This is a genomic window from Agathobaculum sp. Marseille-P7918, from assembly GCF_900625105.1.
Taxonomy (GTDB): domain Bacteria; phylum Bacillota; class Clostridia; order Oscillospirales; family Butyricicoccaceae; genus Agathobaculum.
In genome coordinates, this window is sequence record NZ_UYYD01000007.1 from 1 (window position 1) to 57,671 (window position 57,671).

At 55.2% G+C, this 57,671-nt stretch carries 35 protein-coding genes, 3 tRNA genes and 2 pseudogenes (1 of these 40 running past the window's edge); 12 read left to right on the forward strand and 28 right to left on the reverse strand.

What is annotated here, in order from left to right; translation table 11 throughout:
• Positions 1–3,598 (reverse strand): annotated as a pseudogene (locus tag EJL02_RS09880) (hypothetical protein); the annotation flags it as partial.
• 470 nt (positions 3,599–4,068) lie between these two features.
• Positions 4,069–8,400, reverse strand: coding sequence for an S-layer homology domain-containing protein (locus EJL02_RS09885; RefSeq protein WP_164510376.1), 4,332 nt, complete (start codon positions 8,398–8,400; stop codon positions 4,069–4,071).
• Between the two features lie 301 nt (positions 8,401–8,701).
• On the opposite strand from EJL02_RS09885, the gene EJL02_RS09890 reads away from it, so the two are divergent.
• The 4 genes from EJL02_RS09890 to EJL02_RS09905 all read left to right on the forward strand — a co-directional run bounded on the left by EJL02_RS09890 (position 8,702) and on the right by EJL02_RS09905 (position 12,766).
• Positions 8,702–8,989 (forward strand): DUF960 family protein, encoded by a 288-nt coding sequence (locus EJL02_RS09890; protein ID WP_125116251.1) that lies wholly within the window; start codon positions 8,702–8,704, stop codon positions 8,987–8,989.
• A 15-nt stretch (positions 8,990–9,004) separates the two neighbouring features.
• Entirely contained in the window at positions 9,005–10,105 is a 1,101-nt protein-coding gene (locus tag EJL02_RS09895; protein WP_125116252.1) for a zinc-binding protein, read from the forward strand.
• Positions 10,105–11,043 (forward strand): class II glutamine amidotransferase, encoded by a 939-nt coding sequence (locus EJL02_RS09900; RefSeq protein WP_125116253.1) that lies wholly within the window; start codon positions 10,105–10,107, stop codon positions 11,041–11,043. Before EJL02_RS09895 ends, EJL02_RS09900 begins: the two co-directional genes overlap by 1 nt.
• A 310-nt stretch (positions 11,044–11,353) precedes the next feature.
• On the forward strand, positions 11,354–12,766 hold the full coding sequence (locus EJL02_RS09905; protein WP_125116254.1) for a stalk domain-containing protein: 1,413 nt from the start codon (positions 11,354–11,356) through the stop codon (positions 12,764–12,766).
• A gap of 143 nt (positions 12,767–12,909) precedes the next feature.
• Here the strand turns inward: EJL02_RS09905 and EJL02_RS09910 are convergent, their stop codons facing one another.
• Positions 12,910–14,898, reverse strand: coding sequence for a peptidoglycan DD-metalloendopeptidase family protein (locus EJL02_RS09910; RefSeq protein ID WP_125116255.1), 1,989 nt, complete (start codon positions 14,896–14,898; stop codon positions 12,910–12,912).
• Between the two features lie 215 nt (positions 14,899–15,113).
• Positions 15,114–18,596 (reverse strand): leucine-rich repeat protein, encoded by a 3,483-nt coding sequence (locus tag EJL02_RS09915; RefSeq protein ID WP_164510377.1) that lies wholly within the window; start codon positions 18,594–18,596, stop codon positions 15,114–15,116.
• Between the two features lie 905 nt (positions 18,597–19,501).
• Here EJL02_RS09915 and EJL02_RS09920 point away from each other — a divergent pair.
• From EJL02_RS09920 to EJL02_RS09935, 4 genes are all read left to right on the forward strand, one after another.
• A complete protein-coding gene (locus EJL02_RS09920) occupies positions 19,502–19,774 on the forward strand; it encodes a hypothetical protein (RefSeq protein ID WP_125116257.1) in 273 nt (90 codons plus the stop codon).
• Entirely contained in the window at positions 19,753–20,433 is a 681-nt protein-coding gene (locus EJL02_RS09925) for a hypothetical protein (RefSeq protein ID WP_125116258.1), read from the forward strand. Before EJL02_RS09920 ends, EJL02_RS09925 begins: the two co-directional genes overlap by 22 nt.
• Before the next feature lie 268 nt (positions 20,434–20,701).
• On the forward strand, positions 20,702–21,403 hold the full coding sequence (locus EJL02_RS09930) for an S-layer homology domain-containing protein (protein ID WP_125116259.1): 702 nt from the start codon (positions 20,702–20,704) through the stop codon (positions 21,401–21,403).
• A 478-nt stretch (positions 21,404–21,881) separates the two neighbouring features.
• Positions 21,882–25,778 (forward strand): S-layer homology domain-containing protein, encoded by a 3,897-nt coding sequence (locus tag EJL02_RS09935; protein ID WP_164510378.1) that lies wholly within the window; start codon positions 21,882–21,884, stop codon positions 25,776–25,778.
• A 114-nt stretch (positions 25,779–25,892) separates the two neighbouring features.
• Here EJL02_RS09935 and EJL02_RS09940 read toward each other — a convergent pair.
• The 6 genes from EJL02_RS09940 to EJL02_RS09965 all read right to left on the reverse strand — a co-directional run bounded on the left by EJL02_RS09940 (position 25,893) and on the right by EJL02_RS09965 (position 34,232).
• Positions 25,893–25,979: transfer RNA gene (locus tag EJL02_RS09940), tRNA-Leu, on the reverse strand.
• Positions 25,980–26,038: 59 nt separating this feature from the next.
• Positions 26,039–27,313, reverse strand: coding sequence for a dicarboxylate/amino acid:cation symporter (locus EJL02_RS09945; RefSeq protein WP_125116261.1), 1,275 nt, complete (start codon positions 27,311–27,313; stop codon positions 26,039–26,041).
• Entirely contained in the window at positions 27,310–28,170 is an 861-nt protein-coding gene (rfbD, locus tag EJL02_RS09950; RefSeq protein WP_243114454.1) for a dTDP-4-dehydrorhamnose reductase, read from the reverse strand. Before rfbD ends, EJL02_RS09945 begins: the two co-directional genes overlap by 4 nt.
• A 97-nt stretch (positions 28,171–28,267) precedes the next feature.
• Complete coding sequence (gene pfkB, locus EJL02_RS09955) at positions 28,268–29,188, reverse strand: 1-phosphofructokinase (RefSeq protein WP_125116262.1); 921 nt, start codon at positions 29,186–29,188, stop codon at positions 28,268–28,270.
• A 290-nt stretch (positions 29,189–29,478) separates the two neighbouring features.
• A complete protein-coding gene (locus EJL02_RS09960; RefSeq protein ID WP_125116263.1) occupies positions 29,479–33,045 on the reverse strand; it encodes an S-layer homology domain-containing protein in 3,567 nt (1,188 codons plus the stop codon).
• Positions 33,046–33,395: 350 nt separating this feature from the next.
• Entirely contained in the window at positions 33,396–34,232 is an 837-nt protein-coding gene (locus EJL02_RS09965; protein ID WP_125116264.1) for a MurR/RpiR family transcriptional regulator, read from the reverse strand.
• A gap of 257 nt (positions 34,233–34,489) precedes the next feature.
• On the opposite strand from EJL02_RS09965, the gene EJL02_RS09970 reads away from it, so the two are divergent.
• The gene (locus EJL02_RS09970; protein WP_125116265.1) at positions 34,490–35,890 is read left to right on the forward strand and encodes an MFS transporter; all 1,401 of its coding nucleotides are present in this window, start codon (positions 34,490–34,492) and stop codon (positions 35,888–35,890) included.
• A gap of 114 nt (positions 35,891–36,004) precedes the next feature.
• Here the strand turns inward: EJL02_RS09970 and EJL02_RS09975 are convergent.
• The 11 genes from EJL02_RS09975 to EJL02_RS10025 all read right to left on the reverse strand — a co-directional run bounded on the left by EJL02_RS09975 (position 36,005) and on the right by EJL02_RS10025 (position 45,906).
• A tRNA-Ser gene (locus EJL02_RS09975) sits at positions 36,005–36,095 on the reverse strand.
• Positions 36,096–36,245: 150 nt separating this feature from the next.
• Positions 36,246–36,334, reverse strand: a tRNA-Ser gene (locus EJL02_RS09980).
• Between the two features lie 50 nt (positions 36,335–36,384).
• Positions 36,385–36,741, reverse strand: a complete 357-nt coding sequence (locus tag EJL02_RS09985) for an arsenate reductase family protein (RefSeq protein WP_125116266.1) — start codon at positions 36,739–36,741, stop codon at positions 36,385–36,387.
• 11 nt (positions 36,742–36,752) lie between these two features.
• A complete protein-coding gene (locus tag EJL02_RS09990) occupies positions 36,753–37,589 on the reverse strand; it encodes a hypothetical protein (RefSeq protein ID WP_125116267.1) in 837 nt (278 codons plus the stop codon).
• A gap of 141 nt (positions 37,590–37,730) precedes the next feature.
• Positions 37,731–38,957 carry a cation:proton antiporter gene (locus EJL02_RS09995; RefSeq protein ID WP_125116268.1) on the reverse strand — a complete coding sequence of 409 codons (1,227 nt, stop codon included), beginning with the start codon at positions 38,955–38,957 and terminating at the stop codon, positions 37,731–37,733.
• A 294-nt stretch (positions 38,958–39,251) separates the two neighbouring features.
• Positions 39,252–39,716, reverse strand: a complete 465-nt coding sequence (locus EJL02_RS10000; protein WP_125116269.1) for a hypothetical protein — start codon at positions 39,714–39,716, stop codon at positions 39,252–39,254.
• Positions 39,717–39,747: 31 nt separating this feature from the next.
• Positions 39,748–41,016, reverse strand: coding sequence for an ArsB/NhaD family transporter (locus tag EJL02_RS10005; RefSeq protein WP_125116270.1), 1,269 nt, complete (start codon positions 41,014–41,016; stop codon positions 39,748–39,750).
• Between the two features lie 333 nt (positions 41,017–41,349).
• Positions 41,350–43,824, reverse strand: a complete 2,475-nt coding sequence (locus EJL02_RS10010) for an ATP-dependent Clp protease ATP-binding subunit (protein ID WP_125116271.1) — start codon at positions 43,822–43,824, stop codon at positions 41,350–41,352.
• 41 nt (positions 43,825–43,865) lie between these two features.
• The gene (locus EJL02_RS10015) at positions 43,866–44,867 is read right to left on the reverse strand and encodes an ATP--guanido phosphotransferase (protein ID WP_125116272.1); all 1,002 of its coding nucleotides are present in this window, start codon (positions 44,865–44,867) and stop codon (positions 43,866–43,868) included.
• Positions 44,864–45,400 carry a UvrB/UvrC motif-containing protein gene (locus EJL02_RS10020; RefSeq protein WP_125116273.1) on the reverse strand — a complete coding sequence of 179 codons (537 nt, stop codon included), beginning with the start codon at positions 45,398–45,400 and terminating at the stop codon, positions 44,864–44,866. The genes EJL02_RS10015 and EJL02_RS10020 overlap by 4 nt, the downstream gene beginning before the upstream one ends.
• 50 nt (positions 45,401–45,450) lie before the next feature.
• Positions 45,451–45,906, reverse strand: coding sequence for a CtsR family transcriptional regulator (locus EJL02_RS10025; RefSeq protein ID WP_125116274.1), 456 nt, complete (start codon positions 45,904–45,906; stop codon positions 45,451–45,453).
• A gap of 309 nt (positions 45,907–46,215) precedes the next feature.
• Between EJL02_RS10025 and EJL02_RS10030 the strand changes: the two genes are divergently transcribed.
• Complete coding sequence (locus tag EJL02_RS10030) at positions 46,216–46,386, forward strand: DUF362 domain-containing protein (protein WP_125116275.1); 171 nt, start codon at positions 46,216–46,218, stop codon at positions 46,384–46,386.
• A 264-nt stretch (positions 46,387–46,650) separates the two neighbouring features.
• Here the strand turns inward: EJL02_RS10030 and acrA are convergent, their stop codons facing one another.
• The 3 genes from acrA to EJL02_RS10045 are packed head-to-tail and all read right to left on the reverse strand — an operon-like array spanning position 46,651 to position 49,759.
• The gene (gene acrA / locus EJL02_RS10035; protein ID WP_125115232.1) at positions 46,651–47,766 is read right to left on the reverse strand and encodes an acryloyl-CoA reductase electron transfer subunit beta; all 1,116 of its coding nucleotides are present in this window, start codon (positions 47,764–47,766) and stop codon (positions 46,651–46,653) included.
• Positions 47,767–47,784: 18 nt separating this feature from the next.
• Complete coding sequence (gene acrB, locus EJL02_RS10040) at positions 47,785–48,585, reverse strand: acryloyl-CoA reductase electron transfer subunit gamma (protein WP_125116276.1); 801 nt, start codon at positions 48,583–48,585, stop codon at positions 47,785–47,787.
• Positions 48,586–48,607: 22 nt separating this feature from the next.
• Positions 48,608–49,759 carry an acyl-CoA dehydrogenase gene (locus tag EJL02_RS10045; RefSeq protein WP_125116277.1) on the reverse strand — a complete coding sequence of 384 codons (1,152 nt, stop codon included), beginning with the start codon at positions 49,757–49,759 and terminating at the stop codon, positions 48,608–48,610.
• Positions 49,760–50,110: 351 nt separating this feature from the next.
• Here EJL02_RS10045 and asnB point away from each other — a divergent pair.
• A pseudogene (asnB, locus tag EJL02_RS10050) lies at positions 50,111–51,502 on the forward strand (asparagine synthase (glutamine-hydrolyzing)); the annotation flags it as partial.
• Positions 51,503–51,610: 108 nt separating this feature from the next.
• Here asnB and EJL02_RS10055 read toward each other — a convergent pair.
• From EJL02_RS10055 to EJL02_RS10070, 4 genes are all read right to left on the reverse strand, one after another.
• Positions 51,611–52,723 (reverse strand): ABC transporter ATP-binding protein, encoded by a 1,113-nt coding sequence (locus tag EJL02_RS10055; RefSeq protein WP_125116278.1) that lies wholly within the window; start codon positions 52,721–52,723, stop codon positions 51,611–51,613.
• A 16-nt stretch (positions 52,724–52,739) separates the two neighbouring features.
• Positions 52,740–53,591: a carbohydrate ABC transporter permease gene (locus EJL02_RS10060; RefSeq protein WP_125116279.1), complete on the reverse strand. Its 852-nt coding sequence runs from the start codon at positions 53,589–53,591 to the stop codon at positions 52,740–52,742.
• A gap of 12 nt (positions 53,592–53,603) precedes the next feature.
• A complete protein-coding gene (locus EJL02_RS10065) occupies positions 53,604–54,476 on the reverse strand; it encodes a carbohydrate ABC transporter permease (RefSeq protein ID WP_125116280.1) in 873 nt (290 codons plus the stop codon).
• 94 nt (positions 54,477–54,570) lie between these two features.
• The gene (locus EJL02_RS10070; protein ID WP_125116281.1) at positions 54,571–55,887 is read right to left on the reverse strand and encodes an ABC transporter substrate-binding protein; all 1,317 of its coding nucleotides are present in this window, start codon (positions 55,885–55,887) and stop codon (positions 54,571–54,573) included.
• 290 nt (positions 55,888–56,177) lie between these two features.
• Here EJL02_RS10070 and EJL02_RS10075 point away from each other — a divergent pair, with 290 nt between their 5' ends.
• Positions 56,178–57,671, forward strand: partial view of a sensor histidine kinase gene (locus EJL02_RS10075; protein ID WP_125116282.1) — the 5' portion only. 213 nt of this gene lie beyond the right edge of the window; 1,494 of the gene's 1,707 nt are visible here — the first part of the coding sequence; the start codon lies at positions 56,178–56,180; its stop codon lies beyond the right edge, outside the window.

Consider the following 57,671-nt stretch of genomic DNA (forward strand, 5'->3'; position numbering starts at 1 on the left):
AGGAGGAAACGCCGGTATCATCCGGATCCGCAACCACAAGACCCTTTTCGAAGGAAGCAGAGATCGTATGGTTAGCACTTACCTTTTCGAAGGTGTAGGTGCTGACCGCGCCCACGCTCTTGCCGTCTACCAGCACGTCCGCGATCTCATAGCCGTCCGCTGCCGCAATCGTGAAGGTCTTGCTGCTGCCGGCCGTTACGCTGACCTTGCCGCTCGGATCGATCGTACCGCCCGTGCCCGTGCTCGCCGTGATGGTGTAGGTCGTGGTGCCGCCGCCACCGCCGCCGCTGGTATTTTCCTTCCAAACCAGTGCAAACGGCGAGAAAGAATCAACTTCAAAAGTAATACCGCCGCTGACATGCTGCACTTCGCACTCCTGCATCACATCTTCCGTCAGTACTGCATTCAGATCATCGTAATCGCGATCCAAACCGTTAAAATGGATAACATAGAAGGTGTCGCTGCTGTCCGTGCCTGCTGGATACGGCCAATAAATCGTCATCGGCTTATCCGGACGAATCCATACATTGCCATTAGCGCTGTCTACCAGATCCAGATATCGGAACTCAAACTGGAAGTCATCCGTAATCTTATCGACATTTTCGACGACGAAGTCTTTCAGCGTCGTTTGTCCTTCTTCAACCACATGATCCACCAACAGTTTGACACCAGAAGGATCATTGACCTCCAGATTGCTGCCGTTGATCAGATACTTGGTGTCTGCATCCGCAACTGCCGTAATGTCTGCTGCCGAAGACGGAGTGTCCGTTTTGATATCCGTTGTAATATCGTCTACCACACCGCGTACCGTCAGCTCGCCCGATGCCGTCGCGATCAAATACTCATGTCTTGTTGTGGGTACCTTATTATCAACCTTTGCTCGGATGGTTGTGGTATCGACGCGGTTGGTATAGATGCTCATATCATATTTCTGATAGAGCATCTCCATATCGACGTCAAATGCATCGCTAATAATGATATGCCCATCTTCCGAATCCGTAAACTGCATCCGCACCGGATCCTGACCTGACGCAGGCACCAGACGATATACATACATAGTCTTGCCATCCACAGTCACTGTGCTGGCTCCATTTTCGTCATACCGTTCCAAAGTCCAGCTTCTGGGGTCGCCCTGATCGGTTTCCGCTTCAAAACTGATATACTGTGAAAGATCAATCGGGCCAGCGCCGGAATATCCAACCTTAGCCTTCAGTTCCGCATCAAGCTCATCCGGCAGCGTCACAAAGAAGCCGGGTTCGGGCAGGCCGCTGTCAGTGCTGCTGCTGGTGCCGGTTACCGCACCGGTATAGCCCTTGCCACCGGTGTAAATTGTGATATCAGCAGGTGTAATTTTGACGATTTGCGCATTCTGATCGCCTTCCTGCAGGAATACGACGGCATAACCATTTGCATTGCCGCCCGGCAGCACCAGATGGCAATTGCCATCCTCGTCCGGCTCAACCGTGAAAAGTTGTGCCTTGGCATCAGATACAGGAGTACCATCTTCCTGCGTTTCTATCACTGCCGCAAACAACTCTTTTGTATGATCATAATTCAAATCATAAACTGTCAGCGGCAGGCTTTCTTCGGCCGTCTGGTACCACAGGGAACCGACAATATTATCAAGATTCTGCTGCTCATATGCGTTCTTTATTGTAGTTTCGCAAGCCGTTGCCGCATTGCCAAACTTCACGCCATTTGCAGGATTCTCAATCGAGAAGCCATACTTTTTCAAAATGATTTTGGAATTACTCAGAGAAACATTTTCCCCAAGTGCAAGATAGTATGCTGCTTTAGAAACGCCATTTGCCGCAACAGCAACATCATTTGGTGTTCCATTTTCAACTTTGAATCCTGTATCAGCATCTCCCGTCACAGTAGCTTGCATTGTATTTCCGGAAATAGTTCCGTTCTCAAGGTCTGCACAAGCAGCGGATTCCGTCGATTCATATACGATACCGCCGCCAACTCCAGCACTATTATTATTGGTGATTTCTCCACCTTTCATGATAAAGGTTGCGCCCTTGCGAACTTGAACGCCGCCGCCGTCTCCTGTGGAGATATTATTGGATATTGTTCCTCCCAACATAGTAAACTCACAGGTAGCCAAACTTATACCGCCACCATTCGGCGATGTATTGTTGCAAATTTCAGCCCCATCATACATATAAAGTTTCACTAACCCGTGACCCGCCATGCCAATGCCGCCACCGCGGCCACTGGTATGATTATTATAAATTTTACCTTTGATATGTACTATTGCATCTCGTTGGAGATATAGCGCACCGTAATATCCGGTATTATCATGTATTCTGGCGGTCGCTCCAATTTCCAGTGTGCCATACTTAAACTGGATAGGATTCTTATCATTTTGAATGCCTGTGATTTCGCCGTTAACTATCACCGTATTTCTTGTCTCATCGTAAGGAGCCGATCCAGTCGGCGCATCTTCATTCGTCTTGATACCTGACGAATCAGAATTGCCCAGCAACGAATCTTCCGCCATAGTGAATACGGCTTTATTGACAATTACCATATTGCCGCCGGTACAATTAGTTGCTACTCCCGACAAGGTCGCTTTTGCATCATTTCTAAGATGCAAAACAATACCGTCCTCACCTTCCCACATCAATGAATCAGAAGTGATCCCCGAAATTGTACCACCAATATTAACCGTTCCCTTATCTACATAAACAGCGCGGCCAATCACATTCTCGATCTTGGCGCCCTTCTCCATCGTTACGTCTATATCGCTGTCAGAAGCCTGAGCGGACCCTTGCACCCACACAGCACCAGCTGCGCCATAATCCATTTTTGCCTTACGTTTGGAACTATTTGTATCATAACCAGCCGACGGTTCCCAATTCTCCTTAGCAGAGTCATCTTGGATCACACTGCCACTTTCCATGGTCAGTGTTGCACCGCCATTGACACGCACAGCCGACATACCGCCGTAGTTTTTCAAAACAGCGCCTTCACCCAGTGTGATTTCCGCTGTGCCATAGCCCATACCATAAGCTGCTACAATGGCATCCTGCACGATTTCTGTATTTTGATAGCTTGCCGTATATTCTTCTTTCGATCCATTATATTGGGAGCTAAAGCCCGTAGAGCCGGTGTTATTAGATGCCGCCTGCAGGAAATAGTTCCCCTCATGCCGTCCCATATCATCCAGCACAATATTCTTTAGTGTGACCGAAGCACCCGTACTATTTGGTGTCGTCACTTCAATCATGGCCGGATTATAAGTACTCCGTGCATTATCTTGAATCTGTGCAAAATTCGTATCACGACTAATCGTATACGTTGCCCCCGGCGCACTTGTGATAGTCAGATGCTTATCCGCAATACGAGCACATGACGAAGCAGTAATATCAGTCAATAACACGATCGTATCGTTGTTAATTGCATAAGTCACCGCTGCACTCAAACTCTTGAACGGGTCATCCTTGCTGCCCGCATCTGCCGCATCCCGGCCTTGAGCAGAAACATATATTATTTTCCCTGTTGGCTCCGGATCTGCCGCCAATGCCATTGCAGGCATCATACCCATCACGATACATAGCGATAATATCGCTGCCAATAATCGTCGTTTCATCTTTGACTACCTCCTTGTAAAGTCTGTTCAATATGTCCACGCCCTGTAGTATGTCACAGAACATTGACAACCACTCCATCAGCCATGATTTGATCACGCACAGTATTCGGTCATTTTTTGTCACTTTTGCACTTATACCGCGATCAATCACAACCTTATTTTATTCAAATTGTATCACGCCTCTTTGGAATTAGCAAGTGCGCATGCGCAGCAAGGGATAACATCATATACATATAAAATATATATTCTCACAATCCTCCTTTTCCGTTACTTTTCTTTATCAAAAAAATAAAATCTATAGCCTATTCTCCTTATTTTTCGGTTTTATGTGCATTTTGATAAATTTTCCAGCAAAAAACTATTTGCTTTACCACTTGACATCCCGCCATTCAATTGTGCACTCACGTCCCCATAATGCAGCAAACACAAAGAGCTTCCGGCTCTTCAGCCGGAAGCTCTTTGTGCTAAATTTACGCAGTCAATGCGACAAAACGTGCCAAAATCGCGGCAACTTGCGCACGAGTCGCTTCACCCTGCGGCTGGAGCGAACCGTCTCCCATGCCGGAGATCAGACCGTTTTCGGTCGCCCAAAGCATAGCGTCCTGCGCCCAAGTGGACACATCTGCCGCATCAGTAAAGCCGGTGACCGTGCCACTCACCTCAGGCGCACCCACATAGCGATACAGCATTGCGGCCAGCTGCTCGCGGGTGATCGAGTCCTCCATGTTGGTGCCATCCGACACGCCGTTCTGCATTGCCCAATCACGGCCTGCATCGTACCAATGCTCACCGGTGCTGGTGTCTACGCCCTCGTAACGTGCCAGCACGGTTACCACCATCGCACGGGTCATAGGCAAATCCGGCGAGAATGTATCGCTGCCGGTACCCTGGAACAGGTTGTGGCTAACGACAAACTGTACGTCGTCATAGGCCCAGTGGCTAGCAGGCAGATCAGCAAAATGCTTGGTATAATCCACCACTTTCAGCACCATGCCATCCGATACAATCGCTACCACACCGCTGTCGGTGACGACGCTGTTCATCAGAATCTCTTCCGTACCATCGGGCTTCACCACCACGACTACCGTACCGGCGGTGACGTTATTGACCGGGATTTCCACCTTGACAGTAGTGTTCTCGGGCAGATCAACGGTGATTGTCGTATCGCTGTCCGCACCGATCTCTACCGCAGGAATCGGCAATTTTACCGGTTGCTTGTTCTCCGCCGCCTCCGTGACCACCGTTTCAGGCAGCGTTACTTCCATTTCCGTCTTGCCGTTTGCACCCACCGTCGTGACCGAAGAGGAACCGTCAGGATATCGGGTCGTCTCGACCTTATCGCCGTTCGGCCGTGTCACGGTCGTGGTGGTCGAACCGTCCGGATTCGTGGTCGTTTCGGTCTTGTCACCCGAAGACGAACTGCCGCCGGAAGAGCTACTGCCGCCACCGGAAGTATTCTGACGCGTCACATTGACCGTGCAAGTGCCGCTGGCGGGATAGTACAGCTCGCTGCCCGCGTAATTTGCCGTAAATGTGTAGGTCTTGGTCTCATTCGGCAATGTCGCGGTAAATGTAACGCCATCCCCAGTGACTTCCGCATCGGGACAGGTCACAGTAGCATGCGCCCCATCAGGCAGACCACTTACCGTCAGCGTCACGGTACCACCGCCGTTCAATGTAGCCGGCGTTGCCGTAACTGTGAGATTTACCTCCTGAATCGGTTTCCAATGGGCATATAGCGTAATATCTTCCATGATTTCACTTTCAAAATCGAAGGGGCTGTCCTCGTCTTGCTCCCGATGCCAGCCATCAAAGACATAACCGTCTCTTTCCGGATCGGACGCGGGCTTTTCGACCTGATCGCCCTCCAGCACATCATACGTTACCGGCGTCGTGCCGTTCTGCGCATCAAAGGTAACCGTCAAGCATTGACGGATCTGACCGTCTGTCGGGTTCAATACGCTGTCCTCTGTGACCTCAACCTGCTCGCCATCCACGTTCACCGTTGTGCCGCCCGGTACAACAAACTGACCGTTTACCACCGGCAAAGGCAGCTTTGCATCGCCCGGCAGCGTAACAGAGATATCGCTGTTTTCGAGTTGTACGGTCGAACCGCTTTGCGCAGGTACCGTAAATTCCGGAATGTTTTTGACCTGACCATTCACCAGAATCGAACCGCTGTACGTTCCATCCGCAAGCCAAAGGGTGGCATTGCCATTGTATTCCGAAACAACCATAGCCCAACCGCCATCCATCGCTCCGGTTTCAACGGACAGGGTCAGCGCCTGTACCGCAGTCTTCGAAAGCGGAAGCGTAACCGAAGTTTTGCCGTCCACGTTCAAATTACTGCTCATCACATATGCAAGCAGCTGCCCGCCTTCCATCTGCAAGGTAGAATTTTGGGGCAGATAAATGGCGTTATGGGAATAGTCGTCAGGACTGCCAAGGGTGAGAGAACCGGTACCATCCAAAATGAGAGAGCAGGAAGTGGACAGTCGTATTTCCTCTCCCATAAATCCGCTCACATGATTGCTGCCCTCGAGAATGAGCCGAATCGTGCTGTTCTTGTTAACCGATACCGCAGTATCCGACATAGAATATTTTGGCGCAGTTATGGTAACATCCGACAGTTGGATTTGCGCATTCACGCCGCTTTCCACAGAAATCGGCACATTCATTTCCCAGGAATCCTCAGGTTGCGACCATGTGCCGGTAACAGGAATGACCGTATCCTCAGAAATTTCATAATATTCCCCGGCATGTACGACTTGCAATTTCCCATTGCCGATGCTCCGAACCGAAACCTCGCCATCGGCCAGATCGAGTGCGCCAGCGGAAAAATCGGTGCGGGCCGGCTGCGTGGACACCTCCAGAGGCGCCGAAATCATTTCATGAAAATTGCCATCCTCCTGCACCTTCACATAGAACTTGTAACTGGTACCGGGACTCAGTTCGGAGAAGGTCGGTCCCTGCTTGCCCCAAATGATGTCCTTCATCGGTTCATCAGACCGAGAATACCCGTAAACAACGGTTGGCTTTGCCCCTTCCGGCGCATGCCCCAGAACCGTGAAGCTTTCGCTCACCGTCACGGTTGTGGTTGTCACCTGATCCACTGTCAGCTGGGGCGTCGCAAGCCAGAGAAGATCCGCCTTTGCAGTGCCGGTGAGCCCAGGCGCAGCATCCGAGGTCACGGTGAAACTCTTCTCTCCCCGAGTCCAGAAGCCACTTTCCTCCTCCGGAATCAGCATGCTGATCTGCGCCTCGCCGTTTTCAATGGCAACCGTTTCGCTTTTACCGTCCCACGAAAACTCGACATTTCCGCTTGTTGGCAGATTCGGCCCATAGGCACGCAGCGTGATTTCCTGACCAAAGGCGATTTTACCGTCTGTGTCCTGACCGTTTTCATCCAGAATATCCAAGGCAATCCGGGTGTTGGCAGGCGTTCCGTCGATTGTCCCATCTCCATTGATCACACCACAGTTTTCAATGGTGCCATTGTTGGTGATGGTAACACCGTCGCCCAGCGTGAGGGTCGCGTCACCCGGCACAGTCAAGGTGTATCCATCCGGAATGGCAAAGCTGGTATCCAACGTGACAGAGGAGCCATACACTTCTCCTTCCGTTCCCTGAAAAACGATTCCCGTCCACTGATCCTGCAGGCTGGTGTCCAAAATGCTGTTCGTGAAGATGACTGCATTGCCGCTGGCCTCAAAAGAGCCAACCGAGCCTCTGTCTCCATTTTGATCCACACCAGCGCCAATTCCCGGTGCATTGCCACCGCCGGTGGCATAAATCACACCGCCGGAAATCGAAATATCGATACCTTCGTTTCTGCCGACGTATCCTTCCGTATAACGGCCGCCGCCGATACCGGCACCGTCTCCGGCATAGTAAGTCGAATGATTACTGCTGCCTATTGCCGTGATCACACCGCCTGTGATGGTAATTTTGCCATTGTTGCCCCACGCGCCGCCGCCGATACCGGCGCCGCCATCCGTACCGGCAGCATGAACCGTGCCGCCGTTGATGGTGATATCAAAATTACAATTCTGACTATTTTCTCTTGAACCGATACCGGCACCACCGTTTGTGCCACCCGTAGCAGTAATCGTGCCGCCATTGATCGTGATGGTAATACTGGAACCATTTTTGCCGCCGATACCAATACCCGGCGCATATTGTCCGCCTGTCGCCGTTACGATTCCGCCATTGATCGTGACAGTACCCGTGCTGGAGCTATTTTCATCTCCAATTTGTGAAATGCCGCCAATGCCAGCACTACCATTGGCGCCGGTGGCGTTAACCTTACCGCCGTTGATCGTGATAGCGCCTTGAAAGCTGTCTATATCTCCGCCAATACCGCTGTCGCCATTCTCCTCACCGTTGGCGACCAGCGAACCCATCGTGTTCTCATCCGTGCTTTGCGCGTAAATCGTCAGACCGGCCCCGTCGCCATTGACTTCGATCCCTTTTTCGGCTTGTAACGCACACCTATCTTTCAGGATCAGATGTACATCACCGGTAACAGTGATACGCTCGCTGATCGTCACATCACTGTCGACTACATACCAGCCTGCCCCCCACGCAGTGCTGGACGATTCCACAGAGGTTGCTGCGGACACGGTTTGCAGTTCTCCGTTTTCATCCAAATAAGACACCGCTGTGTCGCCCAGAAGTGTTATATTCGTATCCAAATTTGTCGTGTCTTGTTCTGCCGCCAATGCAGTAGTAGGAAACAAAAATACTACCATAGCAATAGATAGCAGCATTGCCAATGCCCTATTGCGGCGCGAATGCTTCATTGTCAAGTTCCTCCTTATGCTTTTTTGCATTTCCGATTATGCATTTTGTACAAATATCCTACGCGTCTATAGTACAATAAAACAGTCATAAATTCAACAACTTCTCTCAAGCTTGTACATCCATTTCAAGCACGCCAAGAATTGTATGCGCAAAAACACCATCCGTCCTATTTCTAAACGGTTTCGTTCAAACCCTTTCCTTTCTGAACCCACAGCATTTTCAAACATATACTATATTCATAGAAGCCACTGGAACGGTCTCGTTCCAGTGGCTATTTTCGTTTGCAAAGGAGAATTGTCCATGTTTCAAAACCCCAAATATTTGACCCGCGGCATACATCACACCTTACCCAGTTGGCTTGTCTTGTTGCTCTGGAGCCTGATCGACCGCATCCCGGACGAGCAACGCGACTACTTGCAAGTCTTCCGGCTGACGCGCACCGGCAACGGCCAACACATCGCCCACTCGCAGGAGCAACCACCCTACTCTTACGAGATGGACGTGCCCTGCGAGGATGCGGTGAATGCCAAAATCTTCGTCATTGATGACCAAACCCACAGCACCATGCTGCTGGCCGAGGAGTATTAAAAGGAGGATTGAAAAATGCAAACTACCCACAGCTGTGACCACTGCGGCGACACTTATCCACTCGACGAGATGTTCCACGTCGGCGACGATCTGCTCTGCTCGGACTGCGCGAGCGAACTGACCATCTTATGCGATGAGTGCGGCACGCGCATTTACACGGATGATGATGAGGGCGACGATATCCGCGTGCTCTGCCATGATTGCCGCAGCCGCTACTACACCCACTGTGATCACTGCGGTGCGCTCATTCCGACCGATGATGTTTATCGACTTGGCGGCGAGTCCCTCTGTCGAGATTGCTATGATAACAACTGTGACGAAGGCCCGATCCATGACTACAACTACACGCCCGACCTCGTGTTCCACGGCAAAGGTCTGCGTCGCTTCGGCGTGGAACTCGAGATCGACGAAGGCGGCGAGCTGGCCTCGCATGCCAAACGGTTTCTCGACATCGCAAACCGTCACGCTGAAAATCTGTACATCAAGACCGACGGCAGTCTGGACGACGGGCTGGAGCTTGTCACCCATCCGATGACGCTGAACTATCACCTAAATGATATGCCTTGGGAGGATATCCTGCACGAAGCCAAACAGCTCGGTTACCGCAGCCACGGTGCGGGCACCTGCGGACTGCATGTCCATGTCTCCCGTATGGCGTTTGGCTGCACTTACGAGACGCAGGAATCCTGTATCGCCCGCTTGGTGTACTTCGTCGAGAAATTCTGGCCGGAACTGCTGCGGTTCAGCCGGAGAACGCAGGCCCAACTGAACCGTTGGGCCGCGCGCTATGGCATGAAGCTCTGTCCGCGCGAACAACTCAACCACGCCAAGGACTCGTGTGCCGGACGATACACGGCCGTGAATCTGACGAATGCCGACACGATCGAACTGCGCCTGTTCCGCGGAACGCTCAAATACAACACCCTAATCGCCACCTTGCAGATGGTAAATCATCTCTGTGAGGTGGCGATTTCGCTTTCCGACGCGGAATTGCAGGATATGAGCTGGTTCGATTTCCTCGACCGCATCGAAGAGCCGGAGCTCATCCAGTACCTAAAAGAGCGACGGCTCTACGTGAACGAACCCGTCGCCGCTGATACGGAGGAGGCATGCTGATGTGCAGTGTATTCGGACTAATCGACCATCAAAACAAGCTCACCACGCGCGAAAAGAACCGCTTCATAAATACCCTCGCCCGCGAATGCGAGGTGCGCGGCACGGATGCGACCGGCATCGCCTATCACTTCGGTGGACGGCTGCGGATCTTCAAGCGACCGCTGCCTGCACACAAGTTGCGCCTGCGCGTGCCGAATGGAGTGAACGTCATCATGGGGCATACCCGCATGACAACGCAAGGCAACGAGAAGTTTAACCAGAATAACCACCCATTTGCCGGCAGCATCGGCGGCAATACCTTCGCCCTTGCCCACAACGGCATCCTTTGGAACGACAAGCTGCTGCGGGAAACCGAGCATTTGCCGCAGACCAGCGTCGAGACCGACAGCTACGTTGCGGTGCAGCTTTTGGAAAAGCAAACCGTCCTCGACTCCGCCAGCTTGCAAGCCATGGCTGAAGAGGTCGAGGGCTCTTTTGTGTTCACCGTGCTCGATCACGAGGACGCGATCTGGTTTGTCAAAGGCGACAACCCGCTGTGCCTGTTTCACTATGATGGGTTTACGCTCTACGCTTCCACGCAGGAAATTCTCGTGCAGGCAGCCAAGCGTCTGCGATTGGGCAAACCGGAAAGCGTCCAGCAGCCGGAGGAGGGTGAAATTTTGCGCATCGACAAATTAGGAAATCAGACCGCCGACAGTTTCATTCCGCGCACCAGCTGCGCCCATTGGTGGCGCTATTCCCCATACTACGGATACCCGTGGGACGTGGATGACAGTCTGCACGACGAGCTGCTCGCCACCGCGAAGGCCATGGGCGTGAGCGAGGATGAGGTGCAGGCACTCTTGGACTACGGCTGCGACCCGGACGAGATCGAGGAGCTGCTGTACGACCCGGCGATGCTGCACGAGATGACCGGCGAATTACTATACGCATATTAAGGAGGTGGCATCACACATGGGGCAATTTCCAAAGCGTTCGAGCTGCTCGGCGCATTTGTCGAAGTCGTGATCGAGATCGCAGAGCAGTCTGCGAAAAACAGCAAACCGCCGAGCAAATAGTATGCCATTGGGGTATACCCTACTGACACAGCCGAAAAGTATGTCAATAGGGTCGGTTTCGTGCTTTTGCAATATGTCAAAGCGAAAGCAGACCCTATTGCAACACATCGACCCGATTCGACAGCATCTTGCTTTACGCCTATGGCAGATTTTTCTATACTATAAACAAACATAAGGGGGGATTCCAGTCATGAAAAAGAAACTGCTCTCCGCGCTGCTCGCACTGGCGATGCTGCTGCCGAGCGCCTTTGCCGTCGATTTGTATGTAGACGGCAGCGAACTGCAAACCGATGTGCCGCCAACCATCCTGAGCGGCCGCACGCTCGTGCCGCTGCGCGCCATCTTTGAAGCGCTGGATGCCGATGTCTCCTGGAATGGCGCCACACAAACCGCGACGGCCGCCAAAGCCGGCACCACCGTGCAGGTGTCCATTGACAACACGACCGCCTATGTCAACGGACAAAAGCAAATCCTGGATGTGCCCGCCAAGCTCATCGACGGCCGCACCATGGTGCCCGCGCGCTTTGTCTCCGAGTCGCTCGATGCGCGCGTGCTGTGGGACGTCAATACCCAAAGTGTATATGTCATCACGCCCGACCACGAATCGCTTGTCGTAGAATATCTGGATGTCGGACAGGCGGACAGCATGCTGCTGTCGAGCGACGGCGAATACATGCTGATCGACGCCGGCAACAACGCAGACGGCGACGACATCGTCCGCTATCTGCGCGAAGTCGGCGCGGACGAGCTGAAATATGTGGTCGGCACCCATCCGCATGCCGACCATATCGGCGGTATGGACGACGTGATTCTGGATTTGGATGTGGAAAACGTACTGCTGCCGCGCGCGACGACCACCACCCAGACCTACGCCGACGTGCTCGACGCGATCGAGACGAAAAACGTACCAGTGACCGTGCCGGTCAAGGGGCAGACCTTCCAGCTGGGCGACGCAACGGTCTCAGTCGTGGCCGCACAGCAGGCAGACGACCTGAACAACACTTCGATCGTCCTGCGGGCGACCTATGAGAATACGTCATTCCTGTTCATGGGCGACGCGGAAACCGCAGTCGAAAACGCCATCCTGTCGTCGGGCACAAACGTGCAAAGCGATGTGCTCAAGGTCGGCCACCACGGCTCGAGCACGTCAACGAGCACCGCCTTTCTTGCTGCCGTCTCGCCGGATGCCGCGGTCATCAGCTGCGGCGCAGGCAACAGCTACGGCCACCCCAGCGCGGCGACGCTCAACAAGCTGACCGGCATCCCGGTCTGGCGCACCGACCTCAACGGTACGATCATTGCCATGACCGACGGCCAAACCTGCCGTCTGACCGCGGACAAGGGCACGGCTGCCCTCAAGCCGCCTGCCACCACAACACCCAGCACCCCGTCAACGCCGTCCACACCCAGCAAACCGTCCACACACAGCACCTCGGTCGATGCGGGGGGACAGGATGACGGCATCCCATCGACTGTATACATCACGCCCACGGGCAAACGTTATCATTACAAAGCCAGCTGCGCGGGCAAGAACGCCACACCGACCACGCTGTCAAATGCCAAGTCGCGCGGCCTGACGCCCTGCCAGAAATGCGCGCAATGACCAGTGCGACAACCGTAAATAAATTCAGGTTTTCCCTCCCAATACCAGAAACAGCCCGGACTGAGTCCGGGCTGTTCGATTTTGGTTCCAATGGATGGTATCTGCTGCGCAAAGCAACCTGCCGCTCGTTCCGCGTCCCCCAGTTACAGCCGCAGGTCGCTGTCCACGATACGGGTCACGATCGCGGCGATCTCCGCGCGCGTGATCGGCTGGTCGGGATAATACCATCTCCGGCCGCTTGCGTCCACGCTGCCTTCGACAATACCGGCGCGCGCCAGTTTGCGAATCGCAGACGGATGCGAGGCACTGCCGATATCGCTGAACGTAATATCCGCATTGATGACCGGGTACTCGCCAGAGGGCAGCAGATTGGCAAAAATCTGTGCAAAAGTATCACGGTCGGTCAGCGCCAGCGGATCGTAGTTGCGGTCGATCAGCGCGTTCTGCTCCGCATACTCCACATAGACCTGATACCACGGATTTTTCGTCATGTCCAGATCGCTCTCGCCCGTGTAATAACGCAGATGCAGGCGCGTAGCGAGCGCCAGGGTTTCACCCATGGTGATATTGGCCTCCGGATCAAAGCGCATATTGCCGACACCATTCATCAGGCCCAGACGCGTGATGCTGCGCACATTCTGATAATACCAGGCCGAGGATTGTACATCACGGTAGCCCACATAGCTGCTTGCATAAGAGAAATGGTCAAGCAGCGGAGAGTCCGGTTCCGGCTCCGGCTCGGGTTCCGGCTCCGGCTCCGGCTCGGGTTCGGGTTCCGGCTCGGGCTCGGGCTCAGGCTCAGTTACAGGCTCCGGCTCGGGTTCCGGCTCCGGTTCAGGCTCAGGCTCCGGTTCAGGCTCCGGCTCCACTTCAGGCGTGGCAAAATACAGTTTGATATGGCAGATGCCGCTCACATTTTCAAAGTAGAATACGTTCCCGTCCTGGCGGAAGTCATGATCCGACCAGACGCGCTGCCGCTGCGCGCCATTGAGCGTCTCGGAAAGGGTAAATTGGAACGAGCCAGTGGTATTCTTATACTCACTCTGGCTGACCTGCACGTTATCCACATAGGTCGTCAAATAGATCGGGTAAGTGGTCGGTGTGGGCTGCGGTGCCGTTCCCTTGGTCGTGAGCTTCATTTTGCTGCTGGGATACCACGTGCCGTTGACCTTCGCGGTGAACTCATAATAGTAGGTCGTGCCCTGCTGCAGGGTAACGCCCACCTCATTCTTGATGTCCCACCAGATGTGGTAGGTCGTCTGGGAGGCCGAAACGTTGCTCACCGATTCTTGATATTGCTTGATGAGTTTGCCGTTCGCGTCATACAGATTCAGGCCGCTGCCGGTCACCTTCGCGCCCGACGTTTTGGTCACCTTGGTGACCACGGTCGCGTTATCGTAGCCGATGGAGGCCTTGGAGGCATACTTGCTGTCGGTCGGGGTGGAGAAAGTCACCTTGATCGCCGGCGTTTGGCTACCTGAGGAAGAACCGCCCGAAGTGGAACCGCCCGAGGACGATCCACCCGCGGAAGGGCCGCCGATATAGCCAATACTGCTGTCATTGCTGTCGATCGATGCGGTGGGCTTGAAGTACGTACCCGACTTCTGCACGGTTTCGGTCAGTTCAAAATGCAGGTGCGGACCGGTCGAAAAGCCCGAGCTGCCCAGCGTGCCGATCTGCGCACCCTGCGAAACAGTATCCCCCTTGCGGACGCTGACCGAATTCATGTGCGCATACATCGAATAGCCACTACCGTCCGAATGCTTGATGATGACGCCGTTGCCGTAGCCCCAGTTGCAGATTTCCTTGCCGTTTTTCGTGTAGGTTCCGCAATTGGGCGAGCAGCCTGCCGCTTCGCAGCCCTTGTTGCTGCTATTCGCCGCATTCTTGTTGATGCAGCCCGTATAGACATAGTACACCGTACCGGCTTTGGTCGCGACGACCTTGCTGCCGGTTGTGCCGCCGATGTCGATGCCGGAGTGCGAGGTCCCCTTATACGGCTGCGTCACATTGATACTGCTCGGCACCGGCCACTGGTAGGAACCTGCCGCCAGTGCCGTGACCGAAGCAAACAGTGCCGTCAGGCAAAACGACAACAGTGCCAGCCGCAACATTCTCTTTTTGATTTGCATGATTTTCTCCCCTTTCACTCGTGTTTCCAGTATATCACATTTCAACCTTTCGTAAAGGTTTTCCTGATTTTTCTGTTACTGGAAATTATCCTATTTTCTGTTTTTTTACCCTCCATGCCTTTTGTACTGCAAAAGCCCCGCATCCGTTGCGGATGCGGGGCCCTTTCGCCGCAGTTGTCCGTCACCTTACAGGCGGCGAAATCGCGTCATCGTTTTCACGCAAAATCGCGGTACAGGAAGGTGACCACCTGTGCGCGGGTGCAGGTCTCGTTTGGCGAGAAGGTGCTAGCACTCGTGCCGGTCGTGATATTGCGCTCGACCGCCCACTGCACCGGATACCAGTAATAGTCGCTGACCCGCACGTCGCGGAACGACTGTCCCGCGTCATAATACTTGGGCGGGAAATCGGTGCGCCACAGGAAGGTGACCACCTGCGCGCGGGTGCAGGCATCGTCCGGCGAGAAGGTCGTGGCACTCGTGCCGGTCGTGATGCCATTTTCCGCCGCCCACAGGACGGGATCGCGATAATATGCATTGGACGGCACATCGCGGAACGGGTTTTCGGTCGAGCGGCTGCTCAGCTCGTCCAGCCCGAGCGCGCGCCAGATGAAGGTGACCACCTGTGCGCGGGTGCACGGCTCATCGGGCGAGAACGTGCGGGCGCTCGTGCCGGTCGCGATGCCCTGCTCCACCGCCCACTGTACGGCGTCGGCATAGTAGGCATTCGACGGGACGTCGGCAAACGCCTGCGGCTTATCCCAATCCGTCAGATCAAGCGTAGTGCTGAGATCCACCTGCGGCACGTTGGTAAACGTCTCCTCCAGCATCTGCACCTCGGGATCCGTCCAATAATTCTCTCCGGTCGTGACCAGTTTATCGCTGCTGTTGAGTGTAAAGGAGACCGTTTGGTTTTTCACCAGTTCGCCGCTGATCTCCACCGCCTCGATTTCTTCATCGCTGTCCGCCAAATTGCTGAGCAGCACGGTCGCATCTCCGGTATGCATGCCCTTCAGCGTAACCTTGTTATTCTGCATATCCAACACCGCGTTCAGTCCCTGCCCGGACAAATAGGTAATATGCTCCGAAGTCTCCATCATCATCGAACCATCGCACTGTACCCGGTAATTTGCCGCCGTCGGGATATACAGAGCGCCGCCATCCGTGTCCGCCAACACAAGTTCAGTAACCGTGTCGTCCAGATATGTAACCTGTCCGTTTTCCACCTTGGCCAGCGTCTTGGAACCATCTGCGGACAACACTTCCAGATTGCTCTGATCGGAATACGTGAGCTTGACATACTGATCCCTGTTGCTCGTCAGATACTGCAAATATTGATCCGAATCGATTTCCGTCATAGCCAAATCCATCACGTTGAACAAAGCAAGGCGATCCGGCAACTCGCTGTCATAGGTGATGGCGGTTTGCTGATCGGCACTGCCTCGTGCCACTTCCGTACCGTTGCCATTGTCGCCAACAAAAGCCTGGAACAGGTTTTTCTCCGGATTGAGGAACAGAAACCGTTCCGGTTTATCGTATGCATCTTCCCAACCCACCTTGGAATGAAATACCTCCGTGTCTAGATAGGGGTGGTTCGGGTCGTAAATCGGCGTACAGTACCAGCCGGATCCCATATCTATCAGCTGATTGCTGGTCAGCAGCACATCATGTGCATTCGTACCCCATGCGATGGATGCCACCAACGGCTGCGTGCTGGATTCGATGACATCGCACAAGGATTGGATATAATTTCCGTCCGGATTATGGTCATAGCTGCCATCCGCCGCCTGATAGCAGTATTCTCCGTTCTGCATCTGCCCAATCAAATCCAGCAGTTTTTCATCGCCCATGCCCATCAGTTCGGTTTGAAAAAGCTGATACCGCTCGATAAGCTTGGTCAATGCGCTATCTTGGTTCCAATACACATATCCAAAAGTAACGCCGTCGCCCTGATGGCTGGGCAAGCCGGTGAACCCGTACGGCAGGTTCAGGCCGCGGGTGGCGATCAATCCCGCCGTCCAAGCCATACCGGCGCAGTTGCCGCCCCATGTAGATGCACTGCGCGCCTTGATCTGCCCCAGACGTTCGCCATAGACCTCCTGATATCGTTCCACCGGGATTTTATATCCGCTCGGATAGCAAAAACTGGCGGCCACGTTGATGATCGGCCAGGTTTCCTCTTCCACCGTCAGGAAGTGCAGTGCCGGCCGGTAAGCCGCCTGCGTTGCCTGCTCGCAGGTATCCGCCTGCGCGGTAATGCGAATGGTGCCGGTCTGGTTGTTGCGGATGTAGATTGTGATATTTTCCGTCACCGTGGGCTGCGGTTCGCTCTCGGTCGGCGCGGACAGCGTCCCGGTCGTAAACGTCTCGTGCTGCGTCAACGCGTCAGGCGCGAAGCTGAAACCGCCGGTCAGGTCGACCGTCAAGGTGACCGGCCCCGGCTGATAGGCAGCCGTATCGACCTCACCTGCAAAACCGGCGAGAATCTCCAGCGAAAAGAGTCCAATCACCCGATTGTTTGCGGTGTTATAATGCACCAGCATTTCACGGGTTGGATCGAGTTCGAGCTTGGCCGCTGTGGCGGCTGTCCCGCAAGTGATCGAAATACCCTTGGCGTCGTACACGCCGCTGCCGCCGTTATAATACGCACGGACGGTATAGGTATAGGTTTTCCCCTGCTCCACGGTATTGTCCACATACTGCAGGGTGTTTTTGCCGGACACCGCGCCGATCTGCGCATATTCCCCGTCTCCGGTCTTGCGAAGAATATGATACCCATCGACGCGATACTGCTCCGACGCGGTGTCTTGCGGAATGCTCCACTCCACCGTCACCGCATGATTCCGATAGGTCGCGCTCTCCATGACCGGAGTCGGAATAAGTCCGTCCGGCTCGGGTTCGGACTGGGAAAACGGCGAATCCGTTTCAAAATAAACGACACTTCCCTCTGGCAAATATTCATCGTAGCCCCATTCGATGCGTTTCCATTCCTCTTCCGTGCCCTCATAATACACGGTCAGCGGATTGCAATTTTCAAAATACCCCGTGCTGCTGGTCATATATTTGGGCCAATATACCGTCTTGAGATTCGGGCAATTGCCGAACACGCTATTTCCTATAAACGGAACCGCCGGAAGGTCGACAGTCTGCAGGTTTTTGCAGCCGTAAAACGCCCGCCAGTTGATCGATTGCAGCGTATCCGGCAAAATCACCTCGCGCAGCCCGTCACAATAGGCAAACGCCTCGGAATAAATCTCAACGGAACCTGGCAGCTCGAGCGACTGCAGTCCGCTGCCTTTGAACGCGCGATGACCGATCACTTCAAGCGAAGCCGGAAGCGTAATTGTTTTGAGTACGGGACAATCAGCGAATGCATCGTTGAAAATTTCCGTAACCGAAGAGGCCAGCTCGACGCTTGTCAGGTTCGGACAACCGGCAAAAGCGCCGGCGCTTATATGTCTTATACCATTTTCCACCACCACCTTTTGAATCTCCGATCGGGATTCCTCCCAAGGAGGGGAGCTATAGAACTTTTCGCCTTTGCCGAGCGTCAGAGTGCCGCCCGACAACTCCCAAGCAATGCCGAGCAGCTCGCTGGAATCATAGACCGCCCCGGCCTCCGGCACCAGCGCGCCCATCGGCCCGCACAGGCCAAACACCATTGCCGCCGTCAGCAGCAGACTGATCCATCGTTTTCTCATCTGCGTTGCCTCCTTTTCTCTCCCCCCGAAGGACTCCATCCGGTTGCCGCTATCTTCCCAAGACCGACAGCCTTGTTTCAGCGATGCCGCTATGCCTCCGGATGTTTATTTCAGTATACCATATTTTGCTACTTTCGAGTGTGCGCAAATTGATGGATAAACTGTCACAGGTCTTGGCACAGTTCTGTGCACCGCATCCAGCCTGATGAAGGGTGATATTATGGCCTGAGATAAATCATTTTTTCAGTCAAAAGGGTTTTCCCTGAAACAAAAGTGCAGAATTATTTTTCGCATAAATTGAAGTAAAATAACCTCTTTTTACAAAAAGCACAACTTATACCGATTTTCTAATGCTTCTACGTTTTAAATCACTTGTAAACTGTAAAAATTTGTGTTGCCATTTTCGTGTAGTATATGCATAGATACGCATTGCTAATATTCTTTTCAAAGGCTGGCGATGACAAGGAATATTATGATGAGACGGTTGTTCAGCAGATAACCAAACTGTAAGTGTATATCAGGCAGCAAACCAAGTGCTTCAGTGAGGAGGAAACGAAAAATGAAACGAAGATTATTAACTGAATTGTTATGCCTATGCCTATGCCTGTTAGCAGGTTTCATGCCTGTGACGGCCGGGGCAGCTCCCAACGGAAACACTCATATGACGCATATTATTATTTTTTAAATCCGGATTAGGGGACGTCAGATACCCAGGAAATAGAAGATTTTACTTTTATCGGTAAAGTAAGTGTTTCGGGGATTGGAACAGCTGCACAAGCGAACGGAGGCACGATTCCAATTACGGACACTAATAAAGGCGGTAGGACAGTGCCGGAGGCAGGAATAACCCAAACGATAGGACCAGTCGGAACGGAACAAACAGAGTTGATAACCAAAAGGTAGCTTTGACAGATAGCAATCGGAACTCCTATATCGCATCTCTTTCCGTTACGACTGGTACAGTGGCCAATGGCTCAGCATCTGTGTCAGATGGAAAATTGACGTTGTTGTACCAAACAGTGTATGATGCGGCAGATATTTCTGTTAAACCGGCAAAGGGTTATGCGCTGCAAGGCATCAATGGTGCTTTTTCAAAGGTCAACATAGTTGGCAGCCACCGCATACTGGCAACAATGGGGCATGGATTATTGACAATGTGGACGGTAGAAGTACGTTAAAGAAATATCTGAACGCCCAGTATTCTGTAAAATATTACACTGTCGATGGCAATAGCGAGCCAGTAGAAGCAGCGAACGCAACAGATTCCCAGAAATATGTCAAGGATCAAGGTGTAGCGAATACCACAATCAATCCGGGTTTATTTACAGGAGGCGGGGATGATCCTGTACTGGGGGACTGGAAAGTATCCAATCTGCAAATGAAGCTGACGCTGAAGGATAATGTTCCTTCCGTCTACTCCGGCTGGTATACAACGCAGGACGGTACAGTCAAACACACAGGTCCCTACGCCGGCGTTAACATCAAAACCGTGGCGGAATCCAGCGGAAACGGCACGCCCACAATCGTCGAGTGCTACGCAACGAAGGACAAGCCCGGCCTGTCGGTCAACAAGACGATCCATTTGATCAATGGCAACACAAATGTGTCTTCTGTGCAAACTGTCAACGTTAATGATATGATCGTTTACAAAATCGAGGTCGAGAACACCAGAAACGTGACGCTGAGCGACATTAACGTCAGCGATACACTGACGAAAGACAGCACATCCGGTAGTTCGCTGACTCTGTATTCGGATGAGACATGCACTACTGAATTTCCCGAACTTTCTCTCTGGCTCCTGATGCCAGCAAAACACTGTATGCCAAATACACCGTAGTTGCGGCTGATGCAGGCAAGACGCTCACCAACTCGGCGACGACAAGCAACGGAACAACCTCGAATACAGGTACTGCGCCTGGTATTCCGGTAAAAAACAACATACCATTACGGTCGAAGTTGTAAACGGTACCGCGCAGACCACAGGTCTTTCTGAGTCCACCGGTGGTACTATCACTGTAAACAACGGTGCGAATACCAGCATTACATTCACAGCAAACACTGGTTATGCATTGGATACCGTCACTGTTGACAGGCTCGCCGCTAGCTTGGACAACGGCATATACGCTTTTAATGATATAACTTCCGGCCATACCATCCCAGTCGTTTATGCAGAAGACAAAATTGGCGAAAAAGATCCCGAACAGTCTGACAACATTCCTGACAAGTATCAGGCTACGGTCATCTATACCGCTGGAGCCAACGGCAAAATCGCGGAAAGCGCCAAAGCCAAAGAAGTATTGACCATCGAGGATAACTGGTACAACACCGCGGTTTCGACCATGGCTGCACTCGGCATCATCAAGGGCCGCACCGAAACCACCTTTGAACCCGATGCACCGATCACCCGTGCGGAATTTGCCGCGATCTGCGCCCGCTTTGACACCGGCCGGACCGATGGCGACAGCAACTTTACCGATCTCTCCGGCCACTGGGCCAAGGATGAGATCGAGCGCGCCGCAACGCTTGGCTGGATCACCGGCTATCCGGATGGCACCTTCCGCCCGGAGAATGCCATCACGCGTGCTGAAGCGATGACCATGATCAACCGCGTCCTCCAGCGCCTGCCGGAGGATGAGAGCGACCTGCTGAGCAATATGCAGACTTGGCCGGACAACCTCTCGAGCGCATGGTATTACCTCGCCGTGCAGGAAGCCACCAATAGTCACGACTTCGACCGCAAGGACGATGGCGTGCATGAGAAGTGGACTGCACTGACGGCAAATCCGGACTGGACAGCATTCCAGTAAAGCGCGCAGCATACCCCATACAGTTTTGAGGAGAATGTATTAGAAAGGCTCTTGCAAATGCAACAAAAAGCCCTGTATTCATTTACGGATACAGGGCTTTTTCCTGTGTAAATAACTTTGATTCTAGCCGAGTTATCGCGGAGCGATAAGCGTATTGTTCCACCGGCATATCATATATGTGCAAATTCGTTTGTTTAAAATAGACAAAACCACCATAGAATGGAAGAGTTTTCTCTGGTATAATGGATATAAAATCATGGGTGGAAAGATAAGGCAAGGGATAAAATCACTTTATCCAAAGGAACAGAACGAGTGATTACGGCAACATGGAGCAAAGAGGGGATGCGATGCTGCGATGCTTTTCGGCAAAAGCAAATAAGACTGCTGAATATTCGATGGGAGTAGTGGATTATGGCCTATAAACATCCTGCAATCTATGTTTTGCGGTCAGGCCTATTGCACAAAGGAGGAATTCCAAATGAAAAAGCGATGGCTATCCATAGTATTGGTGTTGACCATGTTAACAACCCTTTTCCCTGTCACAGCGATGGCTGCGGATAATACAATTTATGTAAGTTCAACTGGCAGTGATGCTGGCGCAGGTACGGAAACAGATCCATACGCCAGCTTGTCCAAAGCTGTTGCTGAAGCCTCGTCCGGGGACACCATTGTTGTACTAAGTGATTTGACCGTTGAAAATACGGTTGTTATCGACAAAAATCTAACCATTCAAGGCATATATCAAAACAACCCTGATACAACAGTAAGGCCGGTTTTGAGCACTGACAGCGAAGCCACAGCATTTTACAGCATGTTTAGATTGTCGACTGGTGTGACCGCTAATTTTGCAAATCTCAACTTCAGCGGCAGCAATACCAATTTTTCAATCAATGCCAGCAATTATGGCGGTGCAATTGTTGCTGAAAGCGACAGCGCAATGACGATGAACTGCAAAAACATAGAATTAAGCGTCACAAACTGTGATTTTTCTGATTTTGAAGCGCATGGCGGCGGTGCAATTGGCTTACACTATATTGACACTGCAAATGTTACAATCTCAGGTACATCCTTTGAAAATAATAGCGCAGATTTGTGCGGCGGCGCAGTTGGCTTTGTTGACTGCATAGCGATTACTTTACAGTCAACCAACTCCAAATTTACTGAAAACCAAGCTGGCGCGCTCGGCGGCGCCATTGGTTCCAATGGTTCCAATGGCTCAAAAACAGACTCGTTTGCAATAACAAACTGTCAATTTCAAAACAATAAAATAAACTATACCTCTACGGATAGTAACTCTGCAAGCGTATTTGGCGGAGGCGCAATCGGAATCAAAGAAGTACGTGGAAAAACCATAGAGGTTGATATTAAAAGCAGCCGTTTTGAAGGGAATACCACCGCTTCCAGTCGTTTTACCAGCGGAAATGACCCCCGCGGAGGAGCTTTCCATATACTAGCCGGTGCATATACTCTTAATCTGGAGCAATGCACGTTTACTAATAACCATGCAGAAGGCCATGGCGGTGCCATCAATCTGGATGTCGATGCCGATTATGAAGCGCATTTTTCAATGCAGGGCACAACTTTTGAAAACAATATATCCGACTCCCGCGGCGGCGCTATCCACATTGCCGGTGGAGGCATTCATACCGACATTGACAAAACACTCTTTCAGAGTAACAGTGCAAAAAGTGGACTTGGCAACGCAATTGTATTTTTCTACTCCGGTAATGCTAAAACAACTAGTGCAATCCATTCAACAGATGGAGCTATCTTTGACAATAATGGTGGCACACTAGAAACTGGCGACACAATTTACTTACAGAGCAGTTCTGGTGCAGATGACACGGTTTTAATTTCGGACTATATGATGGACGGCACCAGAATGCGCTGGAAAACAGACGACCAAGATGATGAAGGCAATGATATTCTTAGTCCACTTGAAAGAAGTGAGTATGCGAAAATTGATCTGGGAACAACCGGCGGCAGCCTTTACCTTGATACAGAGACGGTAGCGCCATCTTATTCGCCAGACACATACTCCAATCTCTTTATTGGAAATACTGCAGGTAATTACGGTGGCGCAATTTTCAACTACGGCTCCCTGACCATCGGTGAACCGGGCGAAGACATTACCGTCACCAAAAATTGGACAGACGAAAATGATCAACCGTTGACGACGGACCTTCCGGCATCGGCAACTGTTCGCTTGGTTCGTCAAAGCGATCAAGCAGAGGTTGATAACGCAGAACTAACGGCCGCAAATCAATGGACGCACACCTTCTATGATTTCCCCACAAATGTAACTCACAAGATTGCAGAAGACAATATAGCCGGATACACCTCTGAAATTACAAATGCAGAGAGTACCTCGGTCACCGTCACCAACAAAAAGCTGAGCAATATCACCATTCAGCCCGCGAACATTACCATCTACATGGGCGGTCACGGCTATGAAGGTGCAGTAGACGACGATGGAACTCTCATTATGGACGCAAAAGCCGGTTTCCCGGAACCGGGCTTCCGCATCAGCCTTCCAGATTCTCTCAAAAATATCAATGTCACAGAAGATTTGACACTGCAATACAAAGATGGCAGTGATATCTTCACATGGGAATTTGAAAAATACGGCGAAGGCGAACACGATATCTACCGCATTGTACCTGCAGGACAAACGGCGGCTCGCCCGGTGCGGATACAATTTATTAAGATGGTAGATGGACAGGAAGAAGTAGTAGACAGCGACAGCGAGGATTTCAACGCGGCGCAGTATATCAACCAAACCCTCACCATGAAGGCTTACGGCGAGGGAATTGAAGAAGACAAGGTCAGCTTTGTCTATGACGGACAGGAATATCCGATCACCGTGAAAAACGGAGAACTCACTGTACGTGGAACCACTGCTGCAGCGAAAACTCCAAACATTGCTGAACCGGAAGACTTCACAGCCGTCAAGGACGAACCAGGCGTAACGGCTCCGGCCGAAACCAAGTATTTCATCAATAATTCTGATGTACAGGTGGATGATGACGAAGGCATCTCCCTGCTGTTCGATCACATTATTGATACCAATGTGACCGTTGAAGACTCGACTTATACCGCACTGCTGGAAGAGAAAGTCGATGCGCAGCTTGCTGAATTGGCGAGCAACGAGACCCGTCACTATGAATCCCGGTATCTTGATCTGGTCGATATGAACAATGGCAATGCTTGGGTGAAGGCAAGCCAAGATGTTACTGTATATTGGCCGATACAGGAAGGTCTGGATGAGAACACCGAGTTTACCCTGCTGCACTTTGAAGGGCTGCATCGAAGCATGACCCCGGAGGAAATCACAGCTAAACTGACCGATGAAAACTATGCCCCAACCCCAATTACAAACTTTAAGGTGGAAGGCGATCATCTGGTCTTTGAGACGGATAGCTTCTCGCCCTATGTACTGGTGTGGGAGACCACTTCTTCCGGCGGCGGTGGCGGCGGCACCACCTACTATACCTTGCACTATGAATCCAACGGCGGCACGGAATATGCAGACGAATCCTACGCCAGCGGCACGACCGTACAGCTGACCAAGGTCCCGACCCGCGAAGGCTACACCTTCACTGGCTGGTACGCGGATGCAGCACTGACCAAACCGGTTACCGAAATCAAGATGACGGCGAAAACCACCGTCTATGCCGGCTGGGAGATCACCGAAGTCCCGGATTGGCTCAACGGTGACGATCATTTCGCCTATGTCATCGGTTACGAGGATGGCACAGTGCAGCCGCTGAGCAATATCACCCGCGCCGAAGTTGCCACCATCTTCTTCCGCCTGCTCCAGGAGGATGTCCGCACGGAAAACCTGACCGAAACCAATGTTTTTACCGATGTTTCGGCGGATGACTGGTACAACACCGCGGTTTCGACCATGGCTTCTCTCGGCATCATCAAAGGCCGCACCGAGACCACCTTCGAACCCGATGCACCGATCACCCGTGCGGAATTTGCCGCGATCTGCGCCCGCTTTGACACCGGCCGGACCGATGGCGACAGCAACTTTACCGATCTCTCCGGCCACTGGGCCAAGGATGAGATCGAACGCGCCGCAACGCTTGGCTGGATCACCGGCTATCCGGATGGCACCTTCCGCCCGGAGAACGCCATCACGCGCGCTGAGGCGATGACCATGATCAACCGCGTCCTCCAGCGTCTGCCGGAGAATGAGAGCGACCTGCTGAGCAACATGCAGACTTGGCCGGACAACCTCTCGAGCGCATGGTATTACCTCGCCGTGCAGGAAGCCACCAACAGCCACGACTTCGACCGCAAGGCCGATGGCGTGCATGAAAAGTGGACCGCACTGACGGAAAATCCGGACTGGACGGAATTCCAGTAAAGCACGCAGCACATCCCCTCGCAGTTTTTGAGACAAATATGTTAGAAAACGGTTAGAAACGTCCAGTTAAATGTAACAAAAAGCCCTGTATCCATCCTGGATACAGGGCTTTTTTGGTGCCGCCAGCCGGAATCGAACCGGCACAGTATCGCTACCGGGGGATTTTAAGTCCCCTGCGTCTACCAGTTCCGCCATGGCGGCATAGCTTGATTATACCAGAAGGGGCACCCTGTGTCAAACAAAGCGCCCCTTTTCCGTCTTTATTTTTTGTTGAACACGTTTTTATCCAGCGCGCCGTCCTGATGCGCGACAATCGTCGTGCAGACCGCGTCGCCCGTGATATTGACCGCCGTGCGTGCCATATCCAGAATACGGTCGATACCCATAATCAGGCCGATGCCCGCAACCGGCAGGCCGACCGAATCGAATACCATCGCCAGCGTAATCAGGCCCACGCTGGGCACGCCCGCGGTGCCGATCGAGGCCAGCGTCGCGGTGGCGATAACCGTCAAATAGTCCGCCGGCGTCAGCGTGATGCCAAACGCCTGCGCAACAAACACGACTGCAACGCCCTGCATAATCGACGTGCCGTCCATATTGATGGTCGCGCCCAGCGGAATGGTGAAGGACGAAATGCGGCGGGATACGCCGACCTTGTCCTCCAGCGTTTCGATCGAAAGCGGGATGGTCGCGTTCGAAGTCGCCGTCGAGAACGCGAAGCCCATGACCGGCGCGAACTTGCGGATAAACCGGAACGGGTTGAGCCCGGTGAACAGCTTGAGCAAGATCTGATACACGCCCAGGCACTGCACCACCAAGGCAAGCAGCACCGCGCCCATATATTTGAACATCGGCACCATGGCGGAAAAGCCCAGCTCGGAGAACGTCTTTGCGATCAGGCAGAACACACCGACCGGCGCCGCGCGCATGATCATCATGGTCATTTCCATCATGATGTCGTTGCCCTGCTGGAAGAAGTTCGTGACGAGCTGCACCTTATCCTGCAATTTGGCGAGGATCAGGCCGACGATCAGCGCAAATACGATAATTTGCAGCATATTGCCGGTCGCCAGCGACTCAATGGGGTTTTTCGGGATGATGTTCAGCAGCGTTTCGGTCATGCTGGTCGAACTCTCGCTGATGGAGGTTTCCGCCGTCTGCACCTGCGACATATCCAGACCAAGGCCCGGATTAATAAGGGACGCCACGCTCAGCGCCACCGCCACGGCCAGCATGGTGGTCACCAGATAAAAGCCGATGGTCTTGACGCCGACCTTGCCCAGCGTCTTGGTATCGCCGATCGCGGCTGCGCCGCAGACCAGCGAGCAGAACACCAGCGGCACGACCAGCATCTGCATCAGGCGGATAAAGCCCTGTCCAATGATATAAAACACGCCGCCGACCAGAATGTCCTGTACCGCCGATACATCCGCTGCAAACGCATGCAGCAGCGCGCCTACCGCCGCGCCGAGCAGCAGGGCGATAAAGATTTTCGTGGTCAGACCGATTTTCTTGCGGTTTGCCTTCTCGCTCATGCTTTGCCTCCCGTCTGCCGGCCGGACAGATACTCCGCCAGCGCCTGTTTCCACTCCGGCATCTGATAAATACCGGTGATGCGCATCATCATATTATCCAGCAGCGTAAAGCGCGGACGCAGCGTCTCGCCCGCCGCCGTGGACTCCACCGACACATCGGTGTAGCCGCTCAGGCGCAGGATCTCATGCGCAAACTCCGCGCGCGAGCACATGCCCTCGCACGAGGCATGGTACAGACCAAATTCGCGTGCGGTGATCAGATATTCAATGAAGCCTGCCAGCGCGTCCGCCGAGGTCGGCGAAGAGATCTCGTCGCCCGGCAGCCGCACGGTCTCACCGCGCGCGGCCGTTTCCAGCACCTGATCGACAAAATCATAGGTTCCCGCGCCGTACAGCCACGAGGAACGCACGATCACATGCTTGTCGGTCAGCTCCCGCACCAGCTTTTCGCCCGCATACTTGCTCTTGCCATACATGGTAACCGGATGCGCGTCATCAAATTCACACAGTGCCGCGCCGGCCGTGCCGTCAAAGACGTCGTCGGTCGAGATCTGGATGAGTTTGGCATCAATGCGCCGCGCCGCCACCGCCAGATTGCGCGCGCCGAGCGCGTTGATCTTATAGGCTTCCTCCGGACACTCCTCGCAGCGGCGCACGTCGGTCAAACCCGCGCAGTTGATGATGACGTCCGGATGGTTCAGGTCGGCGAAACGACCCACCTTGCGGCCATCCTCCACCGGTACATCCCGGTCGCTGGTCACCAGCTTGCATTCCGTATTGCGGTCAAACCGATGGCACAGCGCGGAACCCAATCGTCCGCTTGCGCCCGCGATCCAAACGCGCGTTGTCATATTCATAAAACACCCTTCCCTTTCCTCTTCTTGCCTTTCTCTTCTCTTATCTTTCCCGGAAATACGCACCTTACGTCCTCTATTTCCCCCCGCACTTTCTGATTTACAGAGGCTGCGGTGTACCTGTTTTCTCCAGCGCCGCCTGGATTCGCGCGCGATTGGGCAGCCATGCGGAAAACGCCGCCGCACTGCCCGACGCCACCGCGAACCGCAGCGTCTCTGCCGCCGAAAAGCCCTGCGCCTGCGCATACAGCCATCCCGCGGCCATGGAATCGCCCGCGCCGACCGGCTGCACAGCGTCGCCCGGCGTCGCCTGCAAATACAGTGCCTGCCCGTCTGCCGGCACCAGCACCGCGCCCTGCGCACCGCAGGAAATCAAGATATCCTTCGCCCCGGCCGCCTGCAATTCGCGCGCGCAGGCCGCGATCCCCGCCGGATTGCGCGGCGCGCCGCCGACCAGCGCATCCAGCTCTTCCAAATTGGGTTTGATCAGGTCCGGACCGCACGGCAGCGCATTTTTGAGCGCGTCTCCCGACGTGTCCAGCAGCGTTTTAACGCCTCGATGGCGCACCCGCTCGAGCAGCTTGGCATATACATCCGCCGGAACGCCGGCCGGCACCGAACCGGACAGCACCAGCCAATCCTCTTCTCCCAAGGTGTCCAGCGTCTCCGCCAGCCGCGTCAGGGCTTCGGCCGGGATCTGCGGGCCTGCCCCGTTGAGCTCGGTCTGTTCCCGCGCAGATACCTTGATATTGATGCGCGTCATGCCCTGTTCCAGACGGCAGAAATCATATTCCACCCCGGTTTCCGCCAGCAGCGAGGCAAACAGCGCCCCGGTTCGTCCCGCGATGAAGCCCAGCGCACGCGTGGGCAGCCCGAGCGATGCGCAAACCAGCGACACATTCACGCCTTTTCCGCCCGGATATAAGGTTTCGCCGCTCGTGCGGCACAATTTCCCGGGCCGCAGCGCTTCCGTACAAACCAGATAGTCCAACGAAGGATTCAGGGTCACAGTGTAGATCATAGCAGCAACCTCCCGTTCCGCACAGCATATGATAGGTCCGCCCTCGGCGGTTTTGTCCGCGGGCACAGGCCCGCGCCGACCATTTCATGATACGACCCACCAAGAAGTATATGGAATCATTGAAATCATACTACAAAACTCCCTATTTTTCAAGCAAAGGGGGACTATTTTATTGTATCATGTTCTCCACTATCGTCAGCCTGCCCTGCGCCGCAGGCATCCCGCCATGCTGCGCGCAAAGCAGAGCCTCCCGCACATTCGTGCGGGAGGCTTCGTTTCAAACAGCACTCTTATGCGATTTTCTCGACAAAACGCATCAGGATGGTGGCAACCTCTGCGCGGGTCGCGTTATCCTGCGGTGCAAGCATATTGTGATCGGTGCCGTTGATCAGGCCGTCGCCCACTGCCCAGTTCAGGGCATCCACTGCATAATCCGAAACGGCTGCATAGTCTGCGAACTGCTCGATCTCGGTCTCCACTGCCGCCGCGTCATCGCCCGTGGACTGCACATAGCGGTACAGGATCGCCGCCATCTGCTCGCGGCTGACCGGCGCATCCGGCTCGAACTTGTCCGCTTCCGTGCCGGTTACAATGCCGTTCTCGGCTGCCCAGGCAACATAAGGTGCATAGTACCCGTCCGCTGCCACGTCGGTGAACTGTGCCGCCGCCTGCGCGCCGCTGCCGTCTGCTTCTGCCATGCGGCCGAGCACGGTGACGAACATACCGCGGGTCATATCGGTCTCCGGCTCAAACGTGGTGGCGGAAGTGCCGGTAAACAGGCCTGCGTCCACAACATAGTTGATGGCGTCCTTCGCCCAGTGGCTGGTGATATCCGTGAAGGTCAGCTCCACCGGCGTGCCCGGATCGGCCTCACCGCTGTAATCGTCGAAATCGGATGCGTAGTTCTGGTAAACCGTCTCGTCCTGATGGCCCGCCGCGCCTTCAAAGGTGCCGGCGTTCCAATCGACCAGCGTGTTCCAGACCTTGGTGTCGCCCGCGGTCAGCTTGTACTCGCGCAGCACCGGGATATTGGACTCGGTCTCATTCAGATCGGAGACAAAGCTGGTGACCACGCGGACGTAAGAAGCTTCGCCCAGGCCGGTCAGATCGATCGTGTTCTGGCCGTTTTCGAGCGTGAAGGTCTTTTCTTCCTTGACCTTGCTGCCGTCGTCCGAAGTCTGCACGGTCGCGGTGATGGAAGCCGCGCCTGCGATCGTTGCGTCATAGGTCAGTGCGGTCGGCGCCGCCGATGCCTCGACCCATTCGGTGGTGTGCGAACCCTTGGTCTCGATGTCGCCTTCCTCAAAGCGCAGCCAGATCTTGAGCGAATCCGCCTTCGGGCCGGCCGCTGACTGGTTCTCGCGCACCTGATCGTTTTCCTCCGAGGTCAGCTTGTCCGTGTAGAAACGCACCTGAGAGATCGCGCCCGGCAGCATGGTGTGGTACATGCCGCGGTTGCGGTTGGTTTGCAGGGTGTTCTTGAAGCCCAGACCGATGTACATCGGCTCGCCTTCCCAGTTCTTGACCGGCGCGGTAAAGGCAGGCTTGTCTACATGCGCGCTGTTGTAGCCGTTTTCATAGGAGTCGCCGCCGGTCTCAAAGTCGAACGCGCTGGTGTACTGCACCCAAGTGTCCTTCTGGATGCCGGCCTGCGGATCGTCGCTGTCGTTCCAGCTGAACTCGCCGTTGTCGTCCAGCAGGCAGACGCCGTAGGTCACCTTGCCGGTCTCACGAACCGCCATGCGGAACAGGTACGGCGTGCCCCAGCCGAGGCCGATGCCCTTGACCATCAGCGGGTTGTGGTCCGGGATCGCGCCCGTGCCGTCCAGATCGACATACTGCTCGGTCAGCTCGGATACGCCGCCCTTGGTCGTGCCCTCGCTGGGCAGGTTGGCAAATACCATGCCGGTGCAGGCGTCGTCCACCGTGTAGCCGCCATTGTCCGGAATCTCGATGTAGTCGCGCTTGCCGTCCAGAATCAGCGTGCGGTTGCCTTCGTCATCCGTGCCGAATTCCGGCGCGCCATGGATATAACCGTCGTTGCCGTTGCCGGACAGGTCCTTGACAATCGGCATGCCCTGAATCGAGCCTTCAATGTTGATCGTCTGCGCGGCGGCATTGCCGATCGTCACCGTGTATTCGCCCGCCTCCGGGAAGGTGTAGGAGAATTCCACGGTCTTGGTCTCGTCCGACGCCAGATCATACTGCTGCGCCGCCACCGTCTGGCCGTTGACCTTGAATTCCGCAATGGCCGTGCCGGCCTCGTTGCCGATATTGGTCACGTCCGCCTTGATGTTCAGCTTGTTGCTGCCCATATCGCTGATTTCCCCGTCGCCCATCTTGGTGCGGACGTTGGTGTAGTCAAAGGTCGCGCCGCGGTACTGTACGTTGACGCTCGCGCTGGTGCCCGCCAGCGAAACCTGATGGGTGCCCAGTGCGGTCATGCGCACCGTGCCGCTCAGGTTTGCGGACTCGCCCGGCTCGAGGATCTTGGTGGCGCCGTCAAAGCTGTACAGATACCGGGTTTCGCCGTTGTCGATCACCGGGATGACCGCCGCGGCAATGCCCTTGCCGTTGTTGGTCACGGTTGCCGAAACCGTCACTTCACCGTTGTACTGCACGGTGGTCGGCGTGATGGAAATGTTGCTGTACGCCAGCTGCTGCTTGTCCTTTGCGATCTTGATGGTGTTGGCCACCTTGGAAGCAGACGACGCCGTCTCCGCGCCGTAGTTCTCCACCGTCAGCAGGCCGTCGCCCGGCGTGCCGGTAATGTGGAAGAAATCGCCCTTCTTGTTATAGGTACGCGCATCCTGATGGGTCAGGTACACCGTGCCCGCGCCGACCGCGGGATCGTCCGAAACCGCCAGCGCATAGCTGTGCGTGTGGCCGGCGATCATCAGATCGACATTGCCCGGTTCAATGACTTCCGGAATATAGCGCTTGGTGTACGCGTTGGAAACCGGATGATGCATCATAATCAGACGGAACTCGGCGTTCTTGGCCGCGTCCGAAGCCAGATCCTGCTTGAGCCACGCCATCGCGTCCTCAATGGTCTGCAGCGTGGAAGCGTCCGCCTGATTGCCGGTCGCTTCGGAGTTCATCTGGAACAGGCCCCACGGGTTGCTGTTCATGGTGATGATGTGCACGCCGCCGTAGTTGAAGGAGCTGTCGCCCTCAACCGTCGCGCCGTACTCCTCGTCCTGGATGTTGTAAATGTAGGTATCAAAATACACATCGCCCTGGTCATGGTTGCCGCTGGAGTAAACGACCGGATACGAATGGATGAAATCATCCTCGCTGTCGCCCGCCAGCCAGAAGCTGAACTGCTCGGCCTGCGCGCCGGTGCCTTCCACCAGATCGCCGCAGTGCAGGATGATGTCCGGATCGTATTCCTTGACCGCCGCATCCAGTTCCGAACGGGTGGCAAAGATGTGCGAATCCGACAGCGAGATCAGGTTGATCCGATCCGGGTCGTCGGACAGCGTGCGGAAGCTGGCCGCGCATTTCTCACCGTTTTCCAGCTGCACCTCGTAATAATACCGGGTGCCGGGCTGCAAGTCGGACAGCTTGTAGTGGTAAAAGTTCATCTTTTCGCCCTGGAAGTTCGGGGCGTCCGCATCCACTTCTACCGAAATCGGTTCGCACAGGCTGTCCTCGGATGTGCCGTACGCGATCGTGGACACGCCGGGCTTGGTGCTCTCCCAGACGACGACCATGCTGTCCGTCTTGGGCGCGAGCAGATACGGCCCGTTTTTGAAGGTTGCCTGATCGTCCGCCGCAAACGCTGCCGGCAGCATGGCCGCCACCATGATTACCGCCAGCAAAAGGCTGAGCAGGCGCTTGCCCTGTTTTCTCATTCCGATTCACTCCTTCTCTTTTTTGTTTCTCTCTCTTTCTTCCGCTTTTCGTCGGTCACGCTGCCCGTTTTGGAATAATATTCTCTACTATTTTCGTCTTGCCTCCTTCTGCCCCGCGTTTGGCATCGCGAACAACTTTTGCTGATAGTGTTATCATACGTTGAAAAAATCGTGATATCAAGCAGTTTTTCGTCACTTTTGTTAATTTCAGCACTTGTCCACAAATCGGAATAATGTTTTTTATTCAACATTTCTTAAAAAATAATGTTCATTTTTATCGAACATTATTCCGCCACAGAGATAAAACATGCCTCCCGGCACTGCAGCCGGGAGGCACATCGTTTTTTAGATTATTTCAGGCGGAATTCTTCCAGCGCCGCCTCCATCCGGGCGGTGTGGTTGAGCGCGCTGTTTTTCCGGCGCAGCGCCAAACCAACGTACAAACTGTCGATCAGCGAAATCTGCGCCACGCGCGGCGACACGAACAGCTGCTCGGGCGAATAGAGCTCCAGACACAGATCGACCGCCTGCTGCACCGGCGTTTGCGGAAAGCCGGTGATCGCGATGGTAGCGGCCCCGCCGGCCCGCGCCTTTTCCAGCGCGCGCACCACTTCCAGCGTCCGCCCGGTATGCGTGATGCCGACCGCAACCGCATGCCGGTCGAGCAGCCCGGCCTCGATCTGGCTCAAATGCGCATCCGTGACCGCCTGCGCGTTCATCCCAATGCGCATCAGACGGATATAGAAGTCCTCCGCGATCGACGCCGAAGCGCCCAGACCGAAAAACACAATCCGGTCCGCATGATGCATCAGATCAACCGCGCGGCCGATTTTGTCGTAATCCAGCAGCTCCAGCGCATGTTCCAGCGTATCGATATTGCGGGAAAACACCTTGCGGACCACGGTTTCCGCATCGTCCTCGGTGGACAGCTCTTCAAAGATCGTCCGCCGCTCGTGCGGCGCGCTTTTGACCAGCATGAGCTTGAACTCCGCAAAACCGCTGCATCCGACCAGCTTGCTGAAACGCACGATGCTGGATTCCGCCACCCCTAAAATCCGCGCCAGATGCTGCACACTCATGGTCGTAACGGCGTCCGAATTCTCCAGCACATACTGCGCGATTTTCTTTTCCACACGATGCAAAGAGGGATACATCCCCTCGAGCGTCATATACAGATTCTTTTCCAAGATTCCACATTCCCCTCATCACAAAATGGGTTTCGGTTTCCGATCCGCTTCCCGCAGCGCCTCCACAGTCCGTCGGCGCCGGTTCCGGCAAAATGGAATGGTTCATTATACCACATTTTCCCCCGTTTGTCATCGCCGCCACGGCGGTTCGGCCTATGCATTCTGCCCATATGGAACATATATCCTTTTTACATTCTGCAAATTGATTTTTATTCCTCGCGGCGATATATTGGTATACAAAGGACGAAGGGCGTGGCATGGCATTGGACGGAAAGCAGTTTGAACCCATCCGGCGAAAAGAGAAAATCGCGTACGGCACCGGCGATGTGGCGTGCAATATCGTATTTGCACTGACCACCTCGCTGCTGCTTTATTTTTATACCAATGTGGTCCATGTCAACGTGTTCACCGTCGGCGTCATCATGATGATCTCGCGCATTTTCGACGGCATCAGCGATGTGCTGATCGGCTTTCTGATCGACCGCACCAAATCCCGTCACGGCAAAGCGCGGGCCTGGATCTTGTGGATGATGTTCCCGTATGCGCTGTCCGCCATTTTGCTGTTTACCGTACCGCAGGCCGCGCACTGGGTACAGGCCATTTATATTTTCATCACTTATAACTTCTGCACCACCGTGGTCTATACCGCGCTCAACCTGCCGTATGCCACGCTGGCCAGCCTGATTACGCGGGATGTCAACCAACGGGCTTCGATCAACCTGTACCGGACCGGCATGTCCGCCATCGGCAATCTGGTGATCACCTCGGTCACCTTCCCGCTCGTCTCCGCGCTCGGCGATACCCAGCAGGCATGGGTGGCCGTTTCCATCCTGTATGCGCTGCTGGCGCTGCTGCTGCTCTGGTTCTGCTTCAAAAACTGCCACGAACGGGTGCATCTGCCCACCGGCCAGCGCGGCGGACAGTCCATCCCGCTGCTGCAAAAGCTGCGTCTGATCCTGACCAACCGCTATTTCATCCTGTTCTTTCTGCTGTCGATCGCCCTGTCGCTTTATGAGGCGATCACCGGCTCCTGCACGGCATACTATGCGCAGTATATTCTGCACAACCGCAACCTGACCGGCGCGTTCGCCTCCTTTGAGGCGATCCCGCAGATCATTGTCGTTCTGCTCCTGTCTCCGTTTATCTACCGGTTCGGCAAACGCAACGTCGCCTTTGTGGGCGCAGTGATCGCGTCTGTCGGCGTCGCCAGCCAATTCCTCGATCCGGACAACCTTTCTTTGGCGATGCTGGCCTGCATCCTGCGCGGCATCGGCAAGGGCTGCTTCCGCGGCGTGAAATATTCCATGCTCTCCGATATCATCGAATACGGCAACTGGAAAACCGGCGTGCGGCTGGAAGGCATGATCGTCTCGACCACCACGGCCGGGCAGAAGTTCGGCAGCGGCATCACCACCGCCGCCATCAGTCTGCTGCTCGATCTGGCGGGTTTTGCCGGCGAAGCCGCCATCCCCGCCAGCGCCAAGGCGATGATCGCGTATATTTACATCGGCGGCAACCTGCTTGCATGGGCGCTGATCGCCCTGCTGCTGATCCTCTACCGACTGGACAAGCATTACCCGCAGATCATGGCGGATCTCGCCAAGCGGGAAGCCGCAGCCGACCTTGCAGCAGACGATGCGTCCACCACCAGCGCGTAGTTGGAAACGATCGGGTCCAGACGCAGATTATCCGCGCCGTCGTTTTCAAAAAAGCTGCGTCTTTTATGGAGCAATAAAAAAATGCACTTTTCCATTTTGGAAAAGTGCATTTTTTGGCGGAGACGGAGAGATTTGAACTCTCGCGCCGGTTTCCCGACCTACTCCCTTAGCAGGGGAGCCCCTTCACCAGCTTGGGTACGTCTCCATGTCAAGTAGTAGCTTCGCCAAGCAAAATGGATGGCGGAGCGGGTGGGATTCCTTTTTCTGCGGAAAAAGCCACGGCGGTTGCAACATGCCGCCGGCATATTGCCAAAAGCCGCCTTTCGAATCCCCCACCTTTGGCTCCGTTAATATTTGGCGGAGCGGGTGGGATTCGAACCCACGCGCCCTTTCGGACAAACGGTTTTCAAGACCGCCTCGTTATGACCACTTCGATACCGCTCCGTATCTTGCCCGATAAGCAAGAAGTATTATACCATGTGTTTTGGTATTTGTCAATCCTTTTTGAACATCTGCTCCCATTCGGCCTGCCGGAAGCCGACCAAAACGAAATCCTCGCTCACCAGCAGCGGCCGCTTGACCAGCATGCCGTCGGTCGCCAGCAGCGCCAGCTGCTCGTCCTCGCTCATGCCGGGCAGTTTGTCTTTCAGCCCCAGCGCCTTATACTGCAAGCCGCTTGTGTTGAAAAACCGTTTGAGCGGCAAGCCGCTGCGGCCATACCACGCGCGCAGCTCGTCCGCCGTCGGATTGTCCTGCTTGATATCGCGTTCCTCGAACGCAATGCCCTGTGCTTCCAGCCACTTTCTGGCCTTCTGACAGGTGGAGCACTTGGGATAACAAACAAACAGCATATGTTCTCCTCCTATTCCTGTGCGTCCGATGCGCGGTCCCGGCACAGCATAAACAGCTCTGCCGCCAGCAGGATGCAGGCCGCTACCGACAGGCAGCCGCGCAGAATCATCTTGGCCGACCATTCCGGCGTGGTCACGCCCATCAGACGGGAAAGGCCGTAGCCGCCCAGATCGGACACCGCCATGGTCGTGGTCACCGCGCTGAAGAACGCCAGCAGCGCCGGACGCGGCTTGCCGTACAGCAGGCGCGCCAGATAATAAAACGCAAGCACCAGAATCACATCCGCCACCAGGCCGAACGCAAAGGATGCCAGCTTGGGATCGACGCAGGTCATGCGATAGTTGACCAGCAGGTGCAGGCAGCTCCACAGCAGCGGCACCAGCGTCAGCTTGGCGGACTGCGCGGTCATCTCGCCGCCCTGTGCCTTCGCCAGACCGATCGCGCACATGCCGCACAGGACCGAAACCACCGCATAGACGATTTCCAGGATCTTGGCCCAGCCGGCGGCGTCCTCCTCGCCGGTCGTCATCGTCAGATACAGGTATCCCAACCCGCCTACTACAATCAGCAAGCCGGAAATGACCGCCGCCATGCGGAACAGCGGGTTCTGCGTGCCCAGCAGCTGTTCAAACGGCACGGCATTCCGCTTGCGCAGCGGCAGGCTCAGCACCGCATACAGCACCGCCGCGAGCACCAGCAGCGCCGTGAAATACCATACCCATGCATCGCCCACCGCAGGCAGGCCCGTATCAATATCAAAGCCGTTGAGCAGATGCAGCGCGCGCACCACCACGCCCGGCAGGCACAGCACAATCATCAGAATCGGCAAAAACTTCGTTTGTTTCATTCCGTTCCCTCCAGAGGTGTTTGACATACAAAGTTAGTATACCACATCGTGTTCTCCTGTTCAAGTAACGCTGCAAAAACAGCTCTTTCCGGCTCAAACACCGGAAAGAGCTGTCTGTTTGCTGTCATTTTATCCCGTTTATCAATACCGGCCCGCCTTGGGCAGCTTTTCCGCGTCGTGTGCGGAAAACTCGGTGTTGGCCGGGGTTTCGCGCTTCATGCCGAATTTGAGCAGGATGGGCGTCACAAGCGTGGTGACGATAACCACCAGCACGATCGCTGGGAACATTTCCGAATTGATGAGTCCTGCCTGCTCACCCTTCTGCGCCACGATCAGCGCGACCTCACCACGGGAGACCATGCCAAGGCCGATGGAAAATGCATCGTAGGTCTGGAAGCCCATCAGCCGCGCGCCCAGGCCGCAGCCGATGATCTTGGACAGGATGGCCACCACGGTCAGCACCACCGCGAACAGCACCAGCGTGCCGGTCAGGCCTTCCAAATTGGTCTTGATGCCGATGGAGGCAAAAAACAGCGGTGAAAACAGCATATACCCCAGCACATTGGTCTTGCTGGCAACATAATCGCGTGTATCCGACAGGTTGCACATAACGATGCCGGCAAAATACGCACCCGTGATATCCGCGATGCCGAAGAACACCTCGGCAATATAGCTCATCAGCAGGGCAAATACCAGCGCATAGATGGCGATGCGGCGGTGCTTGTGCCATTTCTCCTCCATCTTGATGAACGCCCGGTGCATCACGAAGCCGGCCACCACCACAAACACAAAGAAGGCCAAAATGCGGCCGAACACCAACAGCGGCTTGACCGACGGATCGGTGAACGCGGTCAGCACGGTCAGCACCACGATGCCGAGGATATCGTCGATGACCGCCGCGCCCAGAATGGCCGTGCCGACCTTACTTTTGAGTTTCCCCATTTCCCGCAGCGTTTCCACCGTGATGGACACCGAAGTTGCGGTCAGCACCACGCCGATGAACGCAGCTTTGAGCATATTCATCGGGTCGGCAGGCTCGTTTTTGAACAGCAGATAGCAGCCCATGCCGCCCGCCAGCGGCACCAGCACACCGATGACCGCAATGATAAAGGAGGCAAAGCCGGTCGATTTGAGTTCTTCCAGATCGGTATCCAGGCCTGCATTGAACATCAGAATGATGACACCGATCTCCGCCGCTTTGACCAGAAAATCCGATTCCCCTACCCAAGCGAGTCCGCTCGGTCCCACCAGCACGCCGGCTACCAGCGCACCGACGACCTGCGGCATATGCACGCGCTCGGAGGTCAGGCCGAAAATTTTTGTAAACAGCATGATGATCGCAATCGTCAGAAGAAAGTCATATGACATAGCGTCACATCTCCTCTCATCGTAATAACGGAACATATACCATTATACAACTTTTTTCTAATTCAGCCAGCCCGTTATGCAAAAATACGGTCGTTGTTTTACACAAAAAGTTGGTTTCGTTTTTGGTCATAAAACACACTGCTTGCATTTTTTTGACCATTTTCTCTCTTTATTTGCGTTATTTCTCCGTCCCCTTCCGCAGGCGATCCTGCAAGGCGTTTTCCCCGCCATGCAAAAAAGACGCCTTGCGGACCGTAGTCCGGCAAGACGTCTTTTCCAAAAATGCCAATCAGATTATTGCTCCACCTTGGGCGAATGTTCGCGGATCTCCTTGATCGTTTCGATGCCCGCGGTCAGGCACTGCTGCAAGCTGTCCATGTCCTCCGAGGACACGTTGCGCTCGAGAAACAGCAGCTCGATCGCGTGCGACAGCTGACCCATCACATTGGCCGTTTCGAGGAACTTGGGGAAATTATGAGACTGCATCGCATTGCGGAATTTGCGGATGTCGCGGCGGATAAAGCCCACCACTTCGTCCGCGCCTTCGAAATCGCCGTAAGAAATCGGATACGGCTCGACGCGCTGCAAATAATACTTATCCCTTTTGGTCACATTGAACACATAGGTGACGCAAATTTCGTCGCTCAGCTGAAACTTGGCAATATACAAAATACCGTTGCGCACTTCCTTGATGGAGGTTGCGCCGATCTGACGCAGTGATACATTGATGATATCACCGGAAAAACTGCTTGTAATCATATGTTTTCCTTCTTTCTTCCCCTGTCATGCATCAATGAAAGCGAACCAGCAGGTAAACAGTGGAGATCGCAATCGAAAGCAGCATCATCGGGAAACCGACCCGCAGATACCGCGCGAAGGTGATCGGATGACCATGCTTGGCCGAAATGCCCGACAGCACCACGTTGGCGGATGCACCGATCAGCGTGCCGTTGCCGCCCAGGCAAGCGCCCAGCGACAGCGCCCACCACAGCGCGGATACATCCATGCCGTCCGTCTGCATCGCCAGAATCAGCGGGATCATGGTGGCCACAAACGGGATGTTATCCAGGAAGGACGAGAACAGCGCCGAGCCCCACAGGATCAGTACCATCAGCAACATCGTGTTGCCGCCCGTGACCGCAACCAGCGCGTTGCCCAGCGTCGTGATGACGCCGGTCTGCACCATGCCGCCGACCACAACGAACAGGCCGGTGAAAAACAGGATGGTGGACCATTCTACGCCCAGCACAATTTCCTCTGTGTCCTGCTTGCCAATCAACAACATTATTGTAGCACTTGCCAGCGCAATAATGCAAGAGTCCACGCCCAGCGAAGAGTGGAAAACAAAGCCAATGACAACCAGGCAGATCATGACAACGCTCTTGACCAGCAGGGAATGGTCTTTAATGGACTTCTTTTCGTCCAGTTTCATGACCGCCGCCATCTTATCCGGCTCGACGACCATCTTACGGCCGTACAGGAAATAGAAGCACAGGCAAACCGCAATCATAATCAGCACCACTGCAACACCGGTGTTGAGCACGAAATCCACGAAGCTCAGGCCGGCCTGCGAACCGATCATAATGTTCGGGGGGTCACCGATCAGGGTAGCCGTACCGCCGATATTGGAGGCCAGGATCTGCGTGAGCAGGAACGGCACCGGATTGAGCCCCAGAATGCCCGTGATGGCAATCGTCATAGGACCAACCAGCAGCACGGTCGTCACGTTGTCCAAGAAGGCAGACAGCGCTGCGGTAATGATAATAAACAGCAGCATGATTTTCCACGGGTTGCCCTTGGCGATCTTGGCCGCTTTGATTGCCACATATTCAAACAATCCGGAGTTACGCACCACGGCAACAAACAGCATCATGCCGATCAACACGCCGATCGTGTTGAAGTCTATGTAGCCGACCGCGTCATCCACCGTCAGCACACGCAGACAGACCAGCACGACTGCGCCCGCAACCGCTGCTACCGTGCGATGCACTTTTTCCGTTACAATCGCGGCCATAACCACCAAAAAGACCACGACGGAAAGGATTTGCATGGTATTCATTTTCTTTCCCCTTTCCCGCGCACCGCCATGCGAGCATGCGCGCCTTCAAATTGTTTTACGACATATTATACTCCCCATATTCGCGCTTTTTCAATGTTCAATTCCCCCTGATTTGCCGGGTGTTCTGGCAAAACTTTTGTGATTTAGTACGAAATCCCGTTCTTTCCTTCACGCATTTTTAACAACGTTTGCCGTTTCCCAAGGCTTAACAGCCGTAGTCTGCACGCACTTGTCTGTTACGCGCGGCAACGCCCCCGGCGCCGTAAAAAGCGCCGGGGGCGTTGCCCCATCAGGGTTGGATTTGCAATATGGGTCGATTATGCATTTTTCAGCTTACGCCTGCGGTGCCTGCGGCTCTGCCGCAGCCGCCGGACGCAGCGTCAGCTTGTCGTCCTCGACGTCCAGCGTCACATGGTCGCCGGCCTTGATCTTGCCCTCGAGGGATTCCTCGGCGACAAGGTCCTCGACCTCATTGGTGACCGCGCGGCGCAGCGGACGCGCGCCATAAACCGGGTCGAAACCTGCCTTGGCGAGGTGCTTCTTGGCCGCTTCGGTCCAGTCCATGGTGATCTCCATGTCCTGCATGCGCTCGGCGACCTTGCGCAGCATGCCGTCAGCGATCTGGGCGATCTCGTCCTCGCTCAGGCGGTTGAATACGATGATATCGTCAATACGGTTGAGGAATTCCGGCCGAACCGCCGTCTTGAGTTCGCTCATGACGTCGTCACGAATCTGCTCAAAGGTGCGCTCGGCGGTGTCCTCCTGACCATCGGCAAAGCCCAGAGACTTGCGGCCATTGCCGGTGATCTTCTGTGCACCGATGTTGGAAGTCATAATAATGATGGTATTGCGGAAGTCCACATGGCGGCCCTGACCGTCGGTCAGCACGCCGTCCTCAAGGATCTGCAGCAGGATGTTGAACACATCCGGATGTGCCTTTTCGATCTCATCGAACAGGACAACCGAATACGGATGGCGGCGCACCTTTTCGGACAGCTGACCACCCTCGTCATAGCCGACATATCCCGGAGGCGAACCGATCATACGGGAAACCGCATGCTTTTCCATGTATTCCGACATATCAATGCGGATCATGGCGTTTTCGTCACCGAACATCGCTTCGGCCAGCGCCTTGGAAAGCTCGGTCTTGCCGACGCCGGTCGGGCCGAGGAACAGGAACGAACCGATCGGACGCTTGGGGTCGCGCAGGCCGACACGGCCGCGGCGGATCGCCTTGGCGACCGCGGTAACGGCTTCGTTCTGGCCGATGACACGCTTGTGCAGCGTATCCTCGAGGTGCAGCAGACGCTGTCCCTCGTCCTCGGTCATCTGGGCAACCGGGATGCCGGTCCAGCCCGAGATCACAGCCGCGATATCGTCCTCGGTTACCGCGCCATGGGTCTTGGTCTGCTGTTCGGACCACTCCTTGCGGCGCGCTTCGAGCGCTTCGCGCTTGCTCTTCTCTTCATCACGCAGCTTGGCGGCGTTCTCGTAGTCCTGACCCTTGACCGCTTCTTCCTTCTTCGCAGCGACGGCGGCGATTTCATCCTCCATCTGCTTCAGGTCGGGCGGTGTGGTCAGCGTGGACAGGCGGACACGCGAGCAAGCCTCGTCAATCACGTCGATCGCCTTATCCGGCAGGAAACGGCCGGTTACATAGCGAACCGACAGCTTGACCGCGGCTTCAATGGCCTCATCCGGGATCTTGATGCGGTGATGCGCCTCATAACGGTCGCGCAGACCCTTGAGGATCTCAACTGCGTCTTCCGGGCTCGGCTCGTCGATCTGGACAGGCTGGAAACGACGCTCAAGTGCGGCGTCCTTTTCGATGTTCTTGCGGTATTCATCCAGCGTCGTTGCGCCGATGACCTGTACTTCGCCGCGCGAAAGCGCAGGCTTTAAGATGTTCGCGGCATCCGCTGCGCCTTCGGCAGCGCCCGCGCCCATCAGCATATGCATCTCATCGATGAACAGGATGGTGTCCTTGTTCTGGGTCAGCTCTTCGATGACCTTCTTGATGCGCTCTTCGAACTCGCCGCGGTACTTGGTGCCCGCGATCATGCCGGTCAGATCCAGCGCAATAACGCGCTTGTCCTTCAGCGTTTCAGGCACATCACCCGCGACGATCTTCTGCGCCAGGCCCTCGACGATCGCGGTCTTGCCGACGCCCGGATCACCAATCAGCGCCGGGTTGTTCTTGGTGCGGCGGGACAGGATCTGGATGACACGCTGGATCTCCTTGCTGCGGCCGATGACCGGGTCGAGCTTGCCCTCGCGGGCAGCGGCGGTCAGGTCGCGGCCGAACTGACTCAGCGCGTCGTCAGACTTGCCGGAGGCACCGGCAGCGCCGGTCCCTTCGCCCTGCTGCACGCCGCCGAGCACTTCGCTGAGCTTTTCGGCGACCATCTGCGGGGTAATCTTGAGGTTGGCCAGTGCGGTCAGCGCAACATTCTGACCCTCCCGCAGCAGGCCGAGCAGCAGATGCTCGGTGCCGACGTAGTTCGTGCCCATCTGGGCAGCGGACTGGATGGACAGTTCGATGATGCGCTTGGTGCGCGGGGTCATGCCCTGCGGAGCGGTGCTGTCGGGCGTACCGCGGCCGGACAGCGCCTCGATCTGCTTGACGAGTGCGTCATCCGTCACGCCGCAGGCTGCCAGCGCCTTGGCGGCCGGGCCGCCCTCTTCGCGCAGCAGGCCCAGCAGCAAATGCTCCGAGCCGATATAGCTGTGTCCGAACGAAGCGGCGGCTTCCTGCGCCTTGGTCAGTGCCTGCTGCGCACGCTCGGTAAAACGGTTCTGATAAAACATAAGTCAACACTCCTTTCCGGAATGGAAAAATCAAATAGGGGTTATTCTAAAATCAGGTTTTTGGCCGCGTCACGCAGCAATTCCGCGCGTTTGCGGTCGCGCTCCTGCGGCGCGCCGGTCAGCATCGCCGGACGGATGCGCTGTTCGAGTTCGTACAGCTTCTGCGGGTCCATGCCGCTCAGCATGCCCATCTGCAAGCCGACCAGCACGTCCGAGATGCACTGCACGGCTTCGCTCGTGTCGATCAGGTACGCGGAACGCAGCGTGCCTGCCGCACGGTAAATGCGGTCGCGCAGGCCGTCCTCGTTCTGGCTGCGCACCTGCTCGCGCGCCTTCTTTTCTGCGTCGATGATCGTGGTCGCGGTCTCAACCAGCTTGTCGGTCAGCTCGGCCGCCGAAGCGCCCAGCGTGACCTGATTGGAGATCTGGTAGAAGCCGCCGACCGCCTTGGAGCCTTCGCCGTAGGCGCCGCGCACCGCGCAGCCACGGCTGCCGGCGTAACCGGTCATCCGGCCGATCTCGCCCGTTGCCGTCAGCATGGGCAGGTGCAGCATGATGGACGCCCGCAGGCCGGTGCCGATATTGGTCGGGCACGCGGTCAGGTAGCCCAGCCGTGCGTCGTACGCGAACGGCAGCTCGGCTTCGATGAGCGATGCGATGCGATCCGCCGTTTGCAGACATTCTTTCGGGCAAAGGCCGGTGCCGATCACCTGCAAGCGCAGGTGGTCCTCCTCGCCCACCATGATGGACACGCCGCCGTCCTTGGAGACGATCAGCCATCCGCCGTTCTGGGCGAGTTCCGGCGAGATCAGATGCTCTTCGACCAGCTGGGACGCTTCGGTCGAGCGCGGGATGATCTGCTTTTTCTCAAATTCCGACCCGATGGTCGGATTATTTTGCAGGGTCGCGAACACCTTGTCCGCGATTTCCTTGTGCTGTACTTCGGTCAAACGGAAGGGATAACCCTTCAGGTTTCGCGCCAGCCGCACGCGGCTGGACGCTGCAAGGCCGGTAAAACCGCCGTGAATTTCAAACATGCTCATTTCTGCTCGCCCTCCATTCTGCGGATCTCGTCGCGCAGACGCGCGGCCTGCTCGTATTCCTCGTTTTCGACCGCGGTCTTGAGCTGTGCGCGCAGCGTTTCGATCGGGTCGGTCTTGGGCTGCTCGGCAGCCGGCGCCGCGCCGATGTGCTGCGTTGCACCGTGAATCTTTTCCACATACGGATTCAAGATATCCGCGAACGTGCTGTAGCAATCCGGACAGCCCACGCGGCCGGTCCGCCGCAGTTCGCTCTCGGTCATGCCGCAGGTTGGGCACTTGCGCTCGGTCCCCAGCATGGTGGCCGTCGGCGCACCCAGCATATCGTTCCACAGGCTGCCAAAGCCGCCGCCGAGGAACGAATGGAACGGGTCGCTCCAGAAGTGGTTCATCGAGGCAAACGCGTTTTCAAACGTGCTGCCGATATTTTCCTTCTGTGCACATTCCGGGCACAGGTGCATTTCGCGTGTCACACCGTTGATGGTTTCCTTATAATACATGGTCGCTTCATTCTTACCGCATTTCTCGCATTTCATAAGTCATTTCTCCTTTCGAGAATGTATATCAATGGATTGTTTTGACTGTTTTATGAGGTTGCAATGCCCATGACCGCGCATCGGAAGATCGCGGCGCGCAACCGGTCGCGGTCGGTTTTTTCCACCTCGGCCAGCGCACCGTCCGAGCACGCGGAGAGCAGCAGCTGCGCTTCGCGCTGGCTCAGCAGGTCCGCCGACAGCAGCGTGCGTGTCAGCCGCGCCGCGTCGTTCTGCGTCAGCCTGCCGCCAATGCCGCGGGCCGCCTCCAGCAGCGTGCGCTGCTTGTCGTCCATCAGCCGCACGATGCGGATGTAACCGCCGCCGCCGCGCTGACTTTCGACCAGATACCCGTGTTCCGGCGTGAAGCGTGTCTCAATCACATAGTTGATCTGGCTTGGCACACACGAAAAACGGTCCGCCAGACTTTTGCGCTGCACTTCGGCTACGCCGCCGCCTGACGAGAGCATTTCGCCGATGAAATCGGCTATGACATCCGACATTTTCATGTGAACACCTCCTTCGGTCTCGGTCCTCTTTCTGACCTTTCCTGACCTTTGTCTATATTATAGGAAATTCCGGGCCAAAACGCAACGGAATTTTCTGACCATTTCTGACCATTTGCCGGATTTATGATTTGCAAAAACGTTGCAATCTCTTTTTTTCTAATGATATCTCTTTTTTTCTCAGTTTTTTAACCTCCTGACTTTTGAATTCTTTTGCCAAAAGTTACTCATCGCTAACTTATGCTTTTTGTTGCTTTTTTTTGTTCTTGTGTTACAATAAATGTGTAGAATTCAATTGGAGGTGCAATACCAATGGCATATGTTATTAGCGACGCTTGCATCAGCTGTGGTTCTTGCGCGGGCGAGTGCCCGGTAGGCGCTATTGCTGAGGGCGACGGCAAGTACGAGATCAATGCAGACGCTTGCATCGATTGCGGTTCTTGCGCAGGTACCTGCCCGGTAGGCGCTATTTCGCAGGGCTAAGTTTTAGCATAAACGCGAAATACCAAACATCCGGTACTCCGGAAAACAATAACGCCTGAAAGCGCTGCTTTCAGGCGTTTTGCTTTATGGATAGGGGCACCCAATCCTCATGTGGGCCAAAGCCGCAGAATCGAGGTCAAAATACAAAATCAACTCCTTGCATTTTATGATCGGATGTTACACTGCCCTTTTCTTGCCCTTTTTCCAACAAAAAAGAGCCTGTCCGTTAGGACAGGCTCTTTCTTTTTTGGTTACAACCCAGACTTACTTGGAAGCCTTTGCAGCCTTGATCGCGTCGATCATCATCGGAACAACCTTGAACAGGTCGCCGCAGATGCCGTAGTCAGCTACGTCGAAGATCGGAGCGGAGTCAGACTTGTTGACCGCTACGATGCACTCGGAATCCTGCATGCCAGCCTTGTGCTGGATCGCACCGGAGATGCCCAGCGCAACATACAGCTTCGGATGTACGGTCTTGCCGGTCTGGCCAACCTGATGGTCGGCAGTCAGCCAGCCAGAGTCGATCGCTGCACGGGAACCGCCGACAACGCCGCCGAACAGGCCAGCCAGCTCTTCCGCCAGCTTGATGCCGGTCTCAACGTCCTTGGAGATACCACGGCCAACGGAAACGACAACGTCTGCGCCGGTCAGGTCAACGAGCTCCTTGGCTTCCTTGACAACTTCCAGAACCTTGGTCTGGAGATCTGCCTCGGACAGCTGTGCCTCAACCTTCTCGACAACAACCGCGTTTGCCTTCGCTTCGTTGTACTCGCCCTTCTTCAGAACGCCCGGACGAACGGTCGCCATCTGGGGACGGAAGCGCGGGCAGATGATGGTCGCCATCAGGTGGCCGCCGAATGCCGGACGGGTCATCTTCAGGTTGCGGTCCGCACGATCAAGCGCGTCGATCTGTGCTTCCGGCAGGGTGGAAGCTTCCTTCAGGAAGGCAGCGTACTTCTCAACGTCAACGTCGAGGTGCGTGCAGTCCGCGGTCAGGCCGGTGTGCAGGCGAGCTGCGCAGCGCGGACCCAGGTCACGGCCGATGTTGGTTGCCGCGATCAGCAGGATCTCCGGCTTCTTGGCCATAACGGTATCGCAGATCACCTTTGCGTATGCATCGGTGGTGTAGGTCTCGAGCAGGTCGTTCTCGCAAACAAGGACCTTGTCCGCGCCGTAAGCGCCCAGTTCCTTGACCATGGAGTCGCCTACGCCCTTGCCGCCCAGCAGCAGGCCGCATACCTCGACGCCCATGTCGTCCGCCAGCTTGCGCGCCTCGGAGATCAGCTCAAGCACGGTCGGCTGGAGCTTGCCCTGGCGCTGTTCACAAAATACCCATACGCCGGAAAAATCGGCGAGGTTGGTGTTATTGAAATCAGCCATTATAGTTTCTCCTTTCGATCAGATGATGTGCTTCTTCAGAAGCTCAGCAGCGAGGGTCTCGCAAGTGGTCTTGTCAGCGCCCTCGAGCATCTTGCCCTGGCCCTTCTGCGGGGGCGTAAAGGACTTGAAGATGTTGGTGGGAGAACCCTTCAGGCCGATGGTGGTGGGATCGATCAGCGGATCGTCCTTGAGGGTGTTGTAATCATAAACGGTAACCGGCTTGGAGTAGCAATCCATGATGCCGCCCAGAGACATGTAACGCGGTGCGTTCAGCTCCTTGATGCAGGTCAGCAGGCAGGGAGTCTGGGTCTGGATGGTCATGTAGCCGTCCTCGAGCATACGCTTAACGGTGACGGTGTTGCCTTCCTTCTTGATGTCGGCAGCGTAGGAAATCTGCGGAATGTGCAGCTTCTCAGCGATCTGAGAGCCTACCTGCGCGGTATCGCCGTCGATTGCCTGACGGCCGCAGAATACGATGTCGTCGTCCTCGAGGCCGATCTTGTTGATCGCAGCCGCGAGAATCTGGGAGGTAGCAAAGGTATCCGAACCGCCGAACTCACGAGCGGAAACCAGAACGCCTTCGTCCGCGCCGCGCGCGATCAGCTCGCGGAGCATGCCTTCTGCCGGCGCCGGGCCCATGGTGACAACGACAACCTTGCAGCCGGTCTCGTCCTTGAGCTTGAGGGCAGCCTCAACCGCGTTGAGGTCGTCCGGGTTGGTGATGGTCTGCATGGATGCGCGGTTCAGGGTGCCATCCGGATTGACTGCAACCTTACCGGAGGTATCCGGAACCTGCTTTACACAAACAATAGCCTTCATAGTTCAGTTTTCCTCCTTATCCTTAGCGCAGAACCTGACCAGCGATGACCATTCTCTGAACCTGAGAAGTGCCTTCGTAGATCTCGGTGATCTTGGCGTCACGCATCATGCGCTCCATCGGGTACTCACGGATGTAACCGTAGCCGCCGTAGATCTGAACGCACTTGGTGGTAACGTCCATTGCAACCTCAGAAGCGTACAGCTTCGCCATAGCAGCTTCCTTGGTGAACGGCAGACCAACGTCGTGGTTGAACGCAGCGCGGCGAACCAGTAGACGAGCAGCATCGATCTGGGTGTACATATCGGCTACCATCCACTGCAGGCCCTGGAACTTGTCCAGCGTTCTGCCGAACTGAACGCGCTCCTTCATGTACTGGATCGCCTTATCCAGAGCGCCCTGCGCGATGCCGAGTGCCTGAGAAGCGATACCGATACGGCCGCCGTCCAGCGTCATCATAGCAATCTTAAAGCCGCCGTTCTCCTTGCCGAGCAGACGGTCAGCCGGCAGATGCACGTCTTCAAAGATCAGCTCAGCGGTCTGAGAACCACGGATGCCCATCTTGTGCTCGATCTTGCCGATGGAGAAGCCCGGATCGTCCTTGTCAACGATGAAGGCGGAAATGCCCTTGTTGCCCTTGGACTTATCGGTCATGGCGAAAACAACGTAAGTATCCGCGCGGCCGCCGCCGGTGATGAACACCTTGGTGCCGTTGAGGATGTAGGAACCGTCCGGCTGCTTGACAGCAACGCTCTGCTGTGCAGCGGAGTCAGTGCCCGCGTTCGGCTCGGTCAGGCCGAATGCGCCGATCTTCGCGCCTTCCTTGGGCTCGATCAGCGGGCGCAGCCACTTTTCCTTCTGCTCTTCGGTACCGAACGCGTAGATCGGCCAAGCGCCCAGCGTGCCATGAGCGGACATGATGCCGCCGGTGGTCGCGCAAACGCGGCTCATCTCTTCGATTGCGATCGAATAGCAGATGTAGTTACCGCCGGAGCCGCCGACTTCCTTCGGGAACTGAATGCCCATCAGGCCGTACTTCATCAGCTTCTGGACAGTCTCTTCCGGATAGCGCTCCTGCTCGTCGATCTCTGCTGCGAGCGGCTCTACTTCGTTAAGCGCGAACTCACGGCACATCTTCTGGAACAGTGCTTCTTCTTTTGTAAGCCTAAAATCCATGCCATATACCTCCCAAAAAATATTCGCGGGTGTACAGAAAAACACAGCGCCCGATGCCCATGGGCCGGAGCGCTGTGGCCTGAGCCAACACCCTACTTTGGAGCATGTCTACTTATATTATACCGGTTGCCGGGAATATGTCAAGGATTTAACAGACTTTTGCGTGAGAATTTCGGCCCGCTTTTTTCGCTCGCCGTTCGGGATTTTACGCCGCGTGAAATCCCGTCTTTTGTTTCCGATTTGTATAACTTTCCGTCGGTTCCCGCCGCATGTTTTTCGCGTTTTTCACATATTCCGCGCCTTCTGTGCATAAGAAGCAAGGAAAGCGTATCGATAAAGGAGGAGAAGCATATGTGTGGAATCGGCGGCTTTGTCGATTACGAACACGACGCGCGCCGCTATGCGTCGGCGGCAAAGCGCATGCAGCGCAGCCTGACGCCGCGCGGCCCGGACGCGGCAGGCGAATATCAGGATGAGGACGCGGTTCTCGTGCACCGCCGCCTGATCGTCATCGACCCGGACGGCGGTGCGCAGCCTATGTACGCACCGGACGGGAATACCGTGCTGGTATATAACGGAGAGTTATATAATACCGAAGAAATACGAAACGACCTACTCGCCCGCGGGCACACCTTCCGCGGCCACTCGGACACCGAAGTGCTGCTGCACGCCTTTCTCGAGTGGGACACGGACGCCTTCGAGCGCCTCAACGGCATTTTCGCCTTTGCCCTCTGGCAGAAGAAGGAGCGGCGGCTCATCCTGTGCCGCGACCGGCTGGGCGTTAAGCCCCTGTTCGTCGCGCGCGTGCACGGCGGACTGGTGTTCGGCTCGACGATCGGCACCGTGCTGTGCCATCCGGCGGTCGAACCCGAGGTCGATGCGGACGGTCTGCGCGCCGTGCTGCTGCTCGGCCCCGCGCGCCCGCCCGCATCCGGTGTGTTCCGGCAGATCGAATCCCTGCTGCCCGGGCACTGGGCCGAACTCACCCCCGAGGGCTATGCCGACCGTACTTACTGGAAGCTGGAAGCGCACGAGCATCCGGACGATCTGGGCGCCACGATCGCGCGCACGCACGAGCTGATCTGCGACGCCACGCAGCGGCAGCTGGTCTCGGACGTCCCGCTCGCCTGCTTTTTGTCCGGCGGACTGGATTCGTCCATCCTGTCCATGCTTGCCGCCAAAAATTACGCCGCGCGCGGCGAAACGCTGCGCACCTGGTCGGTCGATTACCGCGACAACGACAAGTATTTCACCAAAAACAGCTTCCAGCCCAACAGCGATAACGAATTCATCCAGATGATGGTCGATGCGCTCGGCACCGAGCACCACAACGTCGTCATCGAGCCGGACGCCCTGTGCGCCGCGCTGCTGCCCGCGACCGACGCGCGCGACCTGCCCGGCATGGCGGACGTGGATTCGTCGCTGCTGCTGTTCTGCGCGGCGGTCAAAAACGGCGGCACGACCGTGTGCCTGTCCGGCGAGTGCGCCGACGAGCTGTTCGGCGGCTATCCGTGGTATCACCGCGAGGAGATTTTGTTTGAGGACACCTTCCCGTGGTCGCGCTCGGTCGATCTGCGGCTCGGCCTGCTCGCGCCCGGCGTGGTGCAGGACGGCGCGGCATTTGTCCGCGAACACTATCTCGCCACCTGCCGCCGCGCGGAAAAGCTGCCATCCGACAGCAAGAAAGACGCCCGCATGCGCGAAATGTTCGTGCTCAATTTGGACTGGTTTATGGCAACGCTGCTCGAAGCAAGCGTTGCACAGGGATACTCCCCTTCCGGTGCTGCGCAAAAAAGCAGCCGCAGGTTCTCTGCGGCTGCTTTTTTGTTGTCTGTCTTGCGTGTGATATGCTCAGTGGAAGATTTCCCACTGCGTTTCCTTGTCAAACAGGTGCATTTTGTTTTTGTCCAACGCAAACGTCGCCTGCTCACCGGCCTGTCCGCGGAAGCGCGCCGGCACGCGTGCGATCAGCTTGGTGCCCTTGCACTCCAGATATAAGTAGATCTCCGAACCCATCAACTCGGCAATGTCGATATCCGCGTGTACAATGCTGTCCGCGCTGGCCTCGAGGAAAATCTCCTCTGTGTGCAGGTCCTCCGGACGGATGCCGAGCACCACGTCCACACCCACATACTTGTCCAGCACGGCTTGATCGGCCTTGCCCTCGGGCACCGGGATGCTGAAGCCCAGAAAATCGATGAAATACCGGTCGTTTTCCTTGCGCAGCTGCGCGTCGATGAAGTTCATCTGCGGCGACCCGATGAAGCCGGCCACAAACAGATTGCACGGATAATCATACAGGTTCTGCGGCGTATCCGCCTGCTGGATGATGCCGTCCTTCATGACCACGATGCGGTCGCCCATGGTCATCGCTTCGGTCTGATCGTGCGTGACATAGACGAACGTGGTGTCCAGCCGCTTGTGCAGCCGGATGATCTCGCTGCGCATCGCGGTGCGCAGCTTGGCGTCCAGGTTGGACAGCGGCTCGTCCAGCAGAAAGACCGCCGGATTGCGCACCATGGCGCGGCCCAGTGCCACGCGCTGCCGCTGGCCGCCGGAAAGCGCCTTGGGCTTGCGGTCAAGCAGCGGCTCCAGATCGAGCACGCGCGCTGCCTCGTGCACCTTGCGGTCGATCTCGTCCTTGGGCATTTTGCGCAGCGACAAGCCGAACGCGATGTTTTTATATACAGTCATATGCGGATACAGGGCATAGTTCTGGAACACCATCGCAATATCGCGGTCCTTCGGCGCGACCCCGTTGACCAGCCGGTCGCCGATGAACAGCTCGCCTTCCGTGATATCCTCCAGACCCGCGATCATGCGCAGGGTGGTCGATTTGCCGCAGCCGGACGGCCCGACCAGAATGACGAACTCTTTATCCTTGATCTCCAGATTCAGGTCGGGGATAACCTCGACCCCGCCCGGATATACCTTTTTTACATGCTTGAATGTAATGCCTGCCATATGTTATCGCTCCTTCTCATTCTTTGACCGCGCCTGCCGTCAGGCTGGATACTACCTGTTCCTGGAACAATGCGAATATCACAATGCTGGGGATGACGGCGATCGTGATCGCCGCGAACATGGCGGTATAGTTAAAGCTGAACTGCGACGTGAAATAGCTCAGCGACAGCGGAAGCGTACGGGCATCCTGTCCGCTCGTCAGGATCAACGCAAAGGTGAATTCATTCCAGTTGTTCAAAAATGCCAGCACGGCAGCGCTCGCCAGACCGCCCTTGGCGCAGGGCAGCATGATCTGGAAGAACGTGCGGACAAAGCCCGCGCCGTCCACATACGCCGCTTCTTCCAGACTTCTGGGGATGGAGAGGAAGGTACTGCGCAAAATCAGCAGCGACATCGGCAGATTCAGCGCGGTGTATACCAGAATCAGTCCGGTTTTGGTGTCCGTCAAGCCCAGATTGTTGATGACGAGATACACCGGGTTGAGCAGCGCGGTCATCGGCACAACCATGGACAGCGACAGCAGCCAGAACAGAATATTCTTGCCCCGGAACTGGCACCGCGCAAAAACGTACGCCGCCATGGCCAGAAACAGCACATTGGCCACGGTTGCCACGCTGCTGATGATGACACTGTTGACAAAATACTTCAGAATCGGCGAAATTGCGATCGCCTGTTCATATCCGGTGAACTTGAAACTGGTGGGAAGCGAAATTCCGTCGGTCAGGATTTCCGCATTGGTTTTAAAGGAAGACATGACAACCCAAACGATCGGAAATAATGCAACGATCACGCACAGCGCCAGAAATATATATTTCAAAATCATCAGCAGGCGGCCTCTGTTGGTCAACTGCCCCCAAGTTCTATTCATTGCAAAGCCTCCTCAATAATCTTCCTGGCCGACCTTGAGCGTCTTGTTTATGATTACCATTGCAATCGTACCCAAGACAATGATCATCACGCCGATCGTGTTGGCATAGCCGTAGTTGTTTTCCGACATGAAGGTGCCGTACAGCAGCAGCGGCAGATTGGTCGTCGCGCGGCCGGGACCGCCGTTGGTCGTAATATAAATGAGGTCAAACATCTGCAGCATATAGGTTGCCGCCATGACCATAGTCGTGCCGATGATCTTGCGCAGCAAGGGCAGCATAATCAGCACATCGATCTGGAAATTGGAGGCGCCGTCCACACGCGCCGCTTCGATCACCGATTCGTTGACCGTCAGCGCTTCCGCCAGCACAAGCGTGGTGGTATAGCCGGCAAACAATGTCCAGATCATGGTCACCGACGGAAACGCGGTTGATGTTTCCATCAGCCAGTTATGGGTCAGGTTTTCCAGTCCCAATTTGGTCAGGATGGAGTTGACCACACCGAACTGCGGGTTGAAAATATTGACGAAAATGGTTGCCATCGCCGCGTTGGAAATGATGCTGGGCACCATATAGGCGGTGCGGACGAATTTCCAGCCGCGCGGCTTTTTATAGAGGATGAGAGCGATAAAGACGCCCAGGCCGACATGCACAGTGCAGTGGATCAGGATCCAGATCACGGTGTTGGCCAGCGCCTGCCGGAAGTTGGCATCGTGAAACAGGGTGATGTAATTTTGCAGTCCGATAAACTGCATGTGGTCGGATGAGAGCCGGTATTCGCACAGCGAAGTGACAAATACCATTACCAGCGGCACGGCGTAAATCAGCAGGAACAGGATCACCGCCGGCGCAAGAAAAATCGGGATCCAAACTTTTTTTGTTTTCATGACGCAATGTCCTTTCTCAGTGTCCTTTCTATCGATTGCCCGGACAGGAAGAGCCCGTCCTCAGACGGGCTCCTCTCAGGATCCAAAAGAATCTTTAATTCTTCTGTGCGTTCTCAGTCAGGATCTGGCAATACTGCTCAGGCGTGATTTCGCCGGAAGCCAGGCGCGGCAGTTCCTGCGATACGACGTCAAGCAGGTTCGGATACATGGTTGCCTGCAGGTTATCGGTGCGAACCTTAGCGGTGGCTGCGAGATCCAGGAACTCCGCCAGCAGCGGATAAGCTTCCTTGGCCTTCTCGGTGATCTCAACCTTGGAGGACGCCGGGACCATGCCCTGCACTTCCAGCGCAACCTGCTGTGCATGCTCGCTGGTAAAGAACTTCACCATTTCGATCGCGGCTTCTTCCAGCGCCGGATCATCCTGTTTGGTGACAAAGTAGCCCTGAATCGGAGCGTCGTAAACGAAGCTGCCCGGATAGATCGCTACGCCGACCTTATCGGCAAAGCCGGGAGCCGCCTTGGTCTCATCCGAGAAATCGCTCATCATCCACGGGCCGTTTGCGATCATCGCTGCCTGCTCGGACAGGAAGTTGTTCGCTGCATGCTCATACTTGCCGCCGATCGCGTCCTTCGTGGTGTACTCCTGCAGCATCTTCTGCACTTCGCCGGCTGCCTTGATCATGGCCGGATTGTTGTAATCGTCAGGCGTCATCTGCTTGAGGAAGGCAACGGCATCGTCGCCCTCTGCCGCGACCAGCGCGCCCATCCAGAGCGAAGTGACCCAAGCGGAGTCGGCCGTATCCAGCGCCAGCGGGGTGATGCCCGCAGCCTTCAGCTTATCGCACTGATCCCAGAACTCATCCCAGGTCGTTGCCGGGCCGGACAGACCGGCTTTCGCAAACAGTTCCTTATTATAGAAGTAACCGACCAGGTTGCCTTCGGACGAGGAAGCATAGATCTTGCCGTCACGGCTGTTGGTGGTCATCGCAGCATCCGTGTACAGTTCCTTCCACTCGGGATCGCTGTTGACCGCGTCGGTCAGGTCAACGACCACGTCCTTGGCCAGCGCCAGATCGAGGAGGTTGTAGCCGCCGCCGTAAACCACCGGAGGCAGATCGCCCGTGCCGAGCTGTACCTTGATTTTGTCAATGTAGTTCTGATCGCCCGGGACTTCTTCCTTCTCGATGCGGTACTTGCCGGCGTACTGCTCGTTGAATTCACTGATCAACTGATCGACAACCGGAGCCGCCGTGTTGACGCCGCACTGGAAGGTTGGATAGTTAATGACGATTTCTTCGCCTGTGCCTTCTGCTTCGCTGCTTCCCTGTTTTGCTGTGTCTCCCCCACAGCCGGCAAGCATCGTAACTGCCATTGCAGATACCAGACATAATGCAGTGATCCTTTTTTTCATGTTTCTTCCTCCTTACAACTGTTGATTTACCTAGGTTTCCTCCTTTGTTTTTGTATATTATATATAAATACCCTTGGTTTCGGAATGCACTAATTTGATGGTTTTGCACATTATTTTGTCTTTTTCCGCCCTGCTTTTCCCAAATCCGGTTTTTCATGCATTGACGAGAAAAAAATAATACTTTTTTGCACAAATGTAATACAAATTGGCTGTCTTAATCCTGCGGCAGCGCGTGCTTTGTAAAAGTATGATAAAATAGCATTAAAAGTGATAACATAAGGAGGAATTGAATGAAAAGGCGGTCTCTAAGCGCTTTTGCGTTGGGATTATTTGTATTTTTGTCCATCATGCCAGTCGCTTTTTCGCTCATCTACTTTTCGCTGAATATCTCCCAGCAAATGAAGTCTTCCGCCGAAGATACGGCGGATTTTTATCTATCTCAAGCGATGAAACGAACCGATCTGACCATCAACGCGCTGCGCAACAGCACCTATTATATGGTCAGCAACCGTACCGTCCGCGATATCATGCAGGCTGATGTGGCACCGGATGCCGTTACGCGGCGTCAAATAGAGGATGACCTCAGCCGTATGCTGATGTATAATTCCGCATGGATGCAGGACTGCCTGACCGGCGTCTGCATTTTCAAGGACGACCGCCGGTTTCTGACCATGTTCCGCAGCAGTATTTACTCTGCCTCGACGCAGCGCATCCGCGCGGTATACGAACAGCTCAAGGACAAAAACTCGATCACTTCTCTGGAAGTGTTTCCGGAGTACCCTTCTTATGCCTATTGCATTTCGGACTACATTGATCTGGACACCATGGAACCGCTCGGCAAAATCCTGTTCGAGATCGATCCCCAACAGCTGATGCAAAGCGAATTTCTGACGTCCCTTTACCCCAGCGCGTCCATTCTTCTGGTCAACGGCGACGGTAAGGTCCTGTACACCTCCTTTGAAAATACGCAGCAGCAGTCCTTTGCCGTCGGGGATACCGTCTCGGATCTGTCCAGCCGTTCCAGCAAACAGTTTCTGGTGCAGAACTTCTGCCCCAGCGGTAACATCTCCGCCTATGTGCTCATTCCATACGACGAGATTCTCGCCCCGATCCGCGATATCCTCTATTTCTATTCCGGTTATGTGATCCTCGCCTTGCTCATCACCCTGATCGCGGGTTTGAGTTTTTATCACTTGCTCACCCGCCCGCTCCGCCGCATGATCGGTTCCATGAACCAGATGGCGGCCGGCGATCTCTCCGTGCGCATGGAGGATTCCTCCTATCAGGAAACTGAAAGCATCATCCACGCCTTCAACGGCATGGCCGACCGGCTGGAAGAGCTGTTTCAGGAGGTATACGACAAGGGCAGACTGCTGCGGGATGCGGAATTCAAGCTGCTGGAATCCCAGATCAGCCCCCACTTTATTTTCAATGTGCTTGAAACCATCAACATGCGCTGCATGGTGGCCGGACAGCCGGAAATCAGCCATATGGTGACCAATCTGGCGCAGCTGCTGCGCTCCAATATTCTTTATAAAAACCAGCAGAAAGTGACCTATGCGCAGGAACTGCGCTATGTGAAGTACTATCTCGAGCTGCAAAAAGAACGGTTTGGCGACCAGTTGATCTACGAAGTCAGTTACGAGGAGGACATTCTGCAATACTATCTTCCCAAATTGACCATACAGCCGCTGGTGGAAAACAGCGTCACCCACGGATTGGAGAACAAACGCGGCGGCGGTTCGGTACGAGTCTGGATCTGGGAGGAAAGCGACGCGATCCAT

Coding starts and splice junctions, on each gene's coding strand:
- EJL02_RS09885 (WP_164510376.1), bottom strand. CDS start 8,400: ATGAAGCATTCGCGCCGCAATAGGGCATTGGCAATGCTGCTATCTATT.
- EJL02_RS09890 (WP_125116251.1), top strand. CDS start 8,702: ATGTTTCAAAACCCCAAATATTTGACCCGCGGCATACATCACACCTTA.
- EJL02_RS09895 (WP_125116252.1), top strand. CDS start 9,005: ATGCAAACTACCCACAGCTGTGACCACTGCGGCGACACTTATCCACTC.
- EJL02_RS09900 (WP_125116253.1), top strand. CDS start 10,105: ATGTGCAGTGTATTCGGACTAATCGACCATCAAAACAAGCTCACCACG.
- EJL02_RS09905 (WP_125116254.1), top strand. CDS start 11,354: ATGAAAAAGAAACTGCTCTCCGCGCTGCTCGCACTGGCGATGCTGCTG.
- EJL02_RS09910 (WP_125116255.1), bottom strand. CDS start 14,898: ATGCAAATCAAAAAGAGAATGTTGCGGCTGGCACTGTTGTCGTTTTGC.
- EJL02_RS09915 (WP_164510377.1), bottom strand. CDS start 18,596: ATGAGAAAACGATGGATCAGTCTGCTGCTGACGGCGGCAATGGTGTTT.
- EJL02_RS09935 (WP_164510378.1), top strand. CDS start 21,882: ATGAAAAAGCGATGGCTATCCATAGTATTGGTGTTGACCATGTTAACA.
- EJL02_RS09945 (WP_125116261.1), bottom strand. CDS start 27,313: ATGAGCGAGAAGGCAAACCGCAAGAAAATCGGTCTGACCACGAAAATC.
- rfbD (WP_243114454.1), bottom strand. CDS start 28,170: ATGAATATGACAACGCGCGTTTGGATCGCGGGCGCAAGCGGACGATTG.
- pfkB (WP_125116262.1), bottom strand. CDS start 29,188: ATGATCTACACTGTGACCCTGAATCCTTCGTTGGACTATCTGGTTTGT.
- EJL02_RS09960 (WP_125116263.1), bottom strand. CDS start 33,045: ATGAGAAAACAGGGCAAGCGCCTGCTCAGCCTTTTGCTGGCGGTAATC.
- EJL02_RS09970 (WP_125116265.1), top strand. CDS start 34,490: ATGGCATTGGACGGAAAGCAGTTTGAACCCATCCGGCGAAAAGAGAAA.
- EJL02_RS09985 (WP_125116266.1), bottom strand. CDS start 36,741: ATGCTGTTTGTTTGTTATCCCAAGTGCTCCACCTGTCAGAAGGCCAGA.
- EJL02_RS09990 (WP_125116267.1), bottom strand. CDS start 37,589: ATGAAACAAACGAAGTTTTTGCCGATTCTGATGATTGTGCTGTGCCTG.
- EJL02_RS09995 (WP_125116268.1), bottom strand. CDS start 38,957: ATGTCATATGACTTTCTTCTGACGATTGCGATCATCATGCTGTTTACA.
- EJL02_RS10000 (WP_125116269.1), bottom strand. CDS start 39,716: ATGATTACAAGCAGTTTTTCCGGTGATATCATCAATGTATCACTGCGT.
- EJL02_RS10005 (WP_125116270.1), bottom strand. CDS start 41,016: ATGAATACCATGCAAATCCTTTCCGTCGTGGTCTTTTTGGTGGTTATG.
- EJL02_RS10010 (WP_125116271.1), bottom strand. CDS start 43,824: ATGTTTTATCAGAACCGTTTTACCGAGCGTGCGCAGCAGGCACTGACC.
- EJL02_RS10015 (WP_125116272.1), bottom strand. CDS start 44,867: ATGAGCATGTTTGAAATTCACGGCGGTTTTACCGGCCTTGCAGCGTCC.
- EJL02_RS10020 (WP_125116273.1), bottom strand. CDS start 45,400: ATGAAATGCGAGAAATGCGGTAAGAATGAAGCGACCATGTATTATAAG.
- EJL02_RS10025 (WP_125116274.1), bottom strand. CDS start 45,906: ATGAAAATGTCGGATGTCATAGCCGATTTCATCGGCGAAATGCTCTCG.
- EJL02_RS10030 (WP_125116275.1), top strand. CDS start 46,216: ATGGCATATGTTATTAGCGACGCTTGCATCAGCTGTGGTTCTTGCGCG.
- acrA (WP_125115232.1), bottom strand. CDS start 47,766: ATGGCTGATTTCAATAACACCAACCTCGCCGATTTTTCCGGCGTATGG.
- acrB (WP_125116276.1), bottom strand. CDS start 48,585: ATGAAGGCTATTGTTTGTGTAAAGCAGGTTCCGGATACCTCCGGTAAG.
- EJL02_RS10045 (WP_125116277.1), bottom strand. CDS start 49,759: ATGGATTTTAGGCTTACAAAAGAAGAAGCACTGTTCCAGAAGATGTGC.
- EJL02_RS10055 (WP_125116278.1), bottom strand. CDS start 52,723: ATGGCAGGCATTACATTCAAGCATGTAAAAAAGGTATATCCGGGCGGG.
- EJL02_RS10060 (WP_125116279.1), bottom strand. CDS start 53,591: ATGAATAGAACTTGGGGGCAGTTGACCAACAGAGGCCGCCTGCTGATG.
- EJL02_RS10065 (WP_125116280.1), bottom strand. CDS start 54,476: ATGAAAACAAAAAAAGTTTGGATCCCGATTTTTCTTGCGCCGGCGGTG.
- EJL02_RS10070 (WP_125116281.1), bottom strand. CDS start 55,887: ATGAAAAAAAGGATCACTGCATTATGTCTGGTATCTGCAATGGCAGTT.